The organism is Stenotrophomonas sp. STEN056, from assembly GCF_056759635.1.
The window spans coordinates 1-57,671 of record NZ_JBRRDL010000015.1 but is presented as its reverse complement, the minus strand read 5'-3'; the positions used below and the strand labels follow the sequence as shown (position 1 = coordinate 57,671).

The 57,671-nt window shown below is 60.1% G+C and carries 47 protein-coding genes and 1 riboswitch (1 of these 48 running past the window's edge); of the genes, 9 read left to right on the top strand and 38 right to left on the bottom strand.

The window, feature by feature from the left end; translation table 11 throughout:
* On the top strand, positions 1-734 hold the end of the coding sequence (locus ACVOLO_RS09910) for a hypothetical protein (RefSeq protein ID WP_481570098.1). 1,933 nt of this gene lie to the left of the window's left edge; the window shows 734 of its 2,667 coding nt (coding positions 1,934-2,667); its start codon lies off the left edge, out of view; its stop codon occupies positions 732-734.
* 130 nt (positions 735-864) lie between these two features.
* On the opposite strand, the gene ACVOLO_RS09905 is transcribed toward ACVOLO_RS09910, so the two are convergent.
* The gene (locus ACVOLO_RS09905) at positions 865-2,706 is read right to left on the bottom strand and encodes a DUF2142 domain-containing protein (protein ID WP_481570097.1); all 1,842 of its coding nucleotides are present in this window, start codon (positions 2,704-2,706) and stop codon (positions 865-867) included.
* Between the two features lie 157 nt (positions 2,707-2,863).
* Here ACVOLO_RS09905 and ACVOLO_RS09900 point away from each other — a divergent pair, with 157 nt between their 5' ends.
* Positions 2,864-3,850 (top strand): glycosyltransferase family 2 protein, encoded by a 987-nt coding sequence (locus tag ACVOLO_RS09900; protein WP_481570096.1) that lies wholly within the window; start codon positions 2,864-2,866, stop codon positions 3,848-3,850.
* A gap of 26 nt (positions 3,851-3,876) precedes the next feature.
* Here ACVOLO_RS09900 and ACVOLO_RS09895 read toward each other — a convergent pair whose 3' ends face one another.
* The 26 genes from ACVOLO_RS09895 to ACVOLO_RS09770 form a co-directional block, all read right to left on the bottom strand.
* On the bottom strand, positions 3,877-4,482 hold the full coding sequence (locus ACVOLO_RS09895) for a hypothetical protein (RefSeq protein WP_481570095.1): 606 nt from the start codon (positions 4,480-4,482) through the stop codon (positions 3,877-3,879).
* Positions 4,483-4,569: 87 nt separating this feature from the next.
* A complete protein-coding gene (locus ACVOLO_RS09890) occupies positions 4,570-7,377 on the bottom strand; it encodes a glycosyltransferase family 2 protein (protein ID WP_481570094.1) in 2,808 nt (935 codons plus the stop codon).
* Positions 7,378-7,444: 67 nt separating this feature from the next.
* The gene (locus ACVOLO_RS09885) at positions 7,445-8,869 is read right to left on the bottom strand and encodes a hypothetical protein (RefSeq protein WP_481570093.1); all 1,425 of its coding nucleotides are present in this window, start codon (positions 8,867-8,869) and stop codon (positions 7,445-7,447) included.
* Between the two features lie 66 nt (positions 8,870-8,935).
* Positions 8,936-9,937, bottom strand: a complete 1,002-nt coding sequence (locus ACVOLO_RS09880) for a GDP-L-fucose synthase family protein (RefSeq protein ID WP_481570092.1) — start codon at positions 9,935-9,937, stop codon at positions 8,936-8,938.
* A gap of 55 nt (positions 9,938-9,992) precedes the next feature.
* Positions 9,993-10,502, bottom strand: coding sequence for a hypothetical protein (locus ACVOLO_RS09875; protein WP_481570091.1), 510 nt, complete (start codon positions 10,500-10,502; stop codon positions 9,993-9,995).
* A 90-nt stretch (positions 10,503-10,592) separates the two neighbouring features.
* Positions 10,593-11,699 (bottom strand): GDP-mannose 4,6-dehydratase, encoded by a 1,107-nt coding sequence (gene gmd / locus ACVOLO_RS09870; protein WP_481570090.1) that lies wholly within the window; start codon positions 11,697-11,699, stop codon positions 10,593-10,595.
* 55 nt (positions 11,700-11,754) lie between these two features.
* The gene (gene galE, locus ACVOLO_RS09865; protein WP_481570089.1) at positions 11,755-12,774 is read right to left on the bottom strand and encodes a UDP-glucose 4-epimerase GalE; all 1,020 of its coding nucleotides are present in this window, start codon (positions 12,772-12,774) and stop codon (positions 11,755-11,757) included.
* 46 nt (positions 12,775-12,820) lie between these two features.
* Positions 12,821-16,597, bottom strand: coding sequence for a glycosyltransferase family 2 protein (locus ACVOLO_RS09860; protein WP_481570087.1), 3,777 nt, complete (start codon positions 16,595-16,597; stop codon positions 12,821-12,823).
* A 49-nt stretch (positions 16,598-16,646) separates the two neighbouring features.
* On the bottom strand, positions 16,647-17,387 hold the full coding sequence (locus tag ACVOLO_RS09855; protein WP_481570086.1) for an SDR family NAD(P)-dependent oxidoreductase: 741 nt from the start codon (positions 17,385-17,387) through the stop codon (positions 16,647-16,649).
* A complete protein-coding gene (locus tag ACVOLO_RS09850) occupies positions 17,384-18,322 on the bottom strand; it encodes a phosphoglycerate dehydrogenase (RefSeq protein WP_481570085.1) in 939 nt (312 codons plus the stop codon). The genes ACVOLO_RS09855 and ACVOLO_RS09850 overlap by 4 nt, the downstream gene beginning before the upstream one ends.
* A complete protein-coding gene (locus ACVOLO_RS09845; protein WP_481570084.1) occupies positions 18,322-19,020 on the bottom strand; it encodes an acylneuraminate cytidylyltransferase family protein in 699 nt (232 codons plus the stop codon). The genes ACVOLO_RS09850 and ACVOLO_RS09845 overlap by 1 nt, the downstream gene beginning before the upstream one ends.
* Positions 19,021-19,025: 5 nt before the next feature.
* On the bottom strand, positions 19,026-19,904 hold the full coding sequence (locus ACVOLO_RS09840; RefSeq protein ID WP_481570083.1) for a glycosyltransferase family 2 protein: 879 nt from the start codon (positions 19,902-19,904) through the stop codon (positions 19,026-19,028).
* A gap of 6 nt (positions 19,905-19,910) precedes the next feature.
* On the bottom strand, positions 19,911-20,711 hold the full coding sequence (locus ACVOLO_RS09835) for an MBL fold metallo-hydrolase (RefSeq protein WP_481570082.1): 801 nt from the start codon (positions 20,709-20,711) through the stop codon (positions 19,911-19,913).
* Positions 20,708-21,397, bottom strand: a complete 690-nt coding sequence (locus ACVOLO_RS09830; protein ID WP_481570081.1) for a 6-hydroxymethylpterin diphosphokinase MptE-like protein — start codon at positions 21,395-21,397, stop codon at positions 20,708-20,710. Before ACVOLO_RS09830 ends, ACVOLO_RS09835 begins: the two co-directional genes overlap by 4 nt.
* Positions 21,394-22,767 (bottom strand): hypothetical protein, encoded by a 1,374-nt coding sequence (locus ACVOLO_RS09825; RefSeq protein ID WP_481570080.1) that lies wholly within the window; start codon positions 22,765-22,767, stop codon positions 21,394-21,396. Before ACVOLO_RS09825 ends, ACVOLO_RS09830 begins: the two co-directional genes overlap by 4 nt.
* Positions 22,768-22,810: 43 nt before the next feature.
* A complete protein-coding gene (locus ACVOLO_RS09820; RefSeq protein WP_481570079.1) occupies positions 22,811-24,052 on the bottom strand; it encodes a hypothetical protein in 1,242 nt (413 codons plus the stop codon).
* A gap of 128 nt (positions 24,053-24,180) precedes the next feature.
* Complete coding sequence (locus ACVOLO_RS09815) at positions 24,181-26,961, bottom strand: glycosyltransferase (protein ID WP_481570077.1); 2,781 nt, start codon at positions 26,959-26,961, stop codon at positions 24,181-24,183.
* Positions 26,955-29,393, bottom strand: a complete 2,439-nt coding sequence (locus ACVOLO_RS09810) for a glycosyltransferase (RefSeq protein ID WP_481570076.1) — start codon at positions 29,391-29,393, stop codon at positions 26,955-26,957. The genes ACVOLO_RS09815 and ACVOLO_RS09810 overlap by 7 nt, the downstream gene beginning before the upstream one ends.
* A 47-nt stretch (positions 29,394-29,440) precedes the next feature.
* Complete coding sequence (locus ACVOLO_RS09805) at positions 29,441-30,829, bottom strand: class I SAM-dependent methyltransferase (protein WP_481570075.1); 1,389 nt, start codon at positions 30,827-30,829, stop codon at positions 29,441-29,443.
* Positions 30,830-30,880: 51 nt separating this feature from the next.
* On the bottom strand, positions 30,881-32,005 hold the full coding sequence (locus tag ACVOLO_RS09800) for an ABC transporter ATP-binding protein (protein ID WP_481570074.1): 1,125 nt from the start codon (positions 32,003-32,005) through the stop codon (positions 30,881-30,883).
* Between the two features lie 11 nt (positions 32,006-32,016).
* Positions 32,017-32,802 (bottom strand): ABC transporter permease, encoded by a 786-nt coding sequence (locus ACVOLO_RS09795; RefSeq protein WP_481570073.1) that lies wholly within the window; start codon positions 32,800-32,802, stop codon positions 32,017-32,019.
* The gene (locus ACVOLO_RS09790; protein ID WP_481570072.1) at positions 32,799-33,992 is read right to left on the bottom strand and encodes a cystathionine gamma-synthase; all 1,194 of its coding nucleotides are present in this window, start codon (positions 33,990-33,992) and stop codon (positions 32,799-32,801) included. The genes ACVOLO_RS09795 and ACVOLO_RS09790 overlap by 4 nt, the downstream gene beginning before the upstream one ends.
* Positions 33,993-34,077: 85 nt before the next feature.
* The gene (locus ACVOLO_RS09785) at positions 34,078-35,448 is read right to left on the bottom strand and encodes a pyridoxal-phosphate dependent enzyme (protein ID WP_481570071.1); all 1,371 of its coding nucleotides are present in this window, start codon (positions 35,446-35,448) and stop codon (positions 34,078-34,080) included.
* Positions 35,449-35,650: 202 nt separating this feature from the next.
* A complete protein-coding gene (locus ACVOLO_RS09780) occupies positions 35,651-35,869 on the bottom strand; it encodes an HP1242/YdcH family protein (RefSeq protein ID WP_481570070.1) in 219 nt (72 codons plus the stop codon).
* Positions 35,870-36,200: 331 nt separating this feature from the next.
* Entirely contained in the window at positions 36,201-37,082 is an 882-nt protein-coding gene (locus ACVOLO_RS09775) for an OmpA family protein (protein ID WP_481570069.1), read from the bottom strand.
* Positions 37,082-37,468 carry a DUF4398 domain-containing protein gene (locus tag ACVOLO_RS09770; RefSeq protein WP_481570068.1) on the bottom strand — a complete coding sequence of 129 codons (387 nt, stop codon included), beginning with the start codon at positions 37,466-37,468 and terminating at the stop codon, positions 37,082-37,084. The genes ACVOLO_RS09775 and ACVOLO_RS09770 overlap by 1 nt, the downstream gene beginning before the upstream one ends.
* 99 nt (positions 37,469-37,567) lie before the next feature.
* Between ACVOLO_RS09770 and ACVOLO_RS09765 the strand changes: the two genes are divergently transcribed.
* The gene (locus ACVOLO_RS09765; protein ID WP_481570067.1) at positions 37,568-38,698 is read left to right on the top strand and encodes a PilT/PilU family type 4a pilus ATPase; all 1,131 of its coding nucleotides are present in this window, start codon (positions 37,568-37,570) and stop codon (positions 38,696-38,698) included.
* Positions 38,699-38,954: 256 nt separating this feature from the next.
* On the opposite strand, the gene maiA is transcribed toward ACVOLO_RS09765, so the two are convergent.
* Together maiA and ACVOLO_RS09755 are read right to left on the bottom strand one after the other, a co-directional pair.
* Positions 38,955-39,611, bottom strand: coding sequence for a maleylacetoacetate isomerase (gene maiA / locus ACVOLO_RS09760; protein WP_481570066.1), 657 nt, complete (start codon positions 39,609-39,611; stop codon positions 38,955-38,957).
* Positions 39,612-39,852: 241 nt separating this feature from the next.
* Complete coding sequence (locus tag ACVOLO_RS09755) at positions 39,853-40,842, bottom strand: fumarylacetoacetate hydrolase family protein (RefSeq protein WP_481570065.1); 990 nt, start codon at positions 40,840-40,842, stop codon at positions 39,853-39,855.
* A gap of 371 nt (positions 40,843-41,213) precedes the next feature.
* On the opposite strand from ACVOLO_RS09755, the gene ACVOLO_RS09750 reads away from it, so the two are divergent.
* The 5 genes from ACVOLO_RS09750 (at position 41,214) to ACVOLO_RS09730 (ending at position 44,915) form a co-directional block, all read left to right on the top strand.
* Positions 41,214-42,620 carry a DEAD/DEAH box helicase gene (locus ACVOLO_RS09750; protein WP_481570064.1) on the top strand — a complete coding sequence of 469 codons (1,407 nt, stop codon included), beginning with the start codon at positions 41,214-41,216 and terminating at the stop codon, positions 42,618-42,620.
* Between the two features lie 173 nt (positions 42,621-42,793).
* A complete protein-coding gene (gene queD / locus ACVOLO_RS09745; protein ID WP_481570063.1) occupies positions 42,794-43,150 on the top strand; it encodes a 6-carboxytetrahydropterin synthase QueD in 357 nt (118 codons plus the stop codon).
* 262 nt (positions 43,151-43,412) lie between these two features.
* Positions 43,413-43,775, top strand: coding sequence for a phasin family protein (locus ACVOLO_RS09740; RefSeq protein WP_481570062.1), 363 nt, complete (start codon positions 43,413-43,415; stop codon positions 43,773-43,775).
* A gap of 295 nt (positions 43,776-44,070) precedes the next feature.
* Complete coding sequence (locus ACVOLO_RS09735) at positions 44,071-44,553, top strand: GAF domain-containing protein (protein WP_481570061.1); 483 nt, start codon at positions 44,071-44,073, stop codon at positions 44,551-44,553.
* The gene (locus tag ACVOLO_RS09730) at positions 44,550-44,915 is read left to right on the top strand and encodes a TfoX/Sxy family protein (protein ID WP_481570060.1); all 366 of its coding nucleotides are present in this window, start codon (positions 44,550-44,552) and stop codon (positions 44,913-44,915) included. Before ACVOLO_RS09735 ends, ACVOLO_RS09730 begins: the two co-directional genes overlap by 4 nt.
* A gap of 259 nt (positions 44,916-45,174) precedes the next feature.
* On the opposite strand, the gene cobS is transcribed toward ACVOLO_RS09730, so the two are convergent.
* The 3 genes from cobS to cobT are packed head-to-tail and all read right to left on the bottom strand — an operon-like array spanning position 45,175 to position 47,563.
* Complete coding sequence (gene cobS / locus ACVOLO_RS09725) at positions 45,175-45,912, bottom strand: adenosylcobinamide-GDP ribazoletransferase (protein WP_481570059.1); 738 nt, start codon at positions 45,910-45,912, stop codon at positions 45,175-45,177.
* Entirely contained in the window at positions 45,909-46,496 is a 588-nt protein-coding gene (locus ACVOLO_RS09720; RefSeq protein ID WP_481570058.1) for a histidine phosphatase family protein, read from the bottom strand. Before ACVOLO_RS09720 ends, cobS begins: the two co-directional genes overlap by 4 nt.
* Positions 46,493-47,563, bottom strand: a complete 1,071-nt coding sequence (gene cobT, locus ACVOLO_RS09715) for a nicotinate-nucleotide--dimethylbenzimidazole phosphoribosyltransferase (protein ID WP_481570057.1) — start codon at positions 47,561-47,563, stop codon at positions 46,493-46,495. The genes ACVOLO_RS09720 and cobT overlap by 4 nt, the downstream gene beginning before the upstream one ends.
* 267 nt (positions 47,564-47,830) lie before the next feature.
* A riboswitch (cobalamin riboswitch) is annotated at positions 47,831-48,068 on the top strand.
* Positions 48,069-48,185: 117 nt separating this feature from the next.
* Between cobT and btuB the strand changes: the two genes are divergently transcribed.
* The gene (btuB, locus tag ACVOLO_RS09710) at positions 48,186-50,045 is read left to right on the top strand and encodes a TonB-dependent vitamin B12 receptor (RefSeq protein WP_481570056.1); all 1,860 of its coding nucleotides are present in this window, start codon (positions 48,186-48,188) and stop codon (positions 50,043-50,045) included.
* Between the two features lie 351 nt (positions 50,046-50,396).
* Here the strand turns inward: btuB and ACVOLO_RS09705 are convergent, their stop codons facing one another.
* From ACVOLO_RS09705 to ACVOLO_RS09680, 6 genes are all read right to left on the bottom strand, one after another.
* Entirely contained in the window at positions 50,397-51,167 is a 771-nt protein-coding gene (locus ACVOLO_RS09705; protein ID WP_481570055.1) for a heme ABC transporter ATP-binding protein, read from the bottom strand.
* A complete protein-coding gene (locus tag ACVOLO_RS09700) occupies positions 51,164-52,207 on the bottom strand; it encodes a FecCD family ABC transporter permease (protein ID WP_481570054.1) in 1,044 nt (347 codons plus the stop codon). The genes ACVOLO_RS09705 and ACVOLO_RS09700 overlap by 4 nt, the downstream gene beginning before the upstream one ends.
* Positions 52,204-53,247, bottom strand: a complete 1,044-nt coding sequence (locus tag ACVOLO_RS09695; protein ID WP_481570053.1) for a heme/hemin ABC transporter substrate-binding protein — start codon at positions 53,245-53,247, stop codon at positions 52,204-52,206. The genes ACVOLO_RS09700 and ACVOLO_RS09695 overlap by 4 nt, the downstream gene beginning before the upstream one ends.
* 96 nt (positions 53,248-53,343) lie before the next feature.
* Positions 53,344-54,327 carry an alpha/beta hydrolase gene (locus ACVOLO_RS09690; RefSeq protein WP_481570052.1) on the bottom strand — a complete coding sequence of 328 codons (984 nt, stop codon included), beginning with the start codon at positions 54,325-54,327 and terminating at the stop codon, positions 53,344-53,346.
* A 13-nt stretch (positions 54,328-54,340) separates the two neighbouring features.
* Positions 54,341-56,581 carry a TonB-dependent siderophore receptor gene (locus tag ACVOLO_RS09685; RefSeq protein WP_481570051.1) on the bottom strand — a complete coding sequence of 747 codons (2,241 nt, stop codon included), beginning with the start codon at positions 56,579-56,581 and terminating at the stop codon, positions 54,341-54,343.
* 260 nt (positions 56,582-56,841) lie between these two features.
* Positions 56,842-57,489, bottom strand: a complete 648-nt coding sequence (locus ACVOLO_RS09680) for a phosphoglycolate phosphatase (protein WP_481570050.1) — start codon at positions 57,487-57,489, stop codon at positions 56,842-56,844.
* Between the last annotated feature and the right edge of the window lie 182 nt (positions 57,490-57,671).

Genomic DNA, 57,671 nt, shown 5'->3' with positions numbered 1-57,671 from the left:
TCAAGCTGGGCCGAAAGCCAACCGCACTTGCTCGCGTTGTTTTGACCGCCGTATTTGTACTGCTCTCGCTCTGGGCGGCTGATCGTCTGTTTGCAACACTACTCAGCGACCGGCGTTTCTACCTGTTGCAGCCTTACTTCGGCCTCAGCCTCGGGCAACTGAAGATTCTCACGGTCACCGTCCTGGCAGCTGCGGCACCTGTTGCCTTGGCCCGCCATCGGCTCTGGAAAGTAGCACTGCCTGCAGCAGTCCTTGTAGCCCTTACCTTCATCGGCATGCACCGTGTGCAGCCCATGATGGAGTCGCCCCGCGTGGACTATTGCGGTTCACTCGGGTGCGCCAGCAAAGATGACCTTGCCGTACTGGAGGACGTCCAGCGTTTGTGGCGACAGCACGAACTCAGCGACGGATACGTGCTCCTGCCAAACTCGCGGCACCGTGCCCACAATGAAAGCTGGGTGTTCCCAGTAACAGGCACGCGCGCCTTGCCGTTCTACGACGGCCCTCCTGCTGCGTTCTACTACTATCAGGGTAGCGAAGACTTCACGACCGCCAACTACTTGGCCCACGTCTGTGAACGATTCGACCGTGATTGGCTACTTGCACAAGGGATTCGCTATGTATTCCTGCCATCGAACCGGGAATCCGCCTGCCTCGATGGCATGGATGCATTGCAGCAAAGAGCCAAGGTACTCGCACGTCACGGCCAGAGCCAATTCCTGGAATTGCAATAGGCAACCCCGGGCCAGCTCCACTGTGTGCAGCCACCCGGCAACACGGATAAACCCTTCGTCCATGGACCGTGGCCCAGATCCGACCACCCTGTGTCTTCTGTGAGTCGGCGTGATCCCATTCCGGAGAACACTACCGTCCAGAAACGTAATAGGCGTCATACAGACAGAGCGCACCATCGGCTCCTGCCACCAGCGTTGCCAGCAGGGTCACACCTATTGCGATCAAACGCGTCTTGTTCCCACTGGCAAATCCAAGCCAGCTCAACAAGAAAGCCAACACCACGAGAAAATAACGGCCCTGCAATCCTTGAACAAACAACGCGTCGGCTGCCGTCCAATGGATGAACAGTGGCATGGCGATCATTGCCAGGACTCCAACGGACATCAACAAGCAGCAAAGCCGCGTCAACCAACCCGTTGATGCGACATCAGCTGCCCGGTTACTGAACAAAGAAGCCAGCAGGCCGCATCCAGCGGCGAAGTAGCTCCATTTCGCCAGCGGTACATCCAACCAACCCAATACGCCGATGGCCTGCTGCAGCAGGACCTCAAGTCGGTCTGGCGCAAACGTGGCAGCCATCAATCTGGCAACCGCTATCGGATCGGCAACCAGCATCTGCAGGTTACCTGCCACATCCACCCCGGCCCGCGGCATTGCCAGCCCTTTCACTGACAGCACCCCCAACGAGTGGGCGAGCCATGGCAGTCCCACGACAAGCAACGCAGTACCGGCATGGCTTCGCCACGTCGCGTAGGCAGGGCGTGCGAACAGGAATGCCCCGAGCACCCAAGCTGCAACAGGTTTCAAGAACGCTATGCAGAACGCCAGCCCCAGCAACCAGGGCAGCGCACGCCGGGGACTCATCGTACCGCTCGCCAACCCTGACACCAGGCCCAGCCACGCGATTGACGCACCCAACCAAAGAGAATCAGCCGACAGCGATGCCATCTGGAACAACGACATCGGCAGCGTAGCGACAGCAAACAACGCCCAGCGCCCACGCCGGGCCCAGCAGACTCCGAGGTACACCAACCCAGCTGCCAGCATCAGGTTCAGCAGACGTGCGCCGTAGAGAAACACGCCGAACGGGCCATTGGCACGACAATTTGCTGCAAACGCCAAGCTGGGCAGCAGGTATTGGTGCGGGAAATAACCGTTCGCACCCACAGCGAGGTTTGCAGTATGCGGCCTGCATTCCATCGCTGCTCCGAGCTGGTGACGCAACTGCTCACCATTGAAAGGGGTCGGGTTGGATGGATAGCCAACGAAGGGGCCATACATCCCTGCGATATCCGCGAATCTTTCCCCCTCCCCGGGCCCCACGAATACCCCTGCCTGAATGCGGGCCACTTTTGCCAGATGTGCCTCTTCATCCGCCACAGCACCGGGTGGTGTCAGAAAGGCATAAGCCCCACCCATCAGCAGCACCCAGGCCAGCGCGAGTCTCGGAGCCGCTGCATCCAGGCTACCCACAAGCACCTCGCACCCGCCCTGCCTCCGACGCACCAGACACCATCGCACCACCATTCCAACAACCAGCAGCCCGCACACTGCACTCAGCAAAATACTGCCGAGTTGGACAACGCTCCAAACACCTTGCTGTTCCAGGACCTTCATCGGCGGACCGACCAGCCGCACCGATATCCTCGGATCGGATGAGAGCTCCCCGGGCTGCAAGCGAAGACAACCGTCTTCCACTTGGAAGCCGATTTCGACTGCCTCGATCACCTCATACTGAACCGGCTGCCCCTCTACCTTGAGGCCACATATCACCAGCTCCTGGTCCAGCGGCGGATCAAAGCGCAACATGCCTGCATGTACGCTATCCAGCGTAATCTCCGCCTGCTGCGGCACACGTGCGACCGACAACCAGCGGGAGCGCTCCTCGCTATAATCCCCTTGACGGGAATGGAAGACCTGCATGGCATTGCCATCGCTGGAGCCGTATTGTGCGAATTGAACGCTGATCAAGCTCCTGTTGCCGGCGTAGTTGGCTAGGAATGCCAATGCCAATGCAAGTAGAACCGCTATGACCCCACAGTAACGCCCCGGTTTCCGCAATGAGTTCCCCTTCCCTTCCACTTTTCATTCCTTTCGCCATCACACAGTGCAGACGAACAACCAAGATATGTCGCAACCATCATTGATCGCCGTAGTCATCCCGAGTTACCGGGTCAAGCGTCATATTCTGGATGTTATAAGCGGCATGCCATCCCTGGTCGGCAGGATATATGTTGTCGATGATGCCTGCCCGGATGGCTCCGGCAAGTACGTCGAGGAAAACTGTACTGACCCCCGTGTATCGGTTCACTACAACGAACAGAATACCGGCGTTGGTGGCGCGGTATTGCGAGGGTACGCCGAAGCCATCGCCGATGGTGCAACTGTCATAGTGAAGGTGGATGGCGACGGCCAGATGGACCCCTCCCTCATTCCCGATTTCATCGCTCCCATCCTGCGTCGCGAAGCCGATTACACCAAGGGCAACCGATTCTTCGATCTCGGTGCGATCAGACAAATGCCGCCGATTCGCATTATCGGGAACGCTGCATTATCGTTCATGACCAAGCTCTCCAGCGGCTACTGGGACCTTTTCGATCCAACCAATGGCTACACGGCCATCCATGCAGACGTAGCGCGCAGATTGCCCATTGATCGCATCAGCCGGCGTTACTTCTTCGAATCCGACATCCTTTTCCGTCTCAACACATTGCGTGCGGTCGTGGTCGATGTCCCGATGGATGCCCGCTATGGTGATGAAGTCAGCAATCTGCATATCAGTCGTGTCATCGGCGACTTCTTCAGCAAACATCTGCGTAATGGCTTCAAACGGATCTTCTACAACTACTTCCTGCGCGATCTGTCGCTGGCATCTCTCGAACTCGTCGTGGGCACTACCCTGATGATCGCCGGCACCGTGATCGGCGCGTATCACTGGTGGTCTTCGGTGCACACTGGCGTCGAAACCACTGCCGGCACCGTAATGCTGGCTGCGCTGCCACTGATTCTTGGCCTTCAGTTCGTCCTGGGTTTTCTCAGCTATGACATCGCCTCGGTGCCGCGCAAACCCATCCAACGGCAGAGCAATTTCAAGGAGCTGGTCAACGGCAACTGAATGAAACCGCTGCCTTGGATATAAGCTCAGTAAGCATATCCGTGCAACGTGATTTCCTTGGAGAACGCGCGGCTGATGATACCTGCCTGTTCCGCCGACAACAGTTCCCGATAGTGCCGCCGATCAGTTCGGTACTCCGATTTTGCGGCCACCCCAAGTGAGCCTTGATAGGGAATACCAAGCTCTTTGAACAGAACAGCCAGATCATCGTTCAACGTTTCATAGCGCAGAATTCGGTCCACCAGTACCGAGGTTGAATCAACCTCCGTGTACTTTCCCCAATCCGTTGGAAAAGCTCCTTCCTGGATGTAGCGATCCAACGTCAGATTGCTGTCCATGCGCGCGCGATTCATGGCGAAATGGGATATCACCTTGTCCCATGGATTCCGCTCGACGCAGAATTTCAGATAGCCATCCCAGACCGATTCCGGCAATTTTTCACGGATATCACGCCCCGGCATGTGGTTGTAAAAACCCGAATGATTCCGACACGCATGCCCTTCAACGGCAGGAGCGATCGGCGTCACCACATCTTCCGGACCGCATGCCTGGGAGAGGAATACCTCGATACTGGTGTCAGCCGTTTTCATCGTCTTGATGAAAACGAACTTGTACTTATGGGAAATTATCACCGCGCAGCTCCATGCCAACAAACACCACTCCAGAATTTTCCTTGAATCTCGTCAAAACCAATCTGACTCCAACAAAAGCTCTTGCCATCAGCCGTGTCTGGGTGGCATCGCCAGTTCAGCCCCAAGACTGATCAACGAAAGGTTCGGGTTGTAAGCTGGATCGTTGAGCAATGCATCTCCCCAACGACTCTTCATGAAATCGACCTCACCACGGAAACGGGCCAATTTTTCTTCCGTATCTTCCTTGCCACGGGAGGCTGACTCATGGTGGTAGAGCTCAGCAAAGGGGGTCCACACGTTTCGATATCCCGCAGCACGCACGCGCAGGCAGAAATCGATGTCATTGAATGCAACTTTCAGCTGGGAATCCAGCCCCCCCACTTCTTCGTAGACCTCCCGCCGGACCACGAGGCAGGCCGCGGTTACCGCCGATAGCGTCTGCGCCACGAGCGCGCGGGCACCATGTCCCGGATATCCCCTAGGCATGCCTCCGTAGATGTGCCCAGCAACGCCAAACATCCCGAGAATCACCCCTGCGTGCTGAATGGTGTCGTCCGGGTAATACAGCATGGCGCCCACCGCCCCAACTTCCGGCCGGATCGCCAACGACACCATCTCCTGCAGCCAGTCACCTGAGATGACCTCGATGTCGTTGTTGAGTAAACAGATCACTTCACCAGAGCATTGGGATACTGCCCAGTTATTGATTTCCGAATAATTGAATGGTGCGTCGTAGCGAAGCACACGCACGTTCTGATTTGAAGCCAGGCTTTCAAAGTAAGCCAGGGTCTCCGGGTCACTGGACTGATTGTCCACCACCACGATTTCATAATTCGGATAACTGGTCTTTTCAAGCACACTCTCCACACACATGCGCAGCAACTCAACGCGATCACGTGTCGGCACTACCAGACTGACCTTGGGAACCTGTGCACCCAGCCCCCAACGAATCCGGAAGTGACCATGCGGCAGCTCTTCAACCCTGGCCGCAGCTCCAATACGTTCAAGGTGATCGCTCACCGCACGTGCCCCGGCGACGGATGCATAGTCCTTGGCATCACGCGCCAATGCAGTTGAACCGGCAATGGCGCGCCAGTGATAGAGCACCTGTGGGATGTGCCGAATCTGGGCCGGCTGTAGTTGTTCGCTGCAACGGAGCAGCAGATCATGATCCTGGCTGCCCTCATAGCCAAGGCGGAACCCACCTACGGAGCGCACGAGCTCTGCATCGATCACCGAGAAGTGACAAATGTAGTTCTGCGCGCGCAGCAACTCAGGATCCCAGTCGGGTTTGAAATTCGGATGGAAGCGACGACCGGATTCGTCAACCTTATCTTCATCCGAATACAACATCCTGATGTCTGGATCAGCCACTATCGCAGCAGCCATCTCCAGCAACGCGTGGGGGCGCAACTCATCGTCGTGATCGAGCAGACCGATGAACGTGCCGGAGCAAACATCCAGAGCGCTGTTGGAAGCTGCTGAAATATGCCCGTTAACTGGCCGGTGCACGACTTTGATACGTGCATCGCGTGCAGCATACTCATCAAGCACCTGGCGAACATGCGCTGAAGGTGAGGCGTCGTTGGCGATGCACAGTTCCCAGTCCGGGTAAACCTGTTCCAGCACACTGTCGATGCATCGTCGCAACCAGCGCTCCGGTGTCTGATAGACCGGCACCACGATGGAAATCAATGGGCGATGCGGAAGCTGTTCCAGCTTCTTCTGCCATGCTTTCTGCTCGTCGCCGCCGATCCTGTCGTAACGTTCTGCCCAGTTCGCGTAGCCGGCAAGTGCCCGTATGTTCCCGTCACTGTAGCGCGCCATCAGTTCACGGGTCGCCGCAGCAAGTCCCTGCTTTCCCAGATTACCGAAGAACTCAACCAAAGCATCGGCGCGCGCGCGCCAGCCAAAATCGCCATCAACGGTACGCACCCGGCGCAGCATATACAGCAGTGCCCCGGGGCGACTGAGACGGGTAAGCTCCAACTGATTGATTCGGAAGCCGGCCTGAGTAACGGTGGGATCAAAACGAAGGGCTACGGTGTCATGCGACAGCACCACCAATACGTCCACACCACCATCGTGTCCTGGCTCGCCAAGCGAGATCATCGTGCTTTCATCGCCGCCTTTTCCATAGTCCGGGTACAGGCTTGGACCAATCACCTTGCCGTCGATGCCTTCTATCCGTGTACGCATCCGATACCAGCCACCAGACAGTCGATGGCCCAAGCTTTCTTTGGACAGCAGGAAGCGCGGGTCATTGCTGCTGGATTCCCACGTCATGGCTTCCGCCGCATGCCGCAGACCTGCAGATGGGATCAATGGATAACCGGACGCGCCAAGGGACATCGCTGAGCGCTTTATCCTCAACGTCAGAGGATGCCCGCCCACTCCCGCCAACCGCATGAGTTCCGACTTGTAACCCGCCTCCAGACTGGCACCGACCGCAGCGGCTCCTCCGCCCGAGACCGCGGCAGCTAAAGCGATGTAAGCCGCTTTCAGCACACATCCAGGCCCCGCCTTCGACAAACAGGTGAAAATCACACCAAGTGCCTGGGCCTTGCCTATCGCCTGCATCTCCAACTCAACCTGAGCCTCGGCAAGGACACCAGACAAGGTGAACTCGGTAACAGGAGCTGACAGCCTCAGGGCGAAGGTCTGCCGGCCCGCCTCACTGGAGACAATAGGAAGGACGACGCCTCTCCCGCCAGCAGTCAACTGAGCCGCAACAAGTTCATCGCGACTCTCAAGCCCCTTGGTCGTCACGCTGTACCAACCAGCCGCCAGCGGCGTCTGAACAACTGCGGACAACACCAACCCACCACCATCCAGCCGATTCGACGAGACAGCGGACTTGGCCGCGGAGAAATGCAACGTGAAGGGCTGGGACATTACTGCACAACTTTGACAGGAGAGAATTCAGTTCTTGGACCGAATAGGCCAAGGCTCGGTAGCGAGCTTACCTCGGTGAGGGGTTCCGCCCCTCACGCTCACCGTGCAGTACGAAGTGCAGCAGCGGATCGATATCGGTATCCCGGACGTCTGCATTTGCATGCAGGTAATAGGCCGAATCGAACCCCGGACCTGGATTGCGCCCCTCCCTCCAACCGAACTGATGATAGTGCACCAATGCTTCGATTCCCGAACTGGCTACATCCGGATAAGCTGCCAGATACCATCTGGAGTCGAACCATCTGCTCGTCCGCAATGGCTTGAGTTCCGCCCGCAAACGTCGTTTCTGGAAATGCCGCGATAGTCGCCCTCCCATAAAACGGCGATCCAAACGCGCTGCCACGGTCTCGAGCAACCTACGGCTGTGGATGCGTGAAAAATCTCCTTGGGCGGCGATCTGCTTCCGCAACTCCGCATCTGTCGCCGCCAACTGTAGACGCAACGCATCCAGCTCTGCCTGCTGTGGACGCATGGTGAGTTCATGGGTCAAAGACTGGCCCCGGATGTAATAGGCTTCCAGCTCTTCCTGCACGTGCTGAAGCTGAATCATCAGCAGATCCCTTTCCCGCACCAGCGCCTCGTCATGGACAAAAGTTCTCAGTGGAGGCTGGGCAATCGCTTTCCGCAATGAGTCCAACTGCGCCTGGTTTTCTCGAGCGGAGGTTTCAAATCCCTGAATCTGCGCCAAACTTGACTCAAGCTCTTCCTGCGCATGCTGTGCCTGTACCAACAAGAGGTCCCTGTCAGCACGACACTGTTCCAAATCCTGCGTCAAGCTTGCAAGCACCTGTTCAGCCCGAAAACGATCCTGGACCACAACGGCTCGAATGGCTTCATCATCATGACGGCTTCTCAGTTCCTTCAGTTCAACAAGAGCCTGCATCAACGTTGATTTGGCACCAGCCGGAAATGCAATCCCAGCGCTTTGAGCGGAGGAAGCCACCAATGCGTCGTGGATACGACACACATCTTCGTCCGCCTTGACCAATGCGTGCTCAACAACACAATCGAGGGCACTGTCCTTCTGAAGATCAGCAGGCTGCGGTTGATCCCTGTGCTCTACAACATCCAGGGTCCCATCAACGGCCGGCGAAAGGTGACGATGATCTACAAACACTATTGCTGTGCCCAATCTGGCTTTCAGGTTCAAAGCCATCCGGTTGAGCCGAACCCACTCATGCAAAACTTGGAACTGGGCCAAGCCAACGTCACCGCCATCAACTGCCGATGAAACACCCAGCAAGGCACTGACGGGAGATTCGAAAACCCAAACAACACGCACGCCTTCTGAACTGGCCTGTGCGTCCAATGTGTAACTGGCCAAATTGTCAGGGACACACCACGTCGCCCCATCATTGCCTTCGTGCAGGTATCGAAGCTCGGCAACCGACGCCTGCAGATTCTGGCCTGCTCCTGAAAATATTGTCTTCATGTGTCCACTTGTAGTCCTGCCGAGTCTTGCATCAGTAACGCATTGCCGCATCAAGAGCGCTTATCGCTAGCGATCATACACGGCTGCAACACCCCGGATCGGAGTACCTGCTTCCAGATGCCCCAAATACCAGTCATATGTCTGCAAGATACCCTCCCGCAACCCAATTTCTGCCCGCCAGCCTCTCGATTGCAATCGCGAAGTATCCAGAATCTTTCGCGGTGTACCATCAGGGCGGGAGGAGTCAAATAAAACTTCGCCGCGGTAGCCAGTAATCTCGACGATGTAACTCACCAGTTCCTTTATCGAGCATTCCAAGCCACTGCCCACATTAAGGTGATTGAAGCTGTTTCCGGTCACTGCGCTCCATTCCTCATCATGCATCGTCATGGTCAGAACACACGCGCTAGCCAGGTCATCAACGTGCATGAACTCCCTCAATGGAGTTCCAGTGCCCCATACGACCACTTGCCCCAGCCCGACCTCGGCAGCTTCATGGAAACGCCGCAAAAGTGCTGGCAGTACATGACCATCCTCCAAGCTGAAGTTATCTTCCGGACCATACAGATTCGTGGGCATAAGGCTTCGATAGCGCCTGCCGTGCTGGCGGCTGATTGCCTCACACAACTTCATGCCCGCGATCTTCGCCACCGCATAGGGCTCGTTGGTCGGCTCCAACGGTCCGGATAGCAGAGCACTCTCTTTGATCGGTAGAGCTGCCAATCGCGGGTAAACGCAGGAAGAGCCCAGAAACACCAGCTCCTGGATTCCTGCAGAATATGCCCCACCGATCAAATTGCATTCAATCTGAAGATTATCAAGAATGAAATCGGCAGGTAGGCGGGCATTGGCTCCAATGCCCCCCACCTTGGCTGCGGCTACATATATCTGGTCAACCCTCTGGTCGCATAGAAACTCATGAACCTGCGCCTGTCGGGTGAGGTCGAGCTCATGCCTGCCAGCGGTTACCAATTCCACAGCCTCGTCCCGCCTGAGCAGACGCACCAGCGCGCTGCCCACCATTCCGGACGAACCGGCCACAAACACCCTGCGACGCCCGTCATTCATAGCGGCGCACCAAACTTAGACGAATGTGGCATGTAAGCTGGCATCACAGAGACTATCAAACGTCCCAGCCAAACCAGACAATGCCAGTACCGGCTGCCAACTCCGCTTCATTGCGCTCGCTCACCGAAACCGTGATCGGAGCTACGCCTTCGCGCTCATAGCGGCGGCTACCAACACCATCTTCACGGCTGACAGGCTGGCCCTTGGCTTGGAAACCAGCCTGTACAAAGCTGGAATCGATCTCCTTCCAAAGGGCTGCGCCCTGCAGCCCGCCCTTGTACTCAATCGAAACGCCGCGACGCTTCACGCCTTCCTTGTCCACGACCTGATCGGACTTCAACGAGTGCTCAAACTTGAACTGCAGGTTCGAATCCGGAAGATGCCCATTCAGTCCGGTAGCGTCAGCCTTCGCATGCCCCTGCTCACCCGTCGCCACGCCAGCCGCTCCTTCAGCCTGCTGCACCGCCGCCTTATCAGCCGCAGCCGATGTTGCTTCAGCGGGCGACTCTCCGCCCGAACAGGCCGCCAAGGATGCCACTGCGATCAGCGCGAAAATCTTCTTCATCTATCAACTCCTTCAGATTAATAAATAGTAACTATCAATAAAAACATCAAATAACTGCCACTGATTCGCAGCGTCATTTTGGGAGCAGCATCATCTCAACCAGCCATGATCTCGCAGCAGAGCGGCCTTGCGAGCCTCATCAAGGTCGAATTGCATCATCTCTCTACAGAGTTCCGCAAGTGTTGTTGCGGGCTGCCACCCCAGCTCCCTTCGTGCCAGTTCAGCATTTCCCAGAAGCGAGTCGACCTCAGCGGGACGGAAATAGCGCGGATCAACCATGACCACCTTGGCCCCAACCCTCAGCGAGGGTGCGTGAGAGCCTTCCAGCGTCACCACTTGCCCCACCTCGTCGCAGCCGGTCCCCGTGAAAGCGAGCCCAATGCCAATTTCGGCCGCTGCTGCAATAACGAACTCCCTCACGGAGACTTGCCGTCCGGATGCAATCACATAGTCCTTCGGCTCGGGCTGCTGCAGCATCAACCACTGAGCTACAACGTAGTCCCGCGCGTGACCCCAGTCGCGAAGTGAGTCGAGATTTCCAAGGTATAGCCGTTCTTCCAAGCCCATCGAAATCCTGGCCAACCCACGTGTGATCTTCCGGGTCACGAACGTCTCGCCACGACGTGGGCTTTCATGGTTAAACAGGATTCCGTTGCAGGCATACATGCCATGCGCTTCCCGATAGTTCACCGTAAGCCAATGCGCGAAAGCCTTGGCTGCACCGTAAGGGCTGCGCGGGTGAAACCTGGTAGATTCCGACTGAGGCGACTCGTGAACAAACCCGAACATCTCCGATGTACCGGCTTGATAGAAGCGCACTTTATTGGTGAGCCCCAGAGTCCGAATCGCCTCCAACAATCGCAAAGTACCCAACCCATTTACGTCAGCAGTGTACTCGGGCTGCTCAAAACTGACAGCCACATGGCTCTGGGCGCCAAGATTGTAAACTTCGTCCGGTTGAATCGAGTGAATGAGTCGGGTCAAACTAGACCCGTCCGTCAGGTCGCCGTAATGAAGCATCAGACGGCGATCGGACTCATGAGGATCTTGATAGATCGAATCAATCCTCTGGGTATTCAACGAGGACGCACGCCGCTTCAGGCCATGCACCTCATAGCCCTTGGACAAAAGAAGCTCTGCCAGGTAGGAACCATCCTGCCCAGTGATGCCTGAAATAAGAGCACGTTTAGGTCGCATACTTCGATCACTCATTCAAATCATTCCACGGAATTCTCAAGTCGAGCGGCGGACTTTAAGCCTGATATCCAACCGGATTGGCCTGTTGCCAGCGCCATGCATCTCGGCACATATCCTCAAGGGTCAGCTCCGCCTCCCAGCCAAGTAAACGCCTAGCCAATCCGGGTTCGGCATAACAACTGGCGACATCCCCCGGTCGTCTAGCGACGATCTTGTACGGAACATCCATGGAATTCACATCAACGAACGTCTGAACCAGTTCAAGAACGGAGACCCCCTTACCTGTTCCCAGATTAACTGCAATAACCCCCTTGGCGGCCTCATCACCCAACCATGCCAGCGCAGCCAGATGTCCCGACGCCAAGTCCACCACGTGGATGTAATCCCGCACCCCGGTTCCATCGTTCGTCGGATAATCGCCACCGAAAATCGAAAGCACCTCCCTTCTACCACAGGCAACCTGGGTTACAAAAGGAACCAGATTGTTCGGAATCCCAGAAGGATCCTCACCAATATAGCCAGAAGGATGCGCACCGACCGGGTTGAAATATCGGAGATTGATAATTGACCACCGTGGATTCGCCCTTCCGATGTCTTCCAAAATCTGCTCAATCATCAACTTGCTTTGCCCGTACGGGTTGGTCGCCCCCCGCTGCGCCGTCTCCCGGATTGGCACGGCCTCAGGAACCCCGTAAACGGTTGCGGAAGAAGAGAAAACCAGTCGGTATACCCCAGCAGCAGCCATGGCCTCTACCAGATTAAGCGTTCCAACGACATTGTTCTGATAATAGGCTAGAGGCTCGGAGACCGATTCACCAACCGCCTTCAATCCAGCAAAGTGTATTACTGCATCATAACCCTGCATCGCAAACACTTTGGCCAACCCGGCTTTGTCAAGGATGTCACCCTTGATAACTTTCGGGCGGCAGCCCGCCAAATCAGCCACCCGCTCAAGCGCCAACTCGGAACTATTGCAGAAATTGTCGAGCACCGTCACAGCGAAGCCTCGCTGCAACAGCTGCAACACGGTATGAGAGCCAATGTATCCAGCACCACCGGTAACCAAAACGTTCATCACAGCTCCATAGCTTCCTGCAAACAGACTGGCACACACTTGAGGATCAATTTGGCTTCCATGCAGCAGAAATCAACACAGCATCGTCGTTAGCCCGCGCCCGACCTGATGGGGTGCTTCCCAGCTTGCTGATGATGCCAAATATCTCGGCCAGATCAGATTCCGAGACTACATAGTTTGGAGCATATGAGCCGCAATGTATCGAAACCGAACTATTGATTCTCTCCGGATCCCGAATCTCCCGAATATCCTTCTCGAAAATATCCAGCAGATTGGTGACGCACCACTCACCGCGCGCCCGGACACCGGAGCTATCCCACACATGCGCAAGCACACCATGTCTGGCAAGGATGTCACCGGACATGAAATCCTCATACAAATGATAGTTCGACAAGGCTCGTGCAACTGGAGTCCTAAAATATTGTGCTGCAGCAAAACTCATCACGTAAAGACCACCGCCCGCCCAATGATCTGGCGGCCCCTGAATTTCAAAAGGCGCGTCTGTGTGATCAGAACCGGCGCTCACCTTGCCATAATGCCAGGTCGAACTTGGCTTGATTCCAGCACGCGACGGAGTCCGCTTTCCGAAATACTCGTGAGGGGTCCGCTCCGTTACTGCATAGAAATTATCGAAGTTGATGAACACATCATCATCAACCTTGACGACACGTTCAAAGGCAAGATTCTCCGCACAGAACTCGATTGCGCACCTGACTTTTTCAGGAAGATCCTGGTAGAAGTCACCGCATGCCAAACTCAGCACACCATCCTGTGAAAGCTGATTTCGCTCAGCCCCGCCAACCACATACAAAACCAGATCATCTGCGGCCGCTGATTCCTCGTAGTACTTGCGGAGCACATCAATTCGCCCCCGATATTTTTCACAAGAGATGACAAGAAATACATTCTTGTACTTGCGCCCACACACTGCAAATGGCAATACGTCAAACATCGGAAGCTTGGTCACCAAGCTGCAGTTTGAAACGTGAACTCCGCGAGCCAGCGCAAGAGACTTCAGCTTCTCCCAAGAGACCAGCTGAATATCCTTCTCATTGGGTTTGTGGAATTTGTCGCCAACCTGCTGATAACCATCAAACCAATAGTTTGGGTTTTCTCCGATCTGACCCACGACTTCATAGCGAATGCCATCCAGATCCTGCACACCCGCCAGCATCTCGACATAGTTGCAGTCAACGCCCAGAAGGATGAAGTTCCGGTATCCCAACACATAACCTGCCTGGATCGCATTGGTTCCGGAAGATCCGCAGTCATAGAACTCATCAAAGGAATCGCTTAATTCCTGCTGCTGGGAGACCCCCCGAGGTGCCAACTTGAAATTTATCCTCTGGAATCTGGAATTATCCTTGCACTCCTCGGAAAACACGTCCTGTTTAGCAAAGAAGTACTTCCGGATACGACCTTCATTCCGCACAAGTTCCGTGTACGCCTCCGCATGACTTTCGCATACACGATAATCAAAACTGCCGAAGTATGTGGGATAGAAATCATATTTCTGATACGCGCGATACGCCGCATTCAAGCCGAATGTATCGTACTCACGAACCAGCGCCAGCAGTTCAGGGGTGTTCATGATCTCGCCGAGCGAAGGCCCATTACCCATGATGATCAGCGTTTCACCCTTACGCTGAGCAGCATCCATCAGCAATGACCGATACTTCTCTGTGCGGACATGTCGGACCTTGTGCGAATTCCGCTCGAGAATTTTTATTCCCAAAGCAGGCTTCACGACAAGACCATCAGCGGTCAATCCCTGCCGTTCGGCCCGGGCTGACATGAATATCTGCTTGTTAATCTCCTCATTCTCGATACCTGTGCGCATATCATGCGACAGATGCAGGACGAACACTCCTCGCGTCAAGCCCGCCGTACCGATGACCGTCAAACCGAATTTACTGACCACCCGATGTTCAAAGTCGCGATCCTCACTACCCCATCCCACATACTGCTCATCAAAACCGCCAACACCAAGCGCATGCTTGCGCTTCAACATCCACATGTAGCTATACGGCATCCCCACTGCATGAAGTTGCCCTTGCTTTAGGTGCGAGTGAGTTTCAAACATGTTGACGGCAAGAACATGCCGATCAAAATCGACGCGCGTGCGTTCGCCACAATGGAACTTACTGAAGAAATCAATCGGAAACAGAACGTCGCAATCAACAAAACAAACAAGATCTGTCTGTGCGGCATTAATCCCCTGATTCAGAAGACCCGACCGGGACCATGAGACCCCAGTATCAACCAGAATGTGCTCCACATCCACTGCAGAGTCCGAAAGGCAGGAGCGATCAAAAGAATCCTGCCCCTTGTCTTCAACAACAATGACCTTCGCGTAGACCGGACTGGCAGTGCTTAACATGTACGCGCGATAAGCATCACTGAGGCTTTTGATTGCAATCTCAGCCCTTCGGCTACGATTCTTTATTGGAACGATGAAGGTGATCGAACCAGGAGCAAATGCCCTGTCTGCCAAGGCCACGCAATGATTCCCAGCGTAATCCGACAGGTAGTTATATGGAAACGGAAGGGCATACGGCGCTACAAACCGAAACTCATCGTTAAAACGGGTCTCAATGATCTTGCAGCGATCAGCCACGAACTTCAAACGCGACTGCGAATCCAGCAGCTTTTCCTCAAGCTTGATCAATTCCTGAGCGGACAGCTGAGGGCGACCAGACCACTCAACAACTCGAGCACGAACGCTTTCAGGCAGGATCGGCCAGAATCGCTTCAGATACGGCGCGTTTGCCGACTCTCCGTTGATCGAAAGACTGGCCCTTTCCGCGGCCAAGCCAAACAGACCATCGATGTCTTCCTTCTTCCCCATCCTGGTCGCACTGTAAAGCGCCGCATTGAAATATATGGATGCACCCGTCCTGACGAAATTCGAGCGTCCTTTCGAGAACGCGCGCTCGAACTCCCCGCTTCGAATATCGGAATTAATACCGCGAATTACGTCCGCAACCACTGAAACTTCTCCTATCGATTCTGCAACCTTGTGCTTTCCAGCAACTTCACCAGCGTCACTTCCACCAGACGTCAGGAAGAAGCGCCTCGGCGGGATGTCCATGGCCTTAAGGAGCCGATCATAAATGTAGTCATTCCCGGATTCAGTAAGATGGATATTGTCGCAAGTATTCCGTTTGACAGCCGCATCATCCCACTCCCGGAGATCCACCACCGGGCAGGTCAACTTTTCCGTAAAGAAGTCACTATAACCATGGGTTATCGACATGTTGGCCGGCCGTTCGCGCTTATAATCACCACGCCAGCCCGAAACAAGTCGATTGGAATTAATGAAGACAAGATTCTTCATCCTATTGAGCGCCGGTATAAGCAACGGGGCGGCCATCTGCTTACCGTACATATTTATCGTCGGCTTGTCGTCATACATGACATCGAACGGACGATCATAGTAGGTGGCAAGCTCGCGCTCGCCGAAATACTTATCAAAGACAGCCTTCTTGCTGTTCACTACCTTCTTCGAGTAATCCCCGGTATTTACTCGAAGATTCTCAAGATTTGAAATATCCCTGCAGTCATAGAGATCGTTACGCGCACTATCAACAGGCCGGGGCGACCATTCCACTATACCTGTCTGCAATACTATTGCGTCGTACCCTGCACAAGCTGTTTCGTCGAACCGCTCCATGAAATCGAGTGTGGTCGTCCATTTCATTGGGCAAAGAACAAGATCAACTTTGAATCGGGAGTCACCATCCAGCCGCTCACCGAAAAGCTGATGCTTGGTGCCGGCCGGTTTATGTTGACCTCGACTGTCAGTAAATATCAAAATTTTCATAGCCCCCCACATTCAATAATCTTAAATATTCAGACCAACATTTCAAAAATCAGCCAGGATCGTGAAGGCGCGATGAAATGGCCCCATCGAGCTGAATCACACTCCCGCTCATAAATGGCCGGCATCCCGATATCACGAAAAGCGCCGTCTCTGCCAACTGCTCGGGAGTTCCAATACAACGCGCCGGATGGAATGCCTTCAAGGCCTCCAGACCAGCCGGATTATCCGCGAAGCCAGCTTCGAGCATTGGCGTTTCTATAGCCGCCGGTTCAATCGCATTGACACTGACACGTGGCCCCAGATCCACCGCCATGGCGCGGGTCAATCCGCTCAATGCCGCTTTACTCGTGGCATAGGCTGTGAAACCGGATTTGGTTAGCCGCGCATGGATACTACTTATATTAAGAACACTCCCCCGCCCGGACTCCAACTCTGCCAGGAACGCCTGGGCCCAGAAGAATGGCGCAAGCAAATTTACATTCAACGTCGTTTTCCAAGCCGCACGATCCAGATTTTCGGTGCCGCCCAAGATCTGGATCGCTGCATTATTAATCAGGCCGGCAAGTGGCCGACCGGCCAAAACCAGCCTCAATTCAGCGAACACACTGTCCGCATAAGCCTCGTCACTCACCGTTCGAGCCAGATCGCAAACAAAGTAATGTCCGGCCCGGCAGTCAATTGGGCGCTGCTCTTTATCGACAGCTACAACTGTGTAGCCAGCCTCAGCGAAGGCGTTGACCATCGCCCGGCCGACTCCGCCAGCGGCGCCGGTGATGATGACACAGCTCATCCGCCCTCCAAGAAACCGAAAAGTCGATCCATTGCCTGCAGACTGGCCCTGCGCACGGCGTCCTTCGTATTGGAACCATTGTGCGATCCGAAGATGCAACGTGGCATCAGGCGTAACGGAGACTCCGCAGGTAATGGTTCGACTTCAAAGACATCCAAGCCCGCAGCAGCAACCTGACCTGACTGCAGGGCTGCAATCAATGCAGCCTCATCGATCAAGGGCCCGCGCGCCACGTTGACCACATGCACACCTCGTTTGGTCGCGGCAAGCACTTCGGCATTGAGCATGTGCTTGTTATGTGCATTCAGGGCGCAGGTGAAGACGATGAAGTCCGCCTCGCCGATACGCTGCGGCCAGGTCGCACGCTCAACACCCACAATCCCGCCATCGTCATTGTTGCCAGGATCGTAAGCCACGATCGGCATGTCGAATGCGGCAAGCCGCTTTGCCGTGCTGCGGCCGATGTCACCAAAACCCACCAGCGCCACGCGCTTGCCGGCCAGGCTCATGCCTGGTGGCTTCGGCCATGCATGCTCCTGGCGAATGCCACGATCGATCAGAAACAGGTCACGGGCCAAACCGATGACATAGCCGACGGCAACATCAGCCACTTCACCCCCAAACATGTTGGGGGTATTGATGATCGGAATGCCCAGATCCCTGCAGGCAGCGAAATCGACATTGTCCACGCCGATACCCCACTTGACCGCAGCCTTCAGGCTGCCGGACTGCGCGGCTTCGAACACCTGCCGTGTAGCTGGATCGTCCCCGATGATCCAGCCCTCGTAGGCCGGCAGCTGTTGAATCAGTTCCTGCTCGCTCATCACCTGGGTGACTTTCGCAGGCACCAGCTCGTAACCCCGCTCAGCAGCCAAGGGGATGAATTCGTCAATCATGCCCAGCATCGGAGGGCATGTCACCAGTACCTTGCGCATCATGCCTTCCCCTGCTCCTGCATGAAACGAGCTGCAACCACGGCAAAATCCCAGTCCTCTGGCGTATCAATATCGATCGACTCAAACTGCGGCCCTTCGTGCATCATCGGCCTGCCGCCAATGCGGGCGCCCGTTGACTCAAAACTCGGGCGAGTGAACAGGTAGATGTTCGAGTTCTCCTCAAACCAGGGCTCAAGATCTTGGGTGCGCACCAGATTGTCGGGGTCATGATTCACTGCGCTGCAATCCGCCCGATAGAAGCGGGTCTGAATCTTGTCCACGGTAAACAAGGAGTCAGCGCTACCGTCGACAAGCGCGGCCTCATATGCAGCCAATGCGTTGCGGATAGTATCCGCGCTGACCAATGGATTGGTCGTGTGGGTCATCAGATAGATGTCAGCATCCACATTTTCCACGTCATCCGCGAGAACAAGATTCATGGAGACCAAGTCGCCACAGATCTCGGGTTTGCGATCCCGAATCCTGATGCGATCTGTCTCCACCAGTCCATTTTCCGCAAGAATATGACGGGCATCGGTATTGATGATCACCTGGTCAATCTGCTCCACTTCCAGCAGTGTATCCAGGATCCAACGAAACAGCGGTTTTCCACAGAACTCACGGAAGTTCTTGCCCTTCACACGCTCGCTGTTTGCTTTCATCGGCAGCAATGCAACAATCTTCTTCTCGGCGCTCATTCGACTCAACTCGGATAGAAATATTTTTCCTTATCGGCGTGCGAGAGCTTGCGGTGCTCGTGATTGCCGATAAAGGAGCCTGTGTACTGGAAATAACGATAGCGGACGATGGACAGACAGTTTTTCAGGAAAACGCCCTGACGCCGCGCGGCCAGCCAATCCTGTCTAATACTGCTGAAGATGTAGCGAAGCGTATCGCGACGTCGCACGTGGATCTGCGGCATAATTTTCTGCAATGCGATCGCTTCGCGCTCGAACCGACGCCGGACCTGCTTCCAGGTTTCGGCATGGTGGTGGTAGACACCAGCTTCCGCCACATACCCGACGCGGCCACCGTCACGGCACAAGCGCTGCGAGAGTTCCATATCCTCCAGCCCAGTCACTTCCTCATCAAACCGATACTTTTGCCACACTGCGCGCGATAGCGCAGAATTGGCGTTATTACAGAAGAAGCCGTCCTGGGGAATCGCAGAACCCTCGGGAAAGTACTTGCCGAAGATCCTGTGTTCACTGAAATGACTGTCTTCGCCGCCATGCTGCCTTCCATAGCTGTAGTCCACCAAGCCATCGGCGATTGGCCGACACAACAAACTCAACCAGTTGCGGTCCAACGGCACGCAGTGGCCACTGATCAACACCAGCACCTGCCCATTGGAAACTTCACAGCCCATGTTCAATGAGCGTCCGAATGAAAAATCTTCGCGCCTGATGTGCGTAATGATGCAACCGTGTTTCTGCGCAATCTCCAACGTACCGTCGGTTGAGCCGGAATCAATGAGAACAACTTCAGCCCGGGAATCCCCCAGATCCTGATCGCTTATGGATTGCAACAATTCATCGAGGTAACGCGCCTCGTTGAGTGTACGAATGACAACGCTGATCAACATAATTCAGGAAAAGAAATAACTGGGTTGAATGGCCAAGCGGAATTGAGGCTTCATCTGCGCATAAACAGCGCGAATTTCCTCCAGACTGACCGCATTGGCAGCGAACATGTCCCAATGCACCGGAACCAATTCATCCACGTTCAACTCCTCTGCCAACAGCAGTGCTTCCCGCACCGACATATTGCCAATGATGCCTCGCCTTCCGCGGAAAAAATTGTGCTCATTCACCGGCAACACTGCGCTGCGGATTGGCGATAAGGCCTGCACCGCATCGATCAACTCCTGTCTTACCGATGTATCCCCGGCCAGGTAGATCCTGCGACCAGCGTGTTCCAGGACATAGCCCACGCATGCAAGTGCACCATTGTCGTCTCGGCTGATCTCCGGATGGGCCGCAGGAACGGCGTGTACACGCAACTGTGGCGCCAACTGCAGCCATCGCTCGTCGGCCGCGTGCAGGCGCTCAGTCGCAACACCCCATTCTGCCAACAGCGCGAGCACCGTTGGTGGCCCCATGAACTGGGCAGCTGCAGAGGCCTTGGCCAACTCCGGCAATGTGTGTGGATCGCAATGATCTAGGTGATCATGGGTCAACAGAACCCAGGCTGCGTCTGCCACTTCCTCCGGCTTCAATGGAATAGGGAGCAGGCGCTTGAGATCTGGCCCGTCCAGCTTCTCCACGGAATGAGAAAGATAGGGATCCAGATAGACCGTGCAACCGGGTATACCGATCCGGCACCCGGATTGGCCGAGCAACTGTAGCGGCAGCGCTTTCGATGGGTTCGTTTGCTCAAGCGGCATCATGTTAGAAACAATTCCTTGTAATCGACCTTTTCAAACACCTGACATCCTCCATCGATTGTCGCGTCCAGGATCCGTCGCCCCTCCCGCTCATAAGCAGCCCTGGCGATCCGGAATGACTCTTCAGAATGAGCCAGATCCGGATTATTCCACTGCTGCCCATTCCCGAAGTAATCGGGATGAAAGTGATTGGGATCCGCACCGTCCAGACGCTTCAGTTCATTTGGTGCCCCCTGATACTGAAAATAGTGATCCAATCCGATCAGTACAACAGTATCGAACCCGAGAAAGCGGGCGATCTGCAGAGCAGCATAAGTAACGGTCCATCCCTCATGCACACCTTTCACGATGTCATGACAGAAGCGCTCCGGCGGCTGAGTGGTGTTGATGTGGTAGGTGAGCGCATCTTCTGCCACCAGCGCCGCACTGCGGTTGCTGATGAATTTGACGCACGTCAACTCCCTTATCTCTGCTGCCGACTGCTCAACCACGTAGGGATTCACCGCTACGTAGTACCGCGGATAGAAACCGAACTGATTGAAACCCAGGTAAATCTTGTTGAGACCAATGACAACTTCGTTCCGCAGAAACGCAAGTTCCATCCGATTCAACGACGGACCATTGGCCACGATCACGCCACGCCGTCCGACATGACGGTCACGAAGCATTTCAAAACGATCCAGGCTCACGATCGCTCCATTTCGTAGCCATGACGACGCAACCAACCGCCATGATCCATCTGGATGCGCCTTACCTCATCGGCAGTCAAGCTGTCGCGATAGCTGAGGATCCTCTCTGGATCGGTGATATGCAGAGGACTGAGCAACAGTCTGTCGTATTGGTTCGTCGGCAGATTCTGTACATCCTTGCTGATCCGAACTGCATCGACCACATCCAGACCAAGAAACTCGAGAACGCGCCGGGTCTCACGCTCTGGATGCGTGATGTAGTCCTCATAGATGAATTCATAGTCGCCACGCGGAAACCACATCTCATGCAGGGCCCGGTTGTACTTTGCATATTCGATCACACCGCCCACGCGCTGCATCAGTGGAAATCCACGTCGCTTGGCCGAAGCAACGGTGTCTCGTAGATCGCGTCGCGTATTCAGCACAACGGTTGCCCGGGAAGCAACATCGTCACGAAATTCATGGGTTTTGATCAACAGCAGATCCTGCTCAGGATCATCGAGCAACTCCTTGCCAGCCCCTTCCGAATACAGAGATTCAAAAGACAGCTGCGCCAGTTCCAACGCTTCACGCACTATATTGAAGAGCGCAGTGGAACCCGAGTGCCGCATGCCGGCGATTACAACTGTCACCCTACCTTGGCGAACCAAGGCAGGAATGTCATAGCCTGGGCGGCCACTCGAACTGAAAGCCAAAGCATTGCCGGGTGTCGGCAAGAACATTGCGTCCCGCGCCCCCAGGTCGACCTGATCACCAGCCCCACTGACCACCATTTGGCGCGGCGAGTAGTACTGCACAACACCCGACTCCGCGCCCCGCAAGGGATTCTTCCATAAACCCAGACGACCAGCCTCATTGAGCATCCGCGCCTGTGAGACCAAACGCGGGTCGCCCCCCTGACCAGCAGCAGATTGGGAAAAATGGGAAATCGCCGCGGATTCATCACCACGGATTGCAGCGACACGACCGAGCACGTTATGCGTCCCGGCCAATAAAATTGAGGCAATCTCCTGTCGCGACGCCCCCCACGTCAAGGCCTGTCGCAGCATGGGCCGTGCAGCGTCGATCTCTTCGAGCTGCAGCTTTGCCGCCGCAATCAACAGCGCAAGCTTCGCCCGATCAGGATGCTCCGAAAGCTGTTCAATTGAAACGACGGACAAGCTGGTCCAATCGCCAAACTGCCACTGCATTCGCGCGCTTTCAAGCCCTATCGTGACCATGCTCGATGCGGCAGCCTCGACCTTGTCTCCCCCTGCAACAGCTATCCCGGCCTTGGCATGCTCGACCACATTGGAGCTGCCGGCCCCAGCAGCGACTGCTGGCTTCCTGGAGCCAGACGTCTTCTGCATATGTCGGTCAGAACGCGTCAAGGCATTTGCTCCAGATCGATGTCTTCATGCGCGGCAGAAGCACTCATGGCGTCTCTCCACGCAGGAGTATTTCCTTGATCAGATCGACATGAGCCTCCGCCTTCACGACTTCTCGGTTCAGCCAGCCCTGATACTGCTGTGCCTGCTCACGTTCGCGCTCCAGATCAATAACCCGGGCTCCGCGCTCCTGACTCTGCCGGCTGGCATGTTCGAGCTTGGACACACATTCTCCAAGCTTCATCGAGAGATCATCGGCACGCTTGGTTTCCACTTCCAACTTGGCCGCCATCTCCTCACCCGCCTTGATGAGATTGTCCCGGCGCTCCACTAGCTGACGCACCAATGTTTCACGCTCCTCGAACTGCGCCCGCAGGCCATCAGCCTCCTGGCGCACGTCTGCGTTGCGGCTGTGCAGCTCCTTGACCTCCCCTTCAAATCGCTCGATCTTCCCAGCAATTTCGTCGTGCACGTGCTTCAGCTGGCGCTCTGACGCCGCGGCCAAGTCATGCTGAACCGCCAACTCACCTTCGCGCACCAAGAGTGTGGATCGAAGATCCTCCAACTTCCCAACTGCCGCAGCCAGGCCCTGCTCCAAGTCGGTCCGCTCGGCCAGTTCCGACCAATAGCGCGCCTCGCGCCGGAAAAGCACGCTCTGGAACGGATAGATCCCAACCTGTGAACCCATCACCGAGAAACCGCGCGCGCCCAACCGCGAGGCAATGACGACCGCACTCGCATCCCCCGTGTAGAGCGGCTCAGCGGAGACTTCCACCACGATTCCGGCCAGACGCTCCAGCTGTTCATCTGAGAGCGATTCAATCAACTCCAAGGTCTGTCCAGGAGCATCCAACACCATGACACAGCTGCCGGCATCTCCGCTGTCGAAGTCCGCGATGATCCGCGACAGCGGCACCGCGTCCACCTCAAGCTGAGCAGTCGCCCGTAGGCCCGGAAACAGCTCAAATAAACCCGAAGGCTGCTTGACACTGGAATACCGGGACTGATTCACCACATGCAGGGGCGCTTTTGGCAGAACTACCGCCGTCGCCGCGACGGAGCGAAGCGACTCACCTTGCGAGGAATCCAGCTGTTGTTCCAACGAAGCAGCCGTGCCTGGGTCCGCCTCGACAAGCTGCAGCCGACCAGCACCCAGGGCACGCCAAGACATCCCTCCTTGCCCTGCCCCCACTACCAGAAGCGAGATGGAGTCAGGCGCTCGGCCTGAAATCAGCTGTTCAAACAGTTCCTTCACATCGGTCACCACTGGAAAAGAAGTAGGGGCCAACTGAAGGTGCGCCTTGCACTTTCTGGCCAATGAACATCAAAATTAACAATTCAGGAATTGTTGCAACACGAGACAGTCCGGCCATTTTCACATAATTGCAATGGCGAGTTGTCAGCAAGGCTAGCCTTTTACAGAAGCTTTTCGTAGATCACCCTGTAAGCGGCAGCCATCGCTGCTGTCGTTGCAGTCCGAGCAACCTCCTCCTGCCAGCGGCGTACATCCCGTTGGCCGCGTTCACGCTCAGCCGGCACCTCAATCAACCGCCGGAGCAACGACCTCAACGCCCCCTCCTCCGTAGGAAATGGCAACAGCCAACCCGCCCCACTTGCGGCAATGCGCTCCCCAACCGCCCCCACATCCACACCAATGACAGGCAGACCAGCCGCCCAGCACTCGGTCAATGTGTGGCAATAGGTTTCTGGCCAAATCGACAGGATCGCAGCAACATCCGGCTTGATCATCTCCACCAGCCGCGCAAAGTCCCTGCGTTGATAACTACCATGCTCGACCACCAGGCCCTTCAGCTCTGGAGGGCAACTACCCATGACATGGAATTCAACGTCGTCTGAAGACTCCCCCGCCACCAGATCCCGGACCAGCATTGATCCCTTGTGCGGTGAAAGATTTCCAGGCAGCAGGACCCTGAGCGGCCGCCCGTTCAGCGGCGCCGCACCAGGGCCACCAAGAAACCGCTCGAAATCACGCCCATGCGGTATCACATGGAAGTCGTGGACACGCTCGCGCAATACCGGCAGTGCATCCATCAACAGGGACCGCGCGAACTCCGCCGTGGTGATGAAGGCGGCGGCCCCCTTCAAGGCAACCTGCATACTCTGCTGCCAAGCGGCCAATCGCGCGGCATTCATCGGCACCCGGGTTGGATCATGGTGCCAGAGTGGATTGGGCCCATCCCCGGCAACACCACCTGGATACATACCGCCATTGAAATCCAGCAAATTGACCGTCGGGCAAATGCAATAGAAATCATGGAAGGAAACCACCACCGGAATATCCAAACCCTGAGCAGCCTCGATCAAGCCAAGTCCATGCCACGCCAGGTGCCTCACATGCAGGAGATCGATGCCCCATCGCAGCATCAGCGCTCTTACGACACGATCATATTCGGCACTACGGTGAGTAGCGAACCGCAACGGCTCATTGAGCTCGAATCTTTCCAGCGCCTCATAGGCACCGCTCTGGGTAACCCGCAGCACCTCCAGCATCGTTCCGTCACTAGCCAGGGCAAATGCATCGTACTCCTCGCCCAGCGCCGCCATCAGATCTGCATTGGTCTGAGGTGTCCCGCCCACTCGCGTGGACAACACATAGAGCACACGCTGCCGGGGAGGCCGTCCTCCAGCGATTAGCCTGCGAAACTGTCTGTCAATTCGGTAGCGAGCGTCTTCGAACACAGGCGAAGTGGATATCGCGGCGATGGCTCCCTCATACATCGGAAACCGCTCGCAGACCTTGGACACACCCGCTGCAATAAGTGCCTTGCGTCGACCACCGAAGGATGCCGAACGGCGATGCCTGACATATACGGTGGGGTCCACCAAGTGCGTCCAGCCAGCAGCCGCGGCCCGCTGGCAAAGATCATTTTCCTCACCGTAACCTTCCGGAAAAGCCAGTTCGTCAAACCCACCCACAGCATCAAGCAGGCTCCGCTTGATGTAGAGACAGAAGCCATTTCCTGTAGGCACTTCAAAGCAATCACCGGCCGCATTCTCCACAGCACGTGCCGTGACATCGGGATGAATCGCTGCTGGTGCTGGATGCGCGCCTGATCTGGGCACAGAGAACTCACCCGCCGCATTTGAAACTGCGGTCACAGTACCCACCTGCGGACTGGACGCTGCGGTAGCCTTCAGTCTGCGCAACCAGTGTGGCCCAACCACCGTATCACTGTTGAGCAACACCACATCATCGCCCGCCGCCTCTCGCATGCCATGGTTTACCGTGGCGGTATAGCCCTGACAGGCTTCATGGCGAATAACTCGGACGCCGGGCTTCCGCGCGGCATGATCAAGCAACTCGACGATACCCGGCTGCGAACTACCGTCATCGATCAGGAGCAGGTGATTCTCGCCGTCGAAACGAGTGTTTCGGAAGAGCGACTCAAGGCACTCACGTACCGCGTCAGCCGCGTTGTGAATGGGCACGATCACCGTGCAGCGGATATTGCGCAGGTCGGCAACGGCAGCCAAGCGGGGGCTTCCCGTCCGCGAAGGCACTGCGCGCCTCCCCAGAGGCAGGCCCACCGTCAAAAAGTGTTCGAGTGGCGTGCATCCACTCACGTCTCCATACGTGGCGCGATACCAGGCACCGTCGAACCGAGGTGACGTTGCTGCATCATTGCATGTCGCTTCGGTCAGATAGTGCACCAACGGATTCCGCTCATCCGCTGCATCCATGTAGCGTTGACGATAGTAATGCGTGTCAAAAAATGGATTCGGCTGACGCCCCTCAACCAAACCATGCTGGATGAAATGCAACAGGGGATCCAAGCGATGCTCACGCACGTCGGATTGGCAATCCAGATAGTGGACATCATCGAACAAGCAACTCCGCGCGATGGTTTCATAGTCGCTCAGATGCTGCTCATTGCATGCCCCACCGGATACAGGTAGTGGCGCCCCCACAGCGAACTTCTGTCGCCCTTCAGACTTGCCATGTCGCAAGTAATGCAACAGCGGATTGACCCCTGCAGCAGCAACGTCGGGATTGAGAAGCAGGTAGTGTCGCCCGCTGAAGTTCGGACCTGGCTCGCGATCCAGCCAGTCCCGCAAATATGCGATGACGAGATCTTCCTCCTCGCCCTGCACAGCGTACTGCTCGCCATACCACGCAGCATCAAAAAACCCGCTATCGCAGATCAGCCTGATTTCTTCGATAGCGATGTTCACCATACCCCTGCAATTTCCGGAAAATTCAAACCATCCACAAGCGGACCCAGCCGCTGCGCCCACCCGTGCCGCGCAACCGCCTCATCAAAACTATTCTGCGGCGGACGCCCCGTGGCCAGCTGCCTTACCACCGCATCGACAAATGCATCCTGATCGGCCGCCACCGTCAGCAGGCCTGGCACGGGTTCGATATTGGGAACTCCGGTCGCCACTACCGGCACTCCATTGGCTAGATAGACATAAGCCTTCAATGGGTTCATGTATCGGGTCAGGTCCATCCGAAGGTGCGGAATGATCCCTACCGTGAACGCTTTCAGCCATGGACCGAGTCGATCATGTGGCACAACACCTGGGAAATGCACATTGGGATACCGCTGCAACGCCAAAACAGATGGGTTGGCGTGCGTAGAACCCACCAACACAAGCTGACATTGCGGCAGAACTTCAGCCAGGCGCCCCAACAACACCACATCAATCTTCGATTCCAGATTTCCAACAAAACCTATGATCGGACCACCACGATCCAGACAAGCCTGCAGACGGGGATCAACATCCCCTGGAACAATAGGCAAGGGCGCATCACAACCGTTCAGAAGAACCTTGGTCTCAAATCCAAGCGCGGCCATTCCTTCGCGAATGGGCTCGCAGTTGGACAAAGCAAGGTCTGCCAGCGAAAGCACATGCCTATAGTGACGATCCAACCGTGCAATCTCGTCCGGCGATACACCTGGCCATGCCCGGTGGTCATCAACAACATCAACGACCACACGGGCAGGCTGCAGCCGACTGATCAAAGATGGCACCGAGAAGCAGCGTGGGAACAGCCAGAAAACAGCGTTACCAGGTTCCATTCCAAACCAACGCAGCTGGTCGCGTAGAAACCCTTCATAGGCATCGAGAAACTGCACTGAAGGGCGATCCTGATCGAATCCATCCGCCGCTTCGCCGTCATGCACGAATACCGAATGGACGACCTTTCCCGAATCCCACTTGCCAGCCAGCTTATCTATTGTCCGTTCCACCAACAGCTGATCATGCCTGTACGGATCCCGATTGGCCTCCATGGTTGTCAGACGCTGGACAGAGATCGGCGCATCCAGCATCAGTACTCGCCGAACATCCGAGCGCGATGCCAGATAACGGGCGATCATGTCATTGCGGTGCCCGTAGACAGTGGAGTCATTCTGCTTCCAGAACAGCACGACATCGACACCGTTTTCCTGAGCAGGTTCCGGCTTCCTTCTGGAAAGAAGCGCAGCGGCCGACGGCAACAGCGCACCATCATCCACCGGCAGCTGCTGCATCCACTGCTGCAATGGCTCGAACATCATCTTGAAGTACGGATTCTCAGCTCCAATCTGAGGAAACTCAGCGCGAACTCTCGCCCCCTGCTCGTCCAGCTTCATCCCAAGCGCTTGAGCTTCACGCGCCAACCAACCCTCTCGCGGTATCAGGACCGGCAAATAGTGCCAAGCAGCCAACCACAACAGCCCTGATGTCTTGTCTGCATAGACCTTCGGATCGTAATCCAGACATAGCAGGTCCGCTGATGCCAAGCGTTCATTGAGCTCAGCCTCGCTCCAGAAACCTGCATGTACCTCTACCGCGGGGTGCTCACCGGCGATTCCTTGGAGCTCATTGAACAGAGCTTTCGCCGCATCGGTTCGCACAGCCGAAAAATGCACGATGAAACGCTGATCGGAACGAGCCTGCTGCAGGCAGTCGCGCAATCGGCGCGGCAGATCGAGTACGCCCTTGTCAGCCTTTACCTCCCCCACATACAACAACGTTGTTTTGGGCACGCGCTGACGCCGCTGTGGCGTGCGCGGCGCGCGATTCCCAACCAGGCAGGGATGTATCGGCAAGGACGTCGCCAGTTGGAGCAGATGCGCATAGGCCTGCGCATATTCCGCACAGGCTGCATGCAACTGAATGGAGCCGGAGGCCCGCAATAGATTGAACGCTATTCTGAAATTGGACGCTCGCACCGCATCGACCACATCTCCAGATGCCCGAACTCCTGGCGAAAACATCAACAACACAACATGCTGCATGCGCCGCCCACGCTCGCCCAATGCCGTATTGGCCAACGCCAATGCATTGGCATGTTCCCATGACAAAGTGTGGTGAAAAACGTTCACGGGCAACGCCGGCCAACGTGCAAGAACCCATTCCAAAGCCGACACGTAGCTGCGGGCCAAGGACTGAATCCACTCCCAATGCTCCGCTGCTGTACCCGGCTTATCAGTCAATGCATAGAAATCCACGTCAAAAACCGGCTGCACGAGCGCACCGCCGTAGCGCAGCTGCTTTATGCATTCCGCGCTTGCAGCTACGTTGGTACAGAAGCCAAGGGAACCACCAAGCCCCCCCTCAGCCAACATCATCGCGATGGCGGTGTTATGCGCGCAGGTCCGACCCAACGCCGGATCCATGACAACCCATGGCACCCTACCCTCATTTGGGCAGGCCTCATGCTGAATCACGAGTCCTTTACCAGAAGGCGCTGAACGGCCGCAGATACTTCAAACCTTCCTATATCCTGCGCAATCACCTGCAGGTTCTCAGCGACGTAGCGCGGATTGAGCCCGGCCATCGGTAACTCGATGTAGTACCCCAACAATGCATGCGGTGCGTTCAATGCTATCTGCACGTCCTGCCGCAATTGTCGTTCAAACCGCGCTACCGAATTGCGCTGGTCACCAACGGCAACCTCAATGATCGGCGGCAACTGACCTGTAATGTCAATGGCCCAGCCGCGAAGTGTCAACATCCCAAGCTTGTAGTCGATCTCATCGATGAAACCGCACCCACGTCCATTCCATCCTGATTTGCCCGGCTCCCCGCTACCAACACGCCTTCCGGCGACCAACGACATGTAGAACCCTTCCGCATTGCGGCTGGACTCCTCATCGGAAAGTGATGCCAGTGCAGGCCGCTCCCAATCCAGCACGACAGGAAGGAAGCCATGCCCATACAAGCAGCCCCTCACGAAAGCATGCTGAGCATCAGGCACATACATATCCAGCGCAAAGCTGCCTCCATCAGCACAATCCGCACAGGCTTTCAGCAGCTCTCCTCCCAGATCGTGCTCGAAAACAGAATGCAACGCAGCATCCAGGTGAAAAGGCGAGAAACCATCACTGACAATTGCCGCCAACCGCTCGGACACTTTGAGTTGCTTACCCGCAATCCGGCTCAGCAGATCGTCTCCGGAAACTACCGGAATACCCGCTGGCACGAACAGGTCGCGCGAAATCGTGCTCTTGCCATAGGCAGGCGGTTTCATCAGCAGATAACACAATGGACGGTGATGGCTAACCTGCAGCACATGCCTGCCGACGGGGTCACCGTCCTGATTGACACTCGGCCCCATCCACTTCCATGCATATTCGGCCAACACCTCGTGCACTTTTGGCATCGACGGAAAAAACCGCTGATCGATACCACGCGTAACCTTCATCCATTCACTGGACATCGAATGCGCAATACCGATTTCCAAGATCAATACGCCGTCCGAAGCAAGCCTCGACATCAAAAGATCGACGAGTGCTGCCTGGTCATCAGCGTAATGCAGCGCCGAAGCAAGCAGGATTACGTCAAATGGTCCTTCCGGCAGTGCATCCCAGCCACTGTGATGGAACTCGCAGCGCGGAAACCGCTGCCGTGCGCGCTCAATGAAGAGCGCCGAATGATCAATACCGACAACACGCTCGGCTCCCGAAAAATCAGCGAAGCCACAAAAGAAACCCTCGTTGCACCCCACGTCCAGAAAACGCTTTCCCTGCAGCGAGGGCAGGCGTAGCGCCTTGAGCTTATCAAGGCTGCGGGAATCTCCAGGAGCATTTGGGAACGATTGATATTGAGCCATCTTTTATGGTTTTTCCTTCATGAAAAATCAAAACAATTCAGGACCTGCGCTTCAATGTCCCAGTTTGGAAGTCACAGCAGGAGCCACGCGGAACGGTCCATCGAGCTGATCCATTGACGCCCCGCCGTAAAGGCCAAGCTCTCTCCCAAGGTCCGAAAGCGAACTAACACCCGGAATAGCCACTTTGGCAACAAAACCACACATCGGATCATGGAGCCCAAAATGGCGTTGTACGTCCACACGCGGGTAATGCTCGTATTCCGAAATAGGGTAGAGCGTACCGTTCACCTCCACCGCCAGCATCTGCGGCATGGCAATGAAGCCCTGCAACGCCCATCCCTTCAGGTGGAGCACACCATCGTGCAGTTCGACTTCATCGAGCGCTCCGGCAGTCTCGATACGCTCGCCGCCGCCATCGCTCGTGGCCTGCGCACGTTCAACCACGCCCTTGTAATTCATGAGCGCCTCATCAACCGAGCCGTCGAAGATAATCTCACCGCGCTCCAGCACCAACCCTCGATTGCATACGTCACGCAACAAGCCAAGGCTATGACTGGCCAGCACCACGATCTTGCTTCCGGCCACACGATTCAGCATGCGCTCCTTGGCCTTGGCCAGAAAATTGGCATCGCCGGTACCCACCCACTCATCCATCAACATGATGTCGTGCTGGATGGCGGTGGAGATCGCGAAACCCAGGCGCATGCGTTGGCCCGACGACAGTGTTCGCAGCCGATGCAGCGCCTTCTCCTGCAGCCCCGAGAACTCCAGAATCGGCTGCACCAATTCGCGGATCAAACTGGCCTTCATTCCCATCGCGGTGCCGCGCAGGTAGATGTTCTCCCTGACGGTGGCCTCATTGTTGAAACCCAGCGAGATGTTCAGCAATGCCTGACGCGTACCGTCAACGGTCAATGTCCCTGATGTAGGAACGTAGGCACCGTTGAGAACCCGCAACAACGTCGATTTGCCGGCGCCATTGAGCCCCAGCAGTGCAATACGATCGCCCTCGCGCGCTTCAAAACTGACCGAACGCAGGAGCGTACGGTTCTCGCGGCGCGGCGGATCCAATGCTGCCCCGAGCAATAGGCCCAGCCAACTCTGGTTTTCACGTTCACGCTGTAGATATACCGGCACGTCCAACGAGAGCTTGTCTGCCTTGAGTAAAATACCCATGTCCGCCTCCTTCATATCCACAGCGGTACGAAGCGCGCATAGCGCCGGTACAACAGCGCAGCCACGAGCCAGCCGATACCGGCCATGACTGCCATGACAATCAGCCCATTGGAATCCACTGCCTCACCCAGCAATGGGGCGCGAATGGCTTCGATGATGTGAAACAGGGGATTCACTCGCATCAACATGCCACGCAGGCTCTCCGCCGGCGCCTGATCTGCAAACCACACCACCGGGGTCAACAGAAACAGGAAGAGAAACGCATTATTGATGAACTGCTCGGTGTCCGGATATCTAGCGCCTAACAGCGCAAACACCACCGACAACCAGACCACATTGAGCAGCAGCAATGGCAAGGAGACGAACAGCATCAGCACGCCATCCAAGCGCACGTCCCCATAGAGGAACAACGCCAGAAGCACCAAGGGAATTGCCACTGCAGTGTAAAACAGCGCGCGCGCTACAACCCGCAAGACGAAATCCGTCAATCGCACCCGTCCATCCAGGATAAAACCCTGATTGGACGACAGTACGCCGGCCGAATCCGTGATGACTGTCGTGACCAATCGAAACACCGTAATCCCGACGGCAACATGCGCAGCAAAATGATTGAGCGGGGTGTTCTGCATGCTCGAAAAAAACGCTCCCAGCCCCCAGATGTAAAGTGCGGGCGGTACAAGCAGCCACACCATGCCCAATCGCGAGCGGCGATAATTGGTGACAACGGTCAACCATGTGGAGTACGCCCAGAAACCGGGTTCACGCAGACTTTCAACTAGGTGTTTGAACAGGTTCACTCATTCACCTTCAGTGCCTCTTCCAGGTCCGCCTTCAAATCAACCGCATCCTCCACACCCACACTCAACCGCACCAGCGCATCGCTGATGCCCAGCTGCTCGCGGCGTTCGACCGGAATGGACGCATGCGTCATCACCGCCGGATGGTTGACCAGACTTTCCACGCCGCCCAGTGATTCGGCCAGGGTGAACAGTTCGGTTTTTTCGCAGAAGCGCTTGGCCGCGGCGAAGCCGCCCTTGAGCACGATGGAGACGATGCCGCCGTAGCCGGCCATCTGCTTGCCCGCCAATGCATGCTGCGGGTGCGAAGCCAGGCCCGGGTAAATAACCTTTTCAACTGCCGGGTGCGTTTCCAGCCACTTGGCCAGTTCCATTGCATTGGCGCAATGCGCCTTCATCCGCAATGGCAGGGTCTTCAGGCCACGCAGCGCGAGAAAGCTGTCGAACGGGCCCTGTACGCCACCGATGGAGTTCTGCAGGAAGGCCATCTGCTCGGCCAGCTCGGCGTTGTCGCCGACCACGACCATGCCACCGACCATGTCCGAGTGACCGTTGAGGTACTTGGTGGCCGAATGCAGTACCAGATCCGCGCCGAGTTCCAGCGGGCGCTGCAACATCGGCGAGGCAAAGGTGTTGTCCACCACCACGATCAGGCCGTGGCGCTTGGCAACCGCGGCCACTGCAGCGATGTCCACGATCTTCAACATCGGGTTGGTGGGGGTTTCAATCCACACCATCTTCGTCTTCGGCGTGATCGCCGCTTCAAATGCAGCCAGGTCGGTCAGGTCGACGAAGCTGAAATCCAGCCCGGCGGTGCGGCGACGCACGCGTTCGAACAGGCGGAAGCTGCCGCCGTAGATATCGTCCATCGCCACGACGTGACTGCCAGCGTCCAGCAGCTCGATGACAGTGGAACTGGCCGCCATGCCCGAAGCAAAGGCGAATCCACGCGAACCCGCCTCCAACGACGCCACACAACGCTCATAGGCGAAGCGGGTCGGATTGTGGGTGCGCGAATACTCAAAACCCTGATGCTCGCCCGGGCTGGACTGTGCGTAGGTCGAGGTAGCGTAGATCGGCGGCATGACGGCGCCGGTGCTGGGGTCGGGCGATTGCCCGCCATGGATGGCCAAGGTGGCAAGCGACAAGCTGCGCTCGCCATCCTGGCTGCGTGAGTGCTGATCCGTCATAAGGGCTTCCAGCTAAAGGGGCAAAATTCTATCAGTCCGGGCTGAACCCAACCGGGTTGGCGCCCCTCGGGGCGCCACGGGAGAATCACTGAACCCTGCGACGCAGGTAGTTCAGCAGGTCGATGCGGGTGATCAAACCGAGAAACGCATCACCATCAGTGATGATGGCCACCTGGCCACGGTCGAACACCGGCAACAGGGCTTCGATCGGCGATTTGACGTCCAGCCGGTCCAGCTTGCTGACCATGGCTACCGACACCGGGTCGCGGAAGCGGGCTTCGTCGCCGTACACGTGCAGCAGCACGTCGCTTTCGTCGATGATGCCGACCAACTGGCTGCCTTCCATCACCGGCAACTGCGACACGTCATACAGCTTCATGCGCTGGTAGGCGGTGGTCAGCAGGTCGTTCGGGCCCACCACGACGGTGTCGCGCTGGCTGTACGGGCGCAGGATCAGGTCACGCAGGTCGCCGTACTGCGGGCGCTCCAGGAAGCCGTTGTCCAGCATCCAGTAATCGTTGTACATCTTGGACAGGTACTTGTTGCCGGTATCCGGCACCAGCACCAACACCTTCTTCGGCGTGGTCTGTTCCTGGCAGTACTTCAATGCCGCCGCCAGCAGGGTGCCGGTGGACGAGCCGCCAAGAATGCCCTCCTTGCCCAGCAGCTCGCGCGCGGTATGGAAGCTCTCGGCATCGCTGATGGCGTAAGCCTTCTTGACCCGGCTGAAATCGGAAATGCCCGGCAGGAAGTCCTCGCCGATGCCTTCCACCAGCCAGCTGCCGGACTTCTCGCTCACCGTGCCTTCGTTGATGTACTGGGTCAGGATCGAGCCCACCGGGTCGGCCAGCACCAGCTCGGTATTGGGCGAGAGCTTGGCGAAGGCACGCGACAGGCCAGTCATGGTGCCCGAGCTGCCGCAGCCAAAAACAATGGCGTCCAGGTCGCCGCCCATCTGTTCGATGATCTCCGGGCCGGTGCCGAATTCATGGGCAGCCGGGTTGTCCGGGTTGCCGAACTGGTTGATGAAATAGGCCCCCGGGGTCCGCTCGGCCACCGCCTGTGCCAGGTCCTGGTAGTACTCCGGGTGGCCCTTGGCCACGTCCGAGCGGGTCAGCACCACTTCGGCGCCCATGGCCTTGAGGTTGAAGATCTTCTCCCGGCTCATCTTGTCCGGCACCACCAGGGTCAGCTTGTACCCCTTCTGCTGTGCCACCAGCGCAAGGCCCAGGCCGGTATTGCCTGCCGTCCCCTCCACGAGCGTCGCACCGGGCTTGAGATCACCGCGCTTCTCGGCGGCCTCGATCATCGACAAGCCAATGCGATCCTTGATCGACCCGCCCGGGTTGGCACTTTCGAGCTTGAGGTACAGCTCGCATACGCCGGCATCTAGGCGCTGGGCCTTGACGATGGGCGTATTGCCAATGAGCTCGAGGACGGAGGAATGGATTGCCATGGTCAGATTCGGATCACGCCGCAAGGCGGCTGGACTACCGATTATCCGACGGATGCTGTCGAAAGTCAGGCAAGGACACCTTCTTACGACAGCGCAGATCTTCATCAATGCGCGCGTGGCTGCCGCAATGACGCGGACAATGACGGCCGACGAGGGGGCCGCCACCGTCCGCGACGGTAACTTTCAACGCGTGGGGAAGGTCTTAATTGATGCTGTTTTCATACATCCGCAGAAGTCGCTGCTTGGCCAGCAGTTTCTCCCGCTTCATCTGTCCCAGGGTGACATCGTCAATGGGAAGCACCCCCAACTGGGCATCCATGCATTTCTTGTTCAACTTCCGGTGCTGCTGGTACAGCAGCCTGAACTCGGGGTTGGCCTTCATCAAGGCGTCGATCTCACTCTGCGGCTGCCCTTCGAACATGACTGAACCTCCTTCATGCAGAAACAAGAACGCCCCGGCCGGATGGCACGGGGCGTTGCAGGATGGAGCGCCGGAACCGCGAACGACGGAACCCACCGGACACCTCCCGGCCAACCTGCCGGGAGCCTTCGGAAACTGGTTCGCGCCACTGTTGCACCGGCTCGGCCCTCCTCTGTCCGGATGGCGAATTTGCCACCCGGACAATTGACCCTACGCCTGCAAAAAGGTTCCGGCAAGTGCTGCCGACAGGCAATTTTCAGAAGTCGGCTTAAGGTCGCATTCAGTCCGCGAAAACAAACAAAAACATAACGGCATCAGCCATTTATGAACATCAAGGCGCAACGATGACTTCGGCAGAACGCGCACGGGTGGAGGCCGCCTTCTTACCGACCACCTGGACACGGGCCGCACTCACGCCCCCTGCCACCAGCGCATCCTTCAGCGCCTGCGCGCGTTGCTGGCCGACACCGTTGGCGCTGTCATACGCCTCGATGGTCACGCGCCCCTTCTTGCCGATGTTCAGGTACTCGGACAGCGCCTTGGCCTGGTTGCCCGCGCCCGCGGACAGGCTGGCCTGGCCGGCGGCAAACGCATCCCCGGTAAAGGTGAATACCTCGCCGCGGCTGTTGAACTTCGATGCCGGCAGCCGTTGCCCGGAAACCAGCTCGGCTTCTTCGCGGGCCAGCTTGGCCGCATTCTGCTGGGCTGCGCTCAGGCGCTGCTGCTGGCGGCCGGCCACGCTGGTGAGTGCATTCTCCGCATCCTGGCGCGCCAGGGTTTCGGCCTCAGCCGCCAGGCGCAGGCGCTCGGCCTCTTCGGCCTGGATCTGCGACTGCATGCGCAGGCGCTCGGCCTCCTGACGGGCCCGGGCCACCTCACGGCGGCTGGCTTCAATGAGCAGCTCGCTGCGGGTCCGCTCCAACTGGTCAACCTCACGCCCGGCCACGGCGGTGCGTGCGGCCGTCTCGGCGATGGTGACCCGGCGTTCGGCCAGATACCGCGCATGGTCCAGGTCCCGGCGTTTTGCCTTGGCCAAGGCCGCAATCGCCTGCTGCGCCTGCAATTTCTCGAACGAGGCCGCATCGGCGGTCTGCATGTCCGCCTGCAACGCGACCAAGCGCTGGTTGAGCAGCGCCACCGCCGGATCTTCAGCGGCCACGGCCACCAGTGGCAGCGCCAGCAGGCCTGCCATCACCATGTTCCTGACCCGCATCAGCGGCCCTCCCCTGTCGCCAACTGGCGTTGCAACTGTTCTACCTCGGCGCGGCGCTGGGCCAACTGGGCCTGCGCGACGGATTCTTCGCTCTGCGCACGGGCCAGGTCGGCATCGGCCGCAGCACGCTGGGCCAGCAAAGGCGCCTGCTTGCGCTGGCTGCGGTCAGCAGCGGCGCGCTGGGCCTGCTCCAGCTGCTGGCGGGCCATCGCCATCATGTCGGGGGCGTACTGGTCGGCGTCGGCGCGGTCGGCACGCTCCACGGCCTGCTGCGCGGCGAGCAGGTCGGCGGCACCTGGATCCTGCGCAAAAGCGCTACCAGACAGCGCTGTTGCGCACGCCGTCACATACAGGAGACGTCGTAATTGTGCGAAGCTTGCTTTCATTGGGGAGGCCGTTGCCTGAGTGACTGAGCGCGGCCATTGTGGTCAAGGCCATGGCGTGCTTGCAACGGCAAGCGGCCGTCTGTTGGGGAAATATTGAATATGGATATCGGCTACTTCCTGAAGCTGATGACCGAAAAGAACGCTTCGGACATGTTTTTGACCACCGGAGCGCCGGTCTACATCAAGATCGAGGGCAAGCTGTATCCGCTGGGGAGTACCGGCCTGCCACCGGGGATGGTCAAGAAGATTGCCTACTCGTTGATGGACGAGGGTCAGGTGCCGCAGTTCGAGCGTGACCTGGAGCTCAACATGGCCATCGCGCTGACCGATGCCGGGCGCTTCCGCGTCAACGTGTTCAAGCAGCGCGGCGAAGTGGGCATGGTGATCCGTGCGATCAAGAGCCACATCCCGAGCATCGAGGAACTGCACCTGCCGCAGGTGCTCAAGGACGTCATCATGACTCCGCGCGGCCTGGTGCTGGTGGTGGGCTCGACCGGCTCGGGCAAGTCCACCTCGCTGGCGTCGATGATCGATCACCGCAACAGCACGTCGACCGGGCACATCCTCACCATCGAGGACCCGATCGAGTTCCTGCACAAGCACAAGATGTCCATCGTCAACCAGCGTGAAGTCGGCCTGGACACGCATGCGTTCCACAACGCATTGAAGAACGCGATGCGTGAGGCGCCGGACGTGATCCTGATCGGCGAGATCCTGGATGCCGAAACCATGGAGGCCGCCATCGCCTTCGCCGAAACCGGCCACCTGTGCCTGGCGACACTGCACTCCAACAACGCCGACCAGACCATCGAGCGCATCCTCAACTTCTTCCCGGAAAGCGCGCACAAGAACGTGCTGATGAACCTGTCGCTGAACCTGCGCGCGGTGATCTCCCAGCGCTTGGTCAAGGGTGTGGATGGCCGACGCCGCCCGGCCAGCGAAGTACTGATCAACACGCCGATGATCCGCGACCTGCTGCGCCGTGGCGAAGTCCACGCGATCAAGCAGGCAATGGAAGAGTCACTGGAAGAAGGCATGCAGAGCTTCGACCAGTGCCTGTTCCGCATGGTCAAGGAAGGCCTCATCGAGCAGGAAGAAGCGCTGCGTGCAGCCGATTCGCGCGACGGCCTCGCCCTGAAGTTCCGCCTGTCGGAAGGCTCCAGCGGTGAGCATGATCCGTATGGCGACTTCTCCACGGCGACGCCGGCAACGATCAGCCACGGGTTCTGAGGAAGCGGGGATTTCGAGAGGCGGGGATTGGGGATTGGCAAAAGCCGGCATCGTGCGGCGCGGCCACGATTCCCCAGTTCCTGCGTGGGCTGGGATTTTGATTCCAACCTGCGCTGCTGATTTCCCGGCTCCCACTGATGGCGCGCGAAGCGCCCTCATCCCAACCCTTCTCCCGTGAACGGGAGAAGGGTTGAAGCGGCAGCACTGCAGCCTTCAGCTTCTACGAATCCCCAATCCCGATTCCCCAATCCCCGCTTCAAATAGCATCCGGCTGGTTTTCCGGCCGTGCGGCGTCGAAAGCCGGCAGGGCCAGGCAGGCTTCTTCGATCCGGCTCAGAGTCGGGTACGGGTTGAGGTCCAAGTGGAAGCGGCGCGCGTTGTAGAGCTGCGGTATCAGGCAGCAATCGGCCAGGCCCGGCTCGGCACCATGACAGAAACGGCCGGTATCGAAGGAACCCACCAGCATGGTTTCCAGCGCAGCGAAACCCGTGCGCATCCAATGCAGGATCCACTCGTCGCGCTCGGGCTGGGGCACGTTCCACTCATGATCGAAGAACTGCAGCACACGCAGGTTGTTGAGCGGATGGATATCGCAGGCCACCTGCTGGGCCAATGCGCGTACGCGCGCACGGCCACCGGCGTCGGCAGGCAGCAACGGCGACTGCGGGTACACCTCTTCCAGGTATTCGAGAATGGCCAGTGACTGGGTCAGCACGCGCTCGCCGTGGCGCAGGGTTGGCACCAGCTCCTGCGGGTTCAGCGCGGCGTAGTCGGGCGCATGCTGCTGGCCGCCGTCGCGCACCAGGTGCACCGGCACGATGCCGTAGTCCAGCCCCTTGAGGTTCAGGCCGATCCGCACGCGATAGGCCGCGCTGGAGCGCCAATAGCTATAGAGTTTCAGACCATCGTCCATGGAGGGAACTTCTCCTGTCGCCTGGGCGACACAGTAACCCGTGGCGGTGAGGGTTCCTTCACCATCGGTCAGACAAGCACACCGCCAGTCGGATGAAAGGGACGCGCTGGTTCACCCGCCGGGAACCGCGGCGGCCTATTCGTGCTGCACGGTGTGCTGCACGGTGCAGCCGCCAGCACGACGACGGGGCGCCATCAACGCCCCGCCATTGCTCACACCCGGTACGGCCGCGGCACCTGATTCAGGGCCGCGAAGCCTGCTCGATACGCTGCTCGATGGAACCAAAGATGCTGTTGCCTTCACGGTCGAGCATCTCGATCCGCACCACATCGCCGAAGCTCATGAACGGCGTGGACGGCTTGCCATCACGCAGGGCTTCGACTGTCCGTTGCTCGGCGAAGCACGAAGCACCCAGCGAGGTGTCCTCATTGGCGATGGTGCCGGAGCCGACGATGGCGCCGGCCGACAGCGGGCGGGTCTTGGCCGCATGCGCGACCAGTTGGGCGAAATCGAACTGCATGTCCACGCCCGCTTCCGGCGCGCCGAACCATTTGTCGTTGATGTGGGTCACCAGCGGCAGGTGGACCTTGCTGCCCCGCCAGGCGGCGCCCAGTTCATCCGGGGTCACGAACACCGGGCTCAGCGCCGAGCGCGGCTTGGACTGCAGGAAGCCAAAGCCCTTGGCCAGCTCGCCGGGGATCAGGTTGCGCAGGCTGACGTCGTTGACCAGGCCCACCAGCTGGATGTGGCCGGCAGCCTGCTCCGGCGTGACCGCCATCGGCACATCGTCGGTGATGACCACGATCTCGGCTTCCAGGTCGATGCCGTAGTCCTCGCTGATCACCTTCACGGCATCGCGCGGGCCGTAGAAGCCGGCACTGGTGGCCTGGTACATCAGCGGGTCGGTGTAGAAGCTCTCCGGCACCTCGGCACCACGCGCCTTGCGCACGCGCGCCACGTGCGGCAGGTAAGCGCTGCCGTCGACGAACTCGTAGGCGCGCGGCAGCGGTGCGGCCAGCGCTTCCATCTCCAGTTCAAATTCGCCATCGACACTGCCGCCATTGAGTTGCTCGGACAGTGCATTCAGGCGCGGCGCCAGATTGGACCAGTCCTCCAGCGCCTGCTGCAGGGTGGCGGCAATGCCAGCGGCCCGCACGGCGCGGGTCAGGTCACGGGAAACCACGATCAGGGTGCCGTCGCGGCCGCCTTCCTTCAGGGAACCAAGCTTCATGGGAACGTCCAGTCTGCAGAAGAAACAAGTTTCAATTGTAATGAATATGCCGGCCGCCACCAGCTCCCTGACGGGAATGCTGAACGGGCGTTTTTGTGCCAATCCGGACAATCCCCTAGACTAGCGCGGTCTGCCAGCGGCCGTCCGTTTCCCTCAGGGACCGCCGGCGGTGCAGGACACTGGCCATCAGGTCTGTCCGCCCGCCCGCCCCCACTCCGACGCCTATCGTCACGCATTCCAACCAGCGCACCGCTCTGGTTGCATCCAGATCTTGCAGCGCGGTTTACGGGAACGCTCCGAGATCAGCAGGCCTTCAATGGCCTGCAACGTACGCCCACCGGGCGCGCGTTATTCATGTTCCGGAGTACTCCATGTCGTTTGGAAACCTGGGCCTTGCGCCCTTCCTGCTGCGCGCGCTCGCCGAGCAGGGCTACGAAAACCCGACCCCGATCCAGGAGCAGGCCATTCCGCTGGCACTGGACGGCCACGACCTGCTGGCGGGCGCGCAGACCGGCACCGGCAAAACCGCTGCCTTCGGCCTGCCGCTGCTGCAGCACCTGGGCACCGCGCCGCAGAGCGTGGGCAATGGCCCGCGCAAGCCGCGCGCGCTGATCCTGGCCCCCACCCGCGAACTGGCCACCCAGGTGCATGACAGCCTGCGTGGCTACAGCAAGTACCTGCGCATCCCCAGCGCCTGCATCTACGGCGGTGTCGGCATGGGCAACCAGCTGGACGTGCTGCGCCGTGGCGTGGACCTGCTGGTGGCCTGCCCGGGCCGCCTGATCGACCACCTGGAGCGTCGCAGCGTCGACCTGTCGGGCATCGAGATCCTGGTGCTGGACGAAGCCGACCGCATGCTCGACATGGGCTTTTTGCCGTCGATCAAGCGCATCCTGGCCAAGCTGCCGCGCCAGAACCGCCAGACCCTGCTGTTCTCGGCCACCTTCGAGGAGAGCATCAAGCAGCTGGCGCTGGAGTTCATGCACAACCCCAAGCAGATCCAGGTGACGCCGCAGAACACCGTGGCCGAAACCATCACCCACCGCGTGCACCCGGTCGATGGCGGCCGCAAGCGCGAACTGCTGCTGCACCTGCTGGCACAGGATTCGCGCGTGCAGACGCTGGTGTTCGGCCGCACCAAGCATGGCTGCGACAAGCTGGCCACGTTCCTGGAGAAGTCCGGCATCAAGACCGCCGCCATCCACGGCAACAAGAGCCAGGGCCAGCGCCTGCGTGCGCTGGGTGACTTCAAGGCCGGCCGCGTGACCGTGCTGGTGGCCACCGACATCGCCGCGCGCGGCATCGACATCAACGAGCTGCCCAAGGTCATCAACTACGACCTGCCGATGGTGCCGGAAGACTATGTGCACCGTATCGGCCGCACCGGCCGCAACGGCTCCACCGGCGAGGCGATCTCGCTGGTAGCGCAGGACGAGGCCAAGCTGCTGCGCCAGATCGTGCGCCTGCTCGACCGCGACATGGACATCCGTGACGTGCCGGGCTTTGAACCGCAGACCCCGATCCGCTGGGGCAACAGCGCCCCGGGCAAGGCCGAACAGCCCGGCGGCCAGCGTGCGCCGCGCCGTGGCAATGGCGGGCATGGTCCGCGCCGTTCCAATGGCGATGCACCGCGTGGTGGCCGGGGCGGTCAGGCACAGAAGCCGGGCGGCCAGCGCAATGGCGGCGGCAACAACGGTCAGCAGCGCCGTGACAGCCATCCGGGCGGCGGCCAGCGCCGTGGCGGTGGCGGTCGGGGCCAGAGCCGTACCATGGCCTGATGCCGGCGCCTGGCTGACACGCATTGCAACGAAAAGGCCGACGCACCGCGTCGGCCTTTTCCATTCCCGCTGCAGCGCGTTCAGGTATTCCCTCTTCCACTCAGCTGATGGAAGCACTGACCAACAAGCACGCCCACGCCGCAGTACAGCACGTGCACCCTACAATTGCGCCCATGGATATTTTCAAGGTTTTCACTCTCGAAGCAGCCCACCGGCTGCCCAACGTCCCGCCGGGCCACAAGTGCGCGCGGCTGCATGGCCACTCGTTCCGGGTGGAGCTGAAGGTCAGCGGCGAGCCGGGCGAAGACACCGGCTGGATCATGGACTTCAGCGACCTCAAGGCCGCTTTCCAGCCGCTGTACGACCAGCTCGACCACCACTATCTCAACGACATCCCCGGCCTGGAGAACCCCACCAGCGAGCGCCTGGCCATGTGGATCTGGGAGCGTTTGAAGCCCCGCCTGCCGCTGTTGAGCGAAGTGGTGGTGCATGAAACCTGCACGTCCGGTTGCAGCTACCGCGGGCCGTAACGGCGCGGACTGCATCTTCTGCACCTTCTGCACCCTCCCTTGGGCGTGAGCCCGGGAGAGAGTTGAGAGGGGGTCTTTTTCAAGCCCGCTCAAAAGGCACCCCTTCCCGGCCCTTCCCTCCGCTTTCAGCGCAAGGGAGCGGGCCAACGCTGCAGCACCACCGCGTCAAAACTGAACGGACAGGGAAATCTGCCAGCGGAAGCTTGCACTTCGGCGCAATCGGGATATGCTGCAACGCAACAAAGGCGTTTCGGAATTTCGGATGTCCGCTCAAGCCAACGACTTCAGCCAGTACACCCAGCAGCTTGCCGCCGTGGCCAACCGTGCCAACCGGCTGACGCTGGAGAACGCCGAGAGCGTGTTTGGCGTGCAGCTGCGCACCCTGGAACGCAACACCAACGCGACCGCTGGCTTCCTGGGCGAGTTGGCCCAGGCCGGTGCGCAGGTGGATCTGCAGGCACTGCTGCCCAAGGGGCTGCAGGTGGCCCACGACAACCTTGAGCGCTTGGCCGCCGCCAGCCAGGAGGCCATCGGCCTGAGCCTGAAAACCGGCGAAGCACTCGGTGAACTGGCGCGTCAGCCTTTCCCGGCGAGCAAAGCCAAGGCCGCCCCGAAGGCCGGTTGAACGCCTGAACCCATTTGCGCGGTCCCTCCCCCGCGCAACCCGGACCCGACAGCATCCCCTCCCGCTGTCGGGTCTTTTTTTGCCTGGGTTTCGCTACCGACGGCGCAACCGGCGGTGCGCCACTGCAGCAGATCACCCAGGTCCACGCCTGTCCAGCCCGACAAGCCCAGGCGGCCCTGACGCGCTGTGCGGCGACCCGATCACGCGATGCACTGTTCTCCTACGGCTGCCAAGGTTGCTGCCGTGGCGCTGCATCTGGCAGATTCGCCAGCCCAGCAAGCGGTAGACTCTTACGATGTTCAGTGCCAATACGCTCACCGGCAGCAAGCCGGAACAGTACGCCCAGCTGCTGGCCCAGGCCCGCGCCCTGGTGCAGGGCGAAGTCGACCGCATTGCCAATGCCGCCAACCTGTCCGCGCTGGTCTACCACGCCTTGCCGCAGCTCAACTGGGTGGGTTTCTACTTTTACGACGGCAAAGAGCTGGTGGTCGGCCCGTTCCAGGGTTTGCCTGCGTGCGTGCGCATTCCGCTGCACAAGGGCGTGTGCGGTGCGGCGGCAAGCAGCCGCCAGACGCAACGGATCGAAGACGTGGATGCCTTTCCCGGGCACATCGCCTGTGACTCCGCATCGCGCTCGGAGTTGGTCGTTCCGCTGTTGCATGACGGCGAATTGATCGGCGTGTTCGACATCGACAGCCCAGTGCTTGCACGCTTCGATGCGGACGACCAGCTGGGCCTGGAAGCCATTGCCCAAGTATTCGTCGAGGCACTGCGGTGAGCACCACCAAGCTGCGCAACATCGGCCCCAAGAGTGCGGCCTGGCTGCGTCAGGTGGGACTGCGCAGCGAACAGGATCTGGTGGCCGTTGGTGCGATCGGCGCCTTCATGAAGGTAAAGCGCGCCGGCTTCAAACCCAGCCTCAATCTGCTGTATTCGCTGGAAGGTGCGCTGGTCGGCTGCCATTGGCAGGAAGTCCCCGAAGCGCGGCGCCAGCAATTGGTGGCGGAGTATGAAGCCGCGGTGGGCGAACTGCCCGCCGCGCGGGGGGCACAGGTGGCCGGGCCGGTGCATGAAACCCGCATGCAGATGGACACCGACACAGACGACGAAGACACCGCCGAGATCCGCTTCGGCGAGTAGCAGCGGCCTTGGTCGCGAAGCTACTGTCTCATCCGATCGCCGAAAAGCTCACCCCTCCCCAACCCTCCCCTTGGCTTCGCCAAAGGGAGGGAGCCGGAGCGCGCGACCGTTTTCCTGCGGAATACCCGTAGGGCGACCGTGGTCGCGGCACTGCGACTGTGGCCGCTCGTCATCGCGGTGTACCACGCACCTTCAACGCCATGATTGCTTGTTGTTGCATGCGCCGGTAGCCGTTGCGGTTTCGCGGCCAAGGCCGCTCCTACAGCGGCAGCGCCATGCTGGCCACCACCAGCACCAACAGCAGCAGGGTTTCGGTGACTTCGACGCTTGCGCCCAGGCAATCGCCGGAGATGCCGCCCAGCGTGCGCCGCCAATACAGGGCCACCAGCGGCACCACCAACAACGCCAGCAACAGCGGCCAGGCGACAAAGGCAGTGATGACCGTCAATGCCACAGCCCATAGCCACATCGAACGCAGGCTCAACTGCCAGGAAAAACGCTCGGCCATGCCAGCGCTGTGCAATGACGGCAGCAGCCGGCTCCACCACAAGGTGCCCCAGCGCGCCCACACCGGCACCAGCACGATGCCGAACCACAGCGCACTCACCGCCAGCTCGGTGAGCAGCACAAACTTCAGCAGCAGCTGCATGATCAGCGTGACCACGCCGAACACGCCCATGTGCGGATCCTTCAGCACTTCCAGGAAGCGTTGCGGATCGCGATGCGCGGCGCCAAAGGCATCGGCCACATCGCCCAGCCCATCCAGGTGCAAGGCGCCGGTCACCCACACCCACACCAGCAACGTCATCGCGCCGGCCAGCCACGGGCGTTCGCCAAAGCCGTACAGCGGCAACGCCAGCAACACGCCGATGATCGCGCCGACCAACGGGTAGTACACCGCTGAATGGCTGAGATCGTCCTGACGGAACTCCTTCACCTGCGGTGTCGGCAGGCGGGTCAGGAACTGGATGGCGAGAATCAGCCGGCGCACGCTCATGGTTGCCGCAGCTCCAGCAGTTCGCCCCACAGGCGACCGTCTTCGCCGCGCTCCACGCGCAGGCGCACACGGGTGCCGTAATCAATGCGTATGGCCCACAACATCGACAACGGCATGCCGCAGATGCGTGAGATGGCCATGCGCAACACGCCGGCATGGCTGACCACCAGCACCGGCAAACCATCGCCATCGTCTTCGTCGGCCAAGCGGTGCAGTTGTTCTTCCACGCGCGCCTGGAACTGCGGCCACGATTCGCCGTTGGGCGGCACCACGTCATGCGGTTCTTCGTAGAACGCGGCCAGTTGCTCGGCCGGCAGTTCGTCGAAATGCAGGCCGTCCCAGTCACCGAAATCCAGCTCGGCCCAATCCGGATGGATCTCGCAGAACTGATTGCTGCCGGCCACCAGCGCATGCGCGGTATCCAGCGCGCGGCGACGCGGCGAGGTGATCACGCGGCTCCAGCCAATGCCAGCGTGGCAGCGGTACAACGCGTCCATCGCGCCGTCGATCAACGGCGGATCGGTGCGGCCGTCCAGATGCCCCTGGCGGCCCGTGGAAGCGTGACGCAGCAAATCCAGAATCATTGCGGGCCACCGCGATCGGCCACCGATGCTTCGGCAAAGGTCGCCATCTGGTTGTGCAACACGCAGGCCATGCGCACCAGCGGCAGCGCCAGCGCAGCACCCGAGCCTTCGCCCAGGCGCAGGTCCAGCGAAAGCAGCGGCTGCGCCTGCAATGCCTCCAGCAGACGGATGTGGCCGCGCTCGGCCGACTGATGCGAGAACAGCAACCACGGCCGCACGCCGGGATTGATGCGTACCGCAGCCAACGCCGCAGCGCTGACGATGAAGCCATCCACCAGCACCGGCACCTTGCGCTGTGCGGCCGCGATCATGGCCGCACTGATTGCGGCGATTTCCAGACCGCCGACGCGCTGCAGGGCTTCGTAGCCGGGCGACGCGGCGGTAGTGATTGCCTCGCCATGCAGCGTCAACGCGCGGGCAATGATGTTCTTCTTCTGCACCATGCGCACCGCGTCCAAGCCGGTGCCGGCACCGACCAGTTCATCCAGCGGCAGCGGGCCAAGTACGGCGGCAAGCGCGCTGGCCGCGGTGGTGTTGCCGATGCCCATTTCGCCGAACACCAGCAGTTCGGCGCCTTCTGCACAGGCCACTTCGACCGCACGACGGCCGGCCGCAAATGCGGCTTCCAGATCGGTGGCCGACATGGCCGGGCCGGTACTGAAGTCGTCCGTGCCCGCGCGGCTCTTATCGCTGACCACACCTGCAATGGACGCGCTGGCGCGGCTGCCGACATCCCATACGTGCAACGGCAGCCCCAGTTCGCGCGCCAGCACGGCAATGGCCGCGCCACCGCCGGCAAAGTTGTGCAGCATCTGCACCGTGACTTCCGGTGGATAGGCCGACACGCCCTGCGCGGCCACGCCATGGTCAGCGGCAAACACCACCACCGGCACACGCTGCGCCTGCGGCGTATCGGTGGCCTGCAAGGCGGCCAGCTCGATGGCCAGCGTTTCCAGCCGGCCCAGCGCCCCCTCGGGCTTGGTCAGCTGGCGCTGGCGGGCGATGGCACGCTGGCGATGTTCCTGCGATGGCAGCCCGCAGGCCTGCCCGAACCATGTTTCTGTCACGACTGTTCCAAATACAGCGACTGCGGCGCGCATTCTAGCCGGACGGCCGGGAGCAGGACCGTAGACGTGCGCGCAGGAGCGGCCTTGGCCGCGAAGCAGGTGATGCAACCGCTACAGGCAACACGCCTGCAATTGCGGATTGGTTCGCAGGCGGTGGCTTTGCTTGCTTCGCGGCCGAGGCCGCTCCTACGGCTCGGGTGCCGGATTTCCGGCGCTTGATCGGGCGGTTCCTGATATTCGTTCAGTACCGCCCCGGCGTCATGGCATAGAATGCGCGCACTTTCGGGTGACCGACCGGCCTGCGCCGGCCGGTTGAAACGGGAAGCCGGTGCCGCGCACGGTTGGAGTTCCAGCCGCTCGCCATTCCGGCGCTGCCCCCGCAACGGTAAGCAGGACAAGGCCAGGCAACACCGCCACTGTGCACGGCACGGGAAGGCGCCTGGTCGGAAGCAGCCACGCTGCTTCGCCTGCAAGTCCGGAGACCGGCCCGAAAGCCGACTGGTTGCGATGCGGAGGGCATGGCGGCGGCTGTGGCGCCGTGTGTGCGCGACCTCCGTCACTTCCCTCTCATGGCAGCCCAACCCATCCGCCTGCGCGGGAGCGTGCAGGTCCAGGAGCTTCCATGAAACTGCATTACCACACCCTTTCCCTCGCCCTGGCGCTGGCATTGCCGGCCGTTGCCGCTGCACAGAACGCACCGACCGAGCTGGACGACGTCACCGTCACCGCTACCCGCACCCCCGTTGCCGTCAAGGACAGCGTGGTGCCGGTGCAGTTGATCGACCGTGAGCAAATCGACCGCAGCCAGGCCAACACCGTGCTGGAACTGCTGCGCGGCCGCGCCGGCCTGGACTTCGTCAACCAGGGCGGCACCGGCAAGATCACCTCGCTGTTCCTGCGCGGCACCAACTCCAACCAGGTGCTGGTGCTTGTGGACGGCGTGCGCGTGGGCTCGGCCACCACCGGCATGGCAGCACTGCAAGACCTGCCGGTCGACCAGATCGAGCGCGTTGAGATCGTGCGTGGCCCGCGTTCGAGCCTGTACGGCTCCGAGGCCATTGGCGGCGTGATCCAGATCTTCACCCGCACCGCCGGCCAGGGCCTGCAGCAGAACCTGTCGTTGACCGCCGGCAGCAACAACCTGCGCCAGGCCAGCGCCGGCTTCAGCAACCGCGGTGAGCGCGGCTGGATTTCGGCACAGGGCGGCTACCAGAAGACCGATGGCATCAATGCCTGCAACGGCTCGTCCGCACTGTTCCAGGGCTGCTATGTGGAAGAGCCCGACCGTGACGGCTACCGCAACACCTCGATCAACGTGCGCGCCGGCTATGCGCTGACCGACACGCTGAGCCTGGAAGGCCACGTGCTCAACGCCGACAGCTTCAACGAATACGACGGCAGCATCTTCGGCGGCAATGAAGCCGACAACCGCCAGCAGGTCTACGGCGCCAAGCTGGCCTGGGCTGCATCCGACGCGGTCCAGCTGACCGCGCAGGTCGGCCGCAACCGCGCCCCGGCCGACAACTACTTCGCCAGCGGCGGTACCCGCACGTTTGCCAGCAACTTCGACACCCGCCGTGACACCGCCAGCGTGCAGGCGGACTTCCAGCTCGCCGAAGGCCAGCAGCTGACCGCCGGTGCCGACTGGCAGAACGACAAGGTCACCAGTTCCACCGCCTACGACATCGAAGACCGCGACAATACCGGCGTGTTCGTCGAGTACCAGGGCCAGTTCGGCGCGCACTCGCTGCAGGCCAGCGTGCGCAACGACGACAACGAGCAGTTCGGCAACCACACCACCGGCAGCCTGGGTTACGGCTTTGCCTTCGGCAACGGCTTCCGCCTGACCGCCAGCGCCGGCACCGGCTTCAAGGCCCCGACCTTCAACGACCTGTACTACCCGGGTTTCAGCAACCCGCACCTGAAGCCGGAGGAATCCAAGAGCCTGAACATCGGCATCGCGCAGTACGCCAACAACTGGAACTGGACCTTCAACGCCTACGAAACCCACATCGATCAGCTGATTGGCTATGACAGCAACTTCGCCCTGGTCAACGTAGCCGAAGCCCGCATCCGTGGCGCCGAGCTGACCGGCTTCCTGTCGCTGGCCGGTTTCGACATCAATGCCCAGGCCAGCTTCACCGACCCGCGTGACCACACCTCCGGTGCTGCTACCTACGACAACCTGCTGGCCCGCCGCGCGCGCACCAGCGGCCGCCTGGACGTGGACAAGAGCTTCGGCCCGCTGCGCCTGGGCGTGACCGCTGCCGGCAGCGGCCACCGCTTCGACAACGCCGCCAACACGATGCGCCTGGCCGGCTACGGCACCGTTGACCTGCGCGTGGAATACGCCATCAACGATGCGTGGAGCCTGCAGGCCAAGGCCGCCAACGTGTTTGACCGCGAGTACGAAACCATTGCCTGGTACAACCAGCCCGGCCGTGAGTACCAGCTGACCCTGCGTTACCGCTCCGCCAACTGAGCCCAAGGGGTTCGATGGTGAAGCAATGCCCCGGTGTGATCGCCGGGGCATTTTTTTGGGCGAATGTTTGTAGAGCGGAGCCAGGCTTCGTTGCGGCTTCATCGGGAATGGCGCTTGCCGAGCATGGCTGCGCACTACGGTTTTTATTTTTGAGAAGCCAGGCTTCGCCCTGCCCCTCTCCCCAACCCCTCTCCCGCAGGGGGAGAGGGGCTTCAAGCAAAGCTCCGACGGACCATGGCACTGCTCTGCGCCGGTTTGCACAGATAGCGGCATTCAAGCCCCTCTCCCCTTGCGGGAGAGGGGTTGGGGAGAGGGGTAGCAGGAACACTGATCCGCCACGCATGGCCCTGCTCACTCCTCGCAAGGCACCACCAGCGGCACGCCGCGTGTGGGATGTTCGATCACCTGCACCGGCTGCGCGTAAACCTGCGCGATGATTTCGCGGGTGAGTACCTGGCGTGGCGGCCCGTCGGCGGCGATGCGGCCTTCGCTCAGCATCACGATGCGGTCGGCGTAGGCCGAGGCGAGATTGAGGTCATGCAGTACCACCACCACGCAGCGGCCCTGCCGGGAAAGTTCGCGGGCACTGCGCAGGGTGCGTTCCTGATGGCGCAGGTCGAGCGCGGCAGTGGGTTCGTCCAGCAGCAGTACCGGCGTGCGCTGCACCAGCGCGCGAGCCAACGAGGTGCGGGCCGCTTCGCCGCCGGACAAGGTCTGCACGTCACGCCCGGCCAATGCGCTGACATCCACTTCGCGCAGTGCCTCGTCAATGAGGCGGGCGTCCTGCGCGGGATCGGCCGGATGCGGCAAGCGCCCCATCGCCACCACTTCGCGCACGCTGAAGGCAAAATGCACGGCGTGATCCTGCGCCATTACCGCACGCTGCAATGCCAGCTCGCGTACCGGCCATTCCGACAACACGCGACCGTGCAGCGATGCATCACCGTGATCCGGCACGATGTCACCGGCAAGCACAGCCAACAGCGTGGATTTGCCGGCACCGTTGGGGCCAACCAGCGCGGTAAGGCTGCCCGCCTGCAGATGCAGGCTGACATCGGCAAGCACGTGCCGGTTTCCGCGTCGCACGCTGGCATTGCGCAGCGCCAGCAAGGGCGTGCTCACGCCTGCCCCCTGCCACGCTTGCGCAGCACCAGCCACAGGAAGAACGGCGCGCCCAGCGCGGCGGAAAACAGCCCCAATGGAATTTCCGACGGTGGATCCAGCGTGCGCGCCGCAGTATCGGCCACCACGATCAGCAAGGCGCCGGTCACACCCGACAACGGCAGCAGCCAGCGGTGACCCGGGCCAGCCAGCATCCGCACCAGGTGCGGCACCACCAGCCCCACGAAGCTGACGCTGCCGGCGAAGGCCACCGCCGCGCCCACCAGCAACGCGCTGAAGGCCACCAGCAACAGCCGCGTGCGGGCAACATCCAGGCCAATGTGCCGCGCCTGGCGCTCGCCCAGTGCCAGCATGTCCAGCGCCGTGGCCAAGCGGTACAGCGCCAGCAGGCCGATGACGAATACCGGCGCGGCGGCGGCCACATCACGCCAGCTGGCCTGGGCCAGCGAGCCCATTTGCCAGAACACCAGCGACTGCAGTTCGCTCTCGCTGGCGATGTAGGTCAGAAAGCCCACGGCCGCCGAACACCCCGCGCCAATGGCGATGCCGACCAGCAACAAGGTGGCGGTGCCTTCGCCGCGCCCCGGCCGCGCCAACAGATAGATCAAGGTGGTGGCCGCTGCACCCCCGGCAAACGCCGCCAACGGAATCAGCCACACCCCGAGCGCTCCGGCGCCGAGCACGATGGCGGCGACCGCACCCAACGCTGCGCCCTGGCTGACGCCAACAATGCCCGGGTCCGCCAGCGGGTTGCCAAACAGACCCTGCAAGGCAACACCGGCCATCGCCAGCGATGCGCCCACCAGCGCACCGAGCAGCGCGCGCGGAATACGCAGCTGCCAGACCACGCCCATGTCGCGCGCGCCCACGGCCTGCGGGTCGGCCAAACCAAACTTTGCCGCGATGGCCTGCAGCACATCGGCCGGCGGCAGCTTCAACGGCCCGGTGCCAAACGACAACAGCACCGCGCCCAGCAACATCGCCAGCAACATCCACAACAACAGCGCGCCGCTGGGCCGCCGCACCTGCCCGGACATCATCCGCGTGACAGTTCCGCCAAGGCCTGTGCCAATGCCAGCGCACCGGCACCGGAGCCCACGCTGGTGGACTTCAGTTCGACATCGGGCATCACCCAGACGCGATTGGCAGCACCGGCCGGCGTGTGCTTGAGCGTCGGGTAGGCCTTCCACAAACCGGCCTCGCCACCGAACAGGCGCAGGTCGTTGTCCGTCACCACAATCACCTCCGGTGCCGCGGCGACAACGCCCTCGTTGCTGAGCTGCGAGTAGTTGGCCACGCCGGCTTCCTCGCCGATGTTGATGCCGCCGGCAATGGTGATCAGCTGATTGGCGGCGCTGTCGGCACCGGCAACCGTCGGCAAGCCCCCCGCGCCACTGGCCGACACTGCGATCACCCGCGGCCGCTTCGCATTGCCGGCGGCAATGGCCGCTGCCTGCTCAAGCTGCGCCTGTACCTTGCCGGCCAGCTCCCGGCCCTGCTCTGGCAAGCCGAGTGCATCAGCCACCTTGCGCACCTTGTCGGCCGGTGGCTGCAGGTCATCAATCACCACGGCGGCATGGTCGGTCGCCCGCAGGCGCCCGGCCAGTACCGCATGACGGCGCAGGCTGTTGCCGAGGAACACGCTGCCGCCCAGGCTCAACACGCCTTCCACGCCGGTGGTGCGGTTGAACAGGAAGTGCTTCTCCGCTGCGAGGCCGGCCGCCGTCGCCGAACGTTCCGGCGCAGCGTAGACGTTGGTGCCCAGGCCCAATGCTTCGATCACCGCGATCACATCATCGCCACCGGCAACGATGCGGCTGATGTCACTGACCTCGACCTCCACGCCATCATCCGATTGCACCCTGGCCGGCAGTTGCGGCGCAGCGGCAGCAACCTGCGGCACGTCCTGGCCGGCGACGCGCTTCCAGCCCTGTGGCAGGGTTTCCGCGTCGGCGCTGGCTGCCGCATCGGCAGGGGTGGCCACGGAGGCTTCCGGCGACACCGGGGGACGTTCACAACCGGCGATCAGCATGGTCAACAGCATGCCAAGGGCCGTCGGCCATGCAGTGGTGATTTTCATCTTCACTTCCTCGACTGTTCCATTGGACTACTCGTTCAATCCGCGCCAGCCAAAGCTTGATGCCGGCGCGGCACGCAGCGGCGCCGGGGCGATGCGTCAGCGGCGCGGTTCGCCACTGTGGTCACGCACGCCGCTGATCGCATGCAGCGCACGCAGCAACGAAGCACGAAACATCGGCCCATGGCCCAGCCCTTCAAACGCGTGGTACTCGACATCCAGACCGGGCACCTGACGCAGGCGCACGGATAACTGCTCCGCAGCATCGGAAGGTGCGCCGGAAACCCGCATGAGGTGCGCCAGCACGCGTGGGTTGCTCATGTCGCGGTTGCGGGTGTCGCGCTCACGCTCACCCCCACCGAGCATCAACAGCACACGCGCCCGCTGGCCGGCGTTGTTGCCGATGAACTGCTGTTCCGGCTCGCCAAGCATCACCCCCTGCTTCCACCACAACGATGGGCTGGCCGGCACATACGTCTGGAATGCGCCCGTGCGCATGTACAGCGCATGCAGAACGAACAGGCCGCCCAGCGAATGCCCCCACAGCGCCTGTCGCTCCGGATCCATCGCCACGCGTTGCATCAGCTGCGGGCGGATGCGCCGCTCCAGCACCTCAAGGAACGCATCGGCGCCGCCGCCCACCGCCGGCGCACCGTCTTCCGGCGAATCGGGCGCGGGGGTGTAGTCGCGGGTTCGCGCCGGCGAATCAATGCGCAGCGCGTTGTCGTAGCCGACGAAGACCAGCACGGTCGGCTGTACCTGTGCCAGTTCCTCCAGCAATGGCGCGTCGAACTCCATCAACGCGCCGTTGCCGTCCAGCATCCACAATGCCGGGAAACCCGCTGCCGGCGCAGGGCCGGCAGGAATACCCAGGTTGACCCGCCACGCCCGCTGCCCGTCCTCACTGCGCAGCACGAAACGCTCGAAGCGGTAATGCGGCGAGCCCGTATCGGCCACGGTCTGGCCGATCAACTGCGCCGGGTTGCGCTGCTGTGCCGCTGCCATCGGTGCGAACACACCGATCAGCAGCAGCGACAACACCACCAGCAGGGAAGAAACACCAAAGCGTGCGTGCCGGTTCATCACAGGGCCTGGATCAGAAGCCAACCGTCAGGTTCACCCAGTAACTGCGGCCGGGCTCGTTGTAGGTGGCCGCACCGGCCCCGCTCGCGCTGGTGCTGGTGGTGCCTTCGCGGAACAGGCGCTTGTCGAACAGGTTGTTGACGCCACCGCCCACACGCACCTTCGGGGTGATGCGGTACTGCCCGCCCAGGCTCCACAGGTCATAGGCCGCGCGCGTATCCGGCGGCAGCACTGCGCCAGTGGTGCTTGAGCGCGTGGCCGACTCCTGCTTGCCGTAGAACGTGCCGGTCAGCATGAACGACAGCTGCGCGTTCACCTGCCAATCCAGGAAGGTGTTGATGGTGTATTCGGGAATGATCGACAGCGGCTGGTCGGTGGTCTTGTCCACGTTCTCGATCATCCAGGTGACGTTGGTGTTCCACGACAGCACCTCACCCGCACCCACCAGCGGCACCTTCAGGTTGCCTTCCACGCCACGGATGATGGCTTCAGGCGCGTTGGTCCACTGGAACACCTGGCCCTTGGTGTCGTTGGTCACGCCAATGCGTTCCTGGCCAGCGACGATCTTGTCCTTGTAGTCGTTGTGGAAGTAGGTAACCGAGGCGTGCCAACCATTGTCCGGCGCCCACTCGATGCCGATTTCCTTGTTGATGCTGGTTTCCGGGTCGAGGTTGGCGTTGCCCATCACATAGCAGCCCGAGCCCATGTTCGGGCTCAGCACCGGGCAGCCGTTGCCGCGCGTGTAGTACAGGTAGTCCGGGTTGGCCTGGTACAGGTTCGGCGCCTTGAAGGCACGCGCGACGCCGCCCTTGATCGCCCAATCCTGGGCCAGCTTGAACTGCACGTTGAGGCTGGGGCTGACGTTGTTGCCGAACTGCGAGTGATGGTCGAAGCGCACGCCCGGCGTCACCGTCCAGCGGTCACCGATGTACAGGTTGTCTTCGATGAACACCGCCGCGAACTGCTGGTCGGTCTTGCCGGTGCGGCTGCCGGTGTAACCCGGGATGCCACCGCCGCTGCTGGAACCCTGGGTGACCGAGTACGGGTCATCCAGCTTCAGGTCGCGGTATTCGAAGCCAACCGTGGCGACCTGCTCGATGCCACCCCAGTTCAACGGCACGTTGATTTCACCGTCCACGCGCGTGGAGGTCAGCTCGGAGGTGGAGAACGTGGCGCCTTCGGTGATCGAGCCTTCCGGGCCACCGGCCAGGCCTTCGTTCAAGCGGGTGTTGTCGGTGTCGTCATAGGCCGCGGTAATGCGCGAGGTGCCCCAGTCGTAGCTGCCACGGTGGGTCAGGCCAAAGGAGCGGCGCAGCATCACGTTGGTCTCGGCGCCATACAACGCATTCAAACGCTCGAAGCCGTCGCCGCTGACGCCGCGCTCGCCCGAGTAGATGTTGCCCTGGCGGCTGACGCTGGCATCCAGCTCCAGCACATGGTTGTCATTGATGTCATAACGCAGCAGGCCGCTGATGTCGCGGTTGCGCACGCCTTCGCGGCCGGCCGGCGGGGTCACGCCGGTGGCGAACTCCTCGTTGAGCGACAGCGCGTCCGGCTCGGTCTTGTTGACGTTGCCGAACAGGCGGAACGAGAGCTGCTCGCTCAACGGGCCGGAGAGCTGGAAGCCAACGCGTTCGCTGTCGCCTTCGGTACTGTGCTCGGCCTGGCTGCCGTACAGCGTCAGCGAGCCGGTGATATCGCCGGTCGGCTTCTTGGTGATGATGTTGACCACGCCGCCGGACGCGCCGGAGCCATAGCGCGCTGCCGCCGGGCCACGCAGCACTTCGATGCGTTCCACCGCTTCGGCCGGCACCCAGTTGCTGTCGCCGCGGCTGTTGCGCTCGCCGCTGCGGCCCATGCGCACCGAATCACGCGAACTCACCGGGCGGCCATCGATCAGGATCAAGGTGTTTTCCGGGCCCATGCCACGGATGTCGATCTGACGGAAGTTGCCGTAGGAACCCGATGCCGTGTTGCCCGTCAGGTTGATGCCCGGCATGCGACGGATGACTTCGGACAGGTCGTTGGCCGGCGGCATGCGCTCCAGGTCCACCGAAGTGATGACCGACGTACCCAATGCCTGGCGCGCGATCTGCTCCGCGGTGACGTGCACGGTGTCGATATCGGTAGCGGCCGGCGCACCTTCCGCGGCGGCGGGGCCGGCAATCAGGGCGGACACTGCCAACGCGGCAGCCAGGGGACGACGACGGAACAACGGGGCACGCGCGGACAACCGCGACGAAGTACGGGACATGACAAAGCCTCTCGACAGTGGGGGGCGAGCCTCTGGCGAACGGCTTGAGGCACGGCAGTTACCGGGTGCAGCTGCCGGAAACAAACACCAGGCAGCTGCGGGACGGCCGTTACTTTAGCATTAAATGATAATGGTTATCACTAACTTTTAAGGCCGCCGGATCATCTGCATGGCCATATGCCATCACCATTGACGCAGCCCTGCGTCGTTGCGTCCTGCGCGGCACGGCGGATCACCGAACCCAGATCGCATGACCGACCTCAGAGGAACTGCAGCAACGCCGGCATGTCATCGATCACTGCAACCGCATCGGCGGTATCCAGATCCAGTTCCCGCGTGTAGCCGTAGCGCACCAGCACGATGGGCATGCCGGCCGCGTTGGCGGCATGCAGATCGGTTGCAGAGTCGCCCACCATCAGGCAGTCCGGCACCGCCGTATCCAGCAACTGCGCCACATGCTGCAGGGGTTCCGGCGCGGGCTTGCGCTGCGGCAGCGAATCGCCGCCGATGATGTGCGCGAAGAATCCATCGATGCCCAGGTGTTGCAACAACGGCGGCACCAGCGCCGCGGGCTTGTTGGTGCAGATGGCCATCGGCAGGCCGCGCGCCTGCAGACGGGCGAGCGTATCCGTCACGCCGTCGTACAACTGCGGGCTGCGCAGCAGGCATTCGTGGTAATGCCGCATGAAGCCAGGCATCACTTCGTCCAGCGTGTGATCGCTATTGGCATCACGCAATGCCGTGGTGACGAGCTTGCGCACGCCTTCGCCGATCCAACTGCGCACCGTGGCTTCGCTGACACGCGGCAGGGACAGATCCTCAAGCGTGCGATTCACCGCTTCGGCAATATCACCGGCGCTGTCCACCAGCGTGCCATCCAGATCGAAAACCACAGCCAACGTTGCCACGTGCGCGTACTCCACTACGGAAAGCGGTTGATTGTAGCGGCGGCGGGCGGAATGGCCTTTGTGTTATGCGACGCCTCCCCTCTCCCCAACCCCTCTCCCGCAAGGGGAGAGGGGCTTCAAAGCTGCAGTTGCAAGCATTGCTTCAACTTGCAGTGGCCTGAGCCCCTCTCCCCTTGCGGGAG

What these genes read in the sequence shown, in the direction of transcription:
- btuB (WP_481570056.1), top strand. Translation starts at nt 48,186, where the DNA reads ATGAAACTGCATTACCACACCCTTTCCCTCGCCCTGGCGCTGGCATTG.
- cobS (WP_481570059.1), bottom strand. Translation starts at nt 45,912, where the DNA reads ATGAGCGTGCGCCGGCTGATTCTCGCCATCCAGTTCCTGACCCGCCTG.
- ACVOLO_RS09880 (WP_481570092.1), bottom strand. Translation starts at nt 9,937, where the DNA reads ATGAATGACGGGCGTCGCAGGGTGTTTGTGGCCGGTTCGTCCGGAATG.
- ACVOLO_RS09850 (WP_481570085.1), bottom strand. Translation starts at nt 18,322, where the DNA reads ATGCGCAAGGTACTGGTGACATGCCCTCCGATGCTGGGCATGATTGAC.
- ACVOLO_RS09805 (WP_481570075.1), bottom strand. Translation starts at nt 30,829, where the DNA reads ATGGCTCAATATCAATCGTTCCCAAATGCTCCTGGAGATTCCCGCAGC.
- ACVOLO_RS09740 (WP_481570062.1), top strand. Translation starts at nt 43,413, where the DNA reads ATGTCCGCTCAAGCCAACGACTTCAGCCAGTACACCCAGCAGCTTGCC.
- ACVOLO_RS09855 (WP_481570086.1), bottom strand. Translation starts at nt 17,387, where the DNA reads ATGAGCTGTGTCATCATCACCGGCGCCGCTGGCGGAGTCGGCCGGGCG.
- ACVOLO_RS09695 (WP_481570053.1), bottom strand. Translation starts at nt 53,247, where the DNA reads ATGAAAATCACCACTGCATGGCCGACGGCCCTTGGCATGCTGTTGACC.
- ACVOLO_RS09885 (WP_481570093.1), bottom strand. Translation starts at nt 8,869, where the DNA reads ATGAAGACAATATTTTCAGGAGCAGGCCAGAATCTGCAGGCGTCGGTT.
- ACVOLO_RS09700 (WP_481570054.1), bottom strand. Translation starts at nt 52,207, where the DNA reads ATGATGTCCGGGCAGGTGCGGCGGCCCAGCGGCGCGCTGTTGTTGTGG.
- ACVOLO_RS09835 (WP_481570082.1), bottom strand. Translation starts at nt 20,711, where the DNA reads ATGATGCCGCTTGAGCAAACGAACCCATCGAAAGCGCTGCCGCTACAG.
- ACVOLO_RS09790 (WP_481570072.1), bottom strand. Translation starts at nt 33,992, where the DNA reads ATGACGGATCAGCACTCACGCAGCCAGGATGGCGAGCGCAGCTTGTCG.
- gmd (WP_481570090.1), bottom strand. Translation starts at nt 11,699, where the DNA reads ATGCGACCTAAACGTGCTCTTATTTCAGGCATCACTGGGCAGGATGGT.
- ACVOLO_RS09685 (WP_481570051.1), bottom strand. Translation starts at nt 56,581, where the DNA reads ATGTCCCGTACTTCGTCGCGGTTGTCCGCGCGTGCCCCGTTGTTCCGT.
- ACVOLO_RS09755 (WP_481570065.1), bottom strand. Translation starts at nt 40,842, where the DNA reads ATGAAGCTTGGTTCCCTGAAGGAAGGCGGCCGCGACGGCACCCTGATC.
- ACVOLO_RS09785 (WP_481570071.1), bottom strand. Translation starts at nt 35,448, where the DNA reads ATGGCAATCCATTCCTCCGTCCTCGAGCTCATTGGCAATACGCCCATC.
- ACVOLO_RS09860 (WP_481570087.1), bottom strand. Translation starts at nt 16,597, where the DNA reads ATGAAAATTTTGATATTTACTGACAGTCGAGGTCAACATAAACCGGCC.
- ACVOLO_RS09770 (WP_481570068.1), bottom strand. Translation starts at nt 37,468, where the DNA reads ATGAAAGCAAGCTTCGCACAATTACGACGTCTCCTGTATGTGACGGCG.
- ACVOLO_RS09775 (WP_481570069.1), bottom strand. Translation starts at nt 37,082, where the DNA reads ATGCGGGTCAGGAACATGGTGATGGCAGGCCTGCTGGCGCTGCCACTG.
- ACVOLO_RS09735 (WP_481570061.1), top strand. Translation starts at nt 44,071, where the DNA reads ATGTTCAGTGCCAATACGCTCACCGGCAGCAAGCCGGAACAGTACGCC.
- ACVOLO_RS09720 (WP_481570058.1), bottom strand. Translation starts at nt 46,496, where the DNA reads ATGATTCTGGATTTGCTGCGTCACGCTTCCACGGGCCGCCAGGGGCAT.
- ACVOLO_RS09890 (WP_481570094.1), bottom strand. Translation starts at nt 7,377, where the DNA reads ATGTCCCAGCCCTTCACGTTGCATTTCTCCGCGGCCAAGTCCGCTGTC.
- ACVOLO_RS09815 (WP_481570077.1), bottom strand. Translation starts at nt 26,961, where the DNA reads ATGGTGAACATCGCTATCGAAGAAATCAGGCTGATCTGCGATAGCGGG.
- queD (WP_481570063.1), top strand. Translation starts at nt 42,794, where the DNA reads ATGGATATTTTCAAGGTTTTCACTCTCGAAGCAGCCCACCGGCTGCCC.
- ACVOLO_RS09780 (WP_481570070.1), bottom strand. Translation starts at nt 35,869, where the DNA reads ATGTTCGAAGGGCAGCCGCAGAGTGAGATCGACGCCTTGATGAAGGCC.
- ACVOLO_RS09690 (WP_481570052.1), bottom strand. Translation starts at nt 54,327, where the DNA reads ATGAACCGGCACGCACGCTTTGGTGTTTCTTCCCTGCTGGTGGTGTTG.
- ACVOLO_RS09875 (WP_481570091.1), bottom strand. Translation starts at nt 10,502, where the DNA reads ATGAAGAAGATTTTCGCGCTGATCGCAGTGGCATCCTTGGCGGCCTGT.
- ACVOLO_RS09750 (WP_481570064.1), top strand. Translation starts at nt 41,214, where the DNA reads ATGTCGTTTGGAAACCTGGGCCTTGCGCCCTTCCTGCTGCGCGCGCTC.
- ACVOLO_RS09765 (WP_481570067.1), top strand. Translation starts at nt 37,568, where the DNA reads ATGGATATCGGCTACTTCCTGAAGCTGATGACCGAAAAGAACGCTTCG.
- ACVOLO_RS09810 (WP_481570076.1), bottom strand. Translation starts at nt 29,393, where the DNA reads ATGGATCCGGCGTTGGGTCGGACCTGCGCGCATAACACCGCCATCGCG.
- maiA (WP_481570066.1), bottom strand. Translation starts at nt 39,611, where the DNA reads ATGGACGATGGTCTGAAACTCTATAGCTATTGGCGCTCCAGCGCGGCC.
- ACVOLO_RS09800 (WP_481570074.1), bottom strand. Translation starts at nt 32,005, where the DNA reads ATGGGTATTTTACTCAAGGCAGACAAGCTCTCGTTGGACGTGCCGGTA.
- ACVOLO_RS09900 (WP_481570096.1), top strand. Translation starts at nt 2,864, where the DNA reads ATGTCGCAACCATCATTGATCGCCGTAGTCATCCCGAGTTACCGGGTC.
- galE (WP_481570089.1), bottom strand. Translation starts at nt 12,774, where the DNA reads ATGAACGTTTTGGTTACCGGTGGTGCTGGATACATTGGCTCTCATACC.
- ACVOLO_RS09845 (WP_481570084.1), bottom strand. Translation starts at nt 19,020, where the DNA reads ATGAGCGCCGAGAAGAAGATTGTTGCATTGCTGCCGATGAAAGCAAAC.